Below are 57,671 nucleotides of genomic sequence, written 5' to 3' on the forward strand. Positions count from 1 at the left end.
TGTTCTTGTGGAGAACGGAAATCGAACACCAAGCTGGTACTGAATGAAGTGCTGATTGAAAATGAAAGCAATTTTCAGGATGATTACGGAATACACAGCGCATGGATCGAAATATTCAACAGATCATTTGGTAGCGCAGACCTTGCCGGTTGTTTACTGAGAGTGAGCAGCCAGCCTGGCGACACTGCTACTTATTTTATCCCGAAAGGTGATGTGCTGACTTCAGTCAAACCTCGCCAGCACGCTTTATTCTGGGCAGACGGTGAGCCTAACCGTGGTACTTTCCATACTAATTTTACGCTGAATGCCACAACCGATAATTGGATTGGATTGTATGACTCAGGCAAAAAATTATTGGATCAGATAACCGTTCCGGCAGGCACACTGCAAGCAAACCAATCATACGCACGTATCAGCGATGCGGCAGATGAATGGGAAGTGAAAGGTGCCAGTGCAGACAAGTATGTGACTCCGAGCACCAACAACAAGACCATCAACAGTCATGCGAAGATGGAGAAATTCGAAGAGCACGACGGTAATGGTATCGGTATGGCTATCTCTGCCATGAGCGTAGTATTCAGCGGTCTTCTTTTACTTTTTATTCTCTTCAAATGTGTAGGCAAGATATCTGTCAACCTGAGCAAACGTAATGCCATGAAGGTAAAAGGTATCACCGACAAGCAAGAAGCCAAAGAAAAGAAATTGGGTGAGGCTCCGGGCGAAGTATTCGCCGCAATCGCTATGGCTATGCACGAAATGCAAAGCGATGTACACGATGTGGAAGAAACCGTCCTTACCATCACCCGTGTAAAACGCAGTTATTCACCGTGGAGTTCTAAGATTTATACCTTGCGTGAAACTCCCCACAAAAAGTAAGTCACCAATAAAAAGATAAAACGATGAAAGAATATAAATATAAGATCAACGGTAACGTATATAAAGTTGCCATTGGAGATATAGAAGATAATATCGCTCATGTTGAAGTGAACGGTACTCCTTACAAAGTGGAAATGGAAAAAGCTCCGAAAGCTGCCGCTAAACCGGTAGTTCGCCCTGTAGCAAAGACTCCTGCTCCGGCACCGGCTCCGGTAGTGAAACCTGCTGCCGCCTCTACAGGAAAATCGGGTGTCAAATCTCCGTTGCCTGGTGTAATCCTTGATATCAAGGTAAATGTTGGCGATGCCGTAAAGAAAGGACAAACCATCATTATCCTTGAAGCCATGAAGATGGAAAACAACATCAATGCCGACAAAGACGGTAAGATTACCGCTGTCAATGTTAGTAAAGGAGAATCTGTTCTTGAAGGTACTGACCTTGTAATTATTGAATAATATGGGAGATTTTATTACTTTTATTGGAAACAATCTTGCCGATTTCTGGACTTATACGGGATTTGCCAACGCTACTTCCGGGCATATCGCAATGATCCTGATAGGCTTGATATTCATATACTTGGCCATTGCCAAGGAATTTGAGCCGATGTTGCTCATCCCCATCGGTTTCGGTATTTTGATTGGCAATATTCCTTTCAACATGGAAGCCGGACTGAAAGTCGGTATCTATGAGGAAGGTTCTGTACTTAACATTCTGTACCAAGGAGTTACCTCCGGATGGTATCCGCCGCTCATCTTCCTGGGTATCGGTGCAATGACGGACTTCTCGGCATTGATTTCGAACCCCAAGCTGATGCTGATCGGTGCTGCCGCCCAATTTGGTATCTTTGGTGCATACATGACTGCCCTAGCCATCGGTTTCGACCCGATGCAGGCCGGTGCTATCGGCATCATCGGTGGTGCGGACGGTCCTACGGCCATCTTCCTGTCATCCAAGCTGGCACCTAATCTGATGGGGGCAATTGCGGTATCAGCCTATTCGTATATGGCATTGGTACCGGTTATCCAGCCGCCTATCATGCGCCTGCTTACCACCAAGCACGAACGCTTAATCCGTATGAAACCACCGCGTGTTGTTTCTCATACAGAAAAAGTAATGTTCCCTATCATCGGTTTGTTACTTACTTGTTTCCTCGTTCCGTCAGGTTTACCTTTGCTGGGTATGCTATTCTTTGGTAACCTGTTGAAAGAAAGTGGTGTGACACGTCGTTTGGCAGAAACTGCCCGTGGTCCGCTGATTGATACAATCACTATCTTGTTAGGACTGACAGTCGGAGCTTCCACTCAGGCTTCAGAGTTCCTGACCACCGACTCTTTATGGATTTTCGGTTTGGGAGCCTTCTCCTTCATCATTGCAACAGCATCGGGTGTAATCTTCGTGAAGTTGTTTAACTTGGTATTGGGCAAGGATAATAAGATCAATCCACTTATCGGTAATGCCGGTGTATCCGCCGTTCCCGACTCGGCACGTATATCTCAGGTGATCGGTTTGGAATACGATCCTACCAACTACTTGCTGATGCACGCCATGGGTCCGAATGTGGCAGGTGTGATCGGTTCCGCCGTAGCAGCCGGTATTTTGCTTGGATTCTTGATGTAATTTCAATTCATTGAACCATAATAAAAGTAGGAGAAAATAAAAGTAGTTTTCTCCTACTTTTATTTTCTCCTACTCACAATCCCCCACATGCCTTCCGGCACGTGACACAGGAACTTTTCCGGTTACTTAATAAACCAACTTCACATTATCAATCCACATCGTATTTCCGGGAGAACCAATAAAAGCACCACCATGACTGGATGAAAATTGCAGTATCATGTGCGTAGGCGTTTCATCAGCTGCCGCCCATCCTGTTTCTTTAATCAAGACACTCTCCCCTTTACTGTTTCTCGTATAATCTCTCTCTCTCAATCCCATCGTTTCAGGATGATAAGCCGGATGCTTGGTTATATCACCATACAATACTTCATAGGTAGCGTCATTTACCCAACCATCCGAGTCCTTATCATACTTCACCACCATAGTCCCCACTCTCTTCGCCGTAACATTTCCTTCAGCATCCTCCATACGTTTTTGCAGAAAGAAAACAGTTATAGCACAATCCTGTCCTTCCACCTGCCCTTTCTTACTAAAGCCTGTCAGACGGATACGGTTTTTCTCACCCGACATCTTTACCTTATAATCATAACGGACAGCTTTGGGACGTTGAGTAAAAGGAACCCCCCAATTCATATTCTTCTCGGCATTCTTGGTACCGGTTATAGGTTCCAGCATATCCCCCAAATAAATGGATCCGGCCGCCAATACAGTAATATTCACCATCCCCAATACTTTGACACTCTCTATATGCGTTTCCAGACGAGCGCAATATCCATTGTCCCGTTTATCCCTATAAACAGAGTTGTTTGTTTTAACAATCCCCACCACCTTGGCCATCACATTAGAGGTTCCCCACGGAGACCCTCCCATATTCTTGTAAGGTTTGTTTCCATCTATTTCCTTTGTAGGACCTATCTCATAAAGAAGTTTGGTATTGCCACCTATCACACCGGACTCATGAACCTTACGGATTATCCACTGATCCATATCTCCATATTTTATAGGTACCACCTTTTCCTGGGCAAAGCCATACAACGGCGCTACAGCCAAAAGAGCAGCGACCGATAATCTGCCATAATATTTCATACCCTTCGTTTTTATTGTTGTTTAGAACCGACAAAGCTATAAAAAAAAGTGGCAACTTCACAGCTGCCACTTTTAATAAAGAAAAATAGACTATATTTTCTTCTTAATTTACCAAAAAGAAATCATTAATATACTCTATATAGTAACCATGCCTTTTGGAAATCGTCACGGTTAGGATATTTTGCCTTAAACTCCTCTTTAGCCTGAGTAGCCTGTGCACGATCGTCGTATGAAGATGCTATAACACGATACATATTTCTTTCAGCATTATAAACCACCTTGGCACTATAACCCTGACCATCCAAATATTGCTTCAAACCTTCCGCATTCGCTTTCACACCAAAGCTACCGCACACCACACTATATGCTTTCAAGCCGTTACCTGACACCAATTCCACTTTTTCTTCGCGAACCGGACCAGCAACAGGAGCAGTTGTCACGGGAGCAGATACTACCGGAGCAGCTTCAACCGGAGTTGCTTCAACCTGGTCGGCAGGAGCTTCGGCCAATTCCTGTTGTTTTGCCTTTTCGTATGCCTTCTTGTAAGCGCTTTCGCTAGATTTACATGAGGAAAATGCCAAGGCTACGCACAATCCCATACCCAACACAACTAATTTTTTCATGATTACTCAGTCTTTTATAAATTAATACTCTAGTTTAATTCCATTATATTGGTGCAAAAGTAGCAATATATCAACAGCTTTCGCATCAAGGACGGGGTTAAATTTAGTTAATCGGAGAAGAATCTCCTATTTCTATTCAAAAATAGACAAAATAAACAACAACATTCAGTTTTATTTGTTAGATTTGTAAGGTACAAAAAACAAAAAAACTATGAAAGGATTAAGTATTTTAGCTGCATTCCTGGGCGGAGCCGTAGTTGGTGCAGCAGCAGGTATTTTATTTGCTCCTGAAAGCGGAGAAGACACTCGTAGCAAGATTGCTGATGCTTTACGCAAAAGAGGTATCAAACTAAGTCGCACAGAAATGGAAAATCTGGTCGATGAAATTGCAGCCGAGGTAAAAGAATAAGCAACCCCACAAAAGTGTATTGTCATTCCGGACCTAAAATCCAGAATGACAATAATTTTTAAACCAAAACTCCATGTATGTTTGCAAACGATGAAAATATAGATAACCTGCAACAACTTCTGGCAGAACTTAAAAAGTACGCCGAGTTACAAAAGGATTATGTAAAGCTCCATTTGGTAGAAAAACTGACCATACTGATATCAACCCTCATTCTCGTCTTTATATTATTGATATTAGGCATCATCGCTCTTTTCTACCTGTCATTCACATTGGCCTATGTGCTCGAACCTCATGTGGGTGGGCTTATGGCCAGTTATGGAATCATAACCGGATGCATTATTCTGCTGATTCTATTAATCGTTTTATTCCGCAAACGGCTGATTGTCCAGCCCATGGTAAATTTCCTTGCCAACCTGCTTTTAAATGACAACTGATTATGAAAGAGAATACTCCTGATAAAACATCCATCATCACTTTGGAAGTGATAGCACAACGAAAAGCTGAGAAGTTGGAAGAAGTACAGCAAGCTAAAAAAGAAATGGCGCAAACCATCCATGAGCTTTTTGCACCTGTAGAACAAAAAGGGGGAGTAGAAGGCATTATGCAACATATCAATACCGGAATCGCCGTTTATGACGGCGTGCGGACCGGTATCAAGATCATGCAAAGAATCAGAGGATATTTCCAGAAAAAAAAGAAATAAATTAGTATTAACCACAACATTTTATCTACATGAAAAGACAGCTACTAGGTGTGGCAGCAATTTTGTTGTCAATTTCTACGTATGCACAGGACAATCCATTATGGATGCGTTATTGTGCCATCTCGCCGGATGGAACCACCATCGCATTCACCTATAAAGGTGATATCTACACAGTACCCGCCACAGGCGGCAGGGCCAGTCAGATCACGACCAACCCTGCCCACGACACCAAACCCATCTGGAGTCCTGACGGAAAAAAGATTGCTTTCGCATCAGACCGCATGGGAAGCATGGATATCTTTGAAGTAAATAAAGAAGGGGGGATTCCCAAAAGATTAACCACCCATTCGGGTAATGAGACACCGGTGGCTTATAAAGATGCCGGCCACATTCTGTTTCTAGCCAATATCATGCCGGCTGCTGAAGACGCACAGTTCCCTTCCGGGCAATTTCAACAAGTCTATGAAATAAGTACCGAAGGCGGACGCCCTGCCCTTTTCTCTTCCATGCCGATGGAAGATATCAGTATCAATCACACAGGCAATACATTGCTTTACCAGGACAAAAAAGGATACGAGGATCCTTGGCGCAAGCATCACACTTCATCCATCACCCGCGATATCTGGCTGTGCTCTCTGGACGGAGACCGCACTTATCGCAAGCAAACTGTTTTCAATGGGGAGGACCGCACCCCCGTCTGGGCTTCGGATGACAAGTCGTTCTACTATTTGAGCGAAGAAAAAGGCTCGTTCAATGTTTTCAAACGCGACATTGACGGTAACACATCCAAACAGATCACCCATCACACCAAACATCCGGTACGTTTCCTAAGTGCTTCCTCCAATGGAACATTATGCTATGGATATGATGGCGAAATCTACACAGTAAAAGAAGGGGCAACCCCGCAAAGAGTCCAGGTTTCCATTGTCACCGACAAGAATGACAAGGATCTCGTACGCCAGATCAGGCGGAACGGAGCAACAGAAATATCCCTTTCACCCGATGCAAAGGAAATTGCCTTCGTACTCCGCGGAGATGTATATGTCACCTCAACAGAATACAGCACGACCAAACAAATCACCAATACTCCGCAACAAGAACGCGACATTCACTTCTCTCCGGACGGAAGAAGCATTGTTTACGCTTCCGAAAGAAACGGATTATGGCAGATTTATCAGGCCAGTTTAGCCAAAAAGGAAGAAAAGCAGTTCGCTTACGCAACCGATATCAAAGAGGAAAAGCTGACTCATTCAGATATCACCTCATTCCAGCCTCAATACAGTCCCGATGGAAAAGAGGTGGCCTTCCTGGAAAACCGTACTACCATCCGTGTACTGAATCTGAAATCAAAAACTGTACGAACCGTGATGGACGGCAACTATGAATATTCATACAGCGACGGTGACCAGTGGTATCAATGGAGTCCGGACAGCAAATGGATTCTTACCAACTATATAGGCATTGGCGGATGGAACAACAAGGATGTTGCACTGGTCAACGCATCCGGCAACGGTGAAATTCATAATCTGACCGAAAGTGGATACAGTGACGGCAATGCCAAATGGGTATTGGACGGAAAAGCCATGATTTGGGAAAGTGACCGCGCAGGATTCCGCAGCCACGGAAGCTGGGGCGCTGAAGCGGATATCTATATCATGTTCTTTGACCTGGACGCATACGACCGTTTCAGAATGAGCAAGGAAGATCTTGCCTTACTGGAAGACTCGGAAAAGAAAGACAAAGAGAAGAGCGAAGAGAAAGAGAAGGCTGATCATAAAAAAGATAAAAAGAAAGACTCCAAGAAAGAGGATGACAAGAAAGAAGTAAAACCACTGGTCTTTGATCTTGAAAACAGCCGCGACCGTGTGATTCGTCTAACGGTTAATTCTTCGCGGTTGGGAGATGCTGTATTAACTCCGAAGGGTGACAAACTATATTATCAGGCAGCCTTTGAAAGCAGATACGATTTGTGGGAACACGATCTTAAAGAGAACAAGACCAAAATCGTCCTGAAAAGAGTCGGCGGCGGAGCCTTGCTTCCCGACAAGAAAGGCGAGAATCTGTTCCTTTGCAGCCAAGGTGGTATCAAAAAAGTCACTGTAGGCGGCGGTGAGACCAAGCCTGTAGAATTCGAAGCCTTCTTCGACTATCAGCCATACGGCGAGCGCGAATATATCTTTAACCACGTGTGGCAACAAGTAGAAGACAAATTCTATGTAAAGGACCTGCACGGAGTGGACTGGAAAGGTTATCGCGAAGCATACGCACGCTTCCTTCCATACATCAACAACAACTATGACTTCCAGGAAATGCTGAGCGAAATGCTGGGCGAATTGAACGGCTCACACACCGGAGCACGTTATTATTCAAACGGTCCTGCACTATCCACAGCGGCTCTAGGTGCATTCTATGACGAAACATACGATGGTGACGGACTAAAAATCAAAGAAATATTGGCCAAAGGTCCGTTTGCCGTGAAAAAGACCGATGTCACTCCCGGTTGCATCATCGAAAAGATTGATGGCAAACCCATCGTGAAAGGACAGGACTACTTCCCGCTGCTGGAAGGCAAAGCCGGAAGAAAAGTGTTACTGGGCATGTATAATCCGGCTACCGGCAAACGTTTTGATATCACCATCAAAGCTATCAGCACAGGTGAACAAAGCAACTTACTGTACAAACGTTGGGTAGAACGTTGCCGCAACATAGTCGACAAGTCATCCAATGGCCGCATAGGCTATGTACATGTAAAAGGCATGGACAGCCAAAGTTTCCGCGAAGTATATAGCGAAGTATTGGGACGCTGCCGCAACAAGGAAGCGATCATTGTAGATACCCGTCACAACGGCGGCGGCTGGTTGCACGATGATTTGGCCACTTTATTAAGCGGCAAGGAATATCAGCGTTTCGTCCCACGCGGACAATACATAGGCAGCGACCCGTTCAACAAATGGCTCAAGCCATCCTGCGTATTGGTATGCGAGGACAATTACAGTAACGCACATGGTTTCCCATGGGTTTACAAGGAATTAAAGATAGGCAAACTGATTGGCGCTCCGGTTCCGGGCACAATGACTGCCGTATGGTGGGAAAACCAAATAGATCCGAGCATTGTGTTCGGCATCCCTCAAGTGGGCTGTATGGACATGCGCGGACAATATGCTGAGAACCATCAGCTTTCACCGGACATAGAGGTCTACAACGCTCCGGAAAAAGCACTGAAGGGTGAAGACCAGCAGCTGGAGGCAGCCGTACAGGAAATGCTGAAAACGGTGGGAGAAAAGAAATAGGACTCTCTCCTCCTGATAAAAAGAAAAGGGTGTCAAAACGCAACCTTTGAAGAAAAGGACTTTCCAGCTGAGACTTGACACCCTTTATCAACCATAAAAAGAGCCGTATCAACTCTACTTCCGAGTAATGATACGGCTCTTTTCTATTGACCGGTTACCATCCGTAACTTTTTCAGCATGCTCATTTTTACATTATTCCCTGCTTTCCAGCCTCAACCCACTCAGACACGCATGCAAGTTAACGCCACATCCCGGTATGAAAAACACCACTTCCGGCAAGGGTTGGAAATGCGTACAGCGTTCGGTGGAAATGTGTACAGCAGGCGTTGGAACACCGTCCAACAGTCGCTGGACGGTTGAAAGAAAAAGCCTCATGCGATATTCTTTCAAGTTGTTTCCGGCATCGCATCAGCTTATCTTGCCCTTTCTTTCCAGAGGCGCGTCATATCTTCCAAGGTCTTTCCTTTTGTTTCATCAAGGAGAAGGTGAAACTGATTGTTGCCGACGAGCTGGAGCGCATCGCCAACGACGAGAACCGGAAGCATCTGTTGCAGCAGAAATAATATATATCTGTTTATAAATATGTGCCGGCGAAAAGAGAAAAAAGCCTTTATTTTCTTTTCGCCAGCATTATTTTTGTACTTTTGTTGCATATAATATAGCGCAAATGGATATAAATCAGAATTATAGAGAAGCAGTAAAGATCATAAAAGAGGCTATTCTACGCAGCCAGTACCGTGCAGCCGCATCGGTGAACAAGGAACAGCTATCTCTTTATTATGGCATCGGACGTTACGTGTCGGAAAATTCTCGTACAGGCTTTTGGGGAAAAGGTGCAATTGAACAAATATCTTCTCTGTTGCAAAAAGAATTGCCGGGGCTAAGGGGATTCTCAGCAACAAGCATAAGAAATATGCGTATTTTTTACGAGGAGTGGGATAAGGTTTTAAATCATCAGCCAACGGCTGATGATTTGGTGTTGAATGAAAAATTGCTTCTTATAGAAATTCATCAGCCAGTGGCTGATGAATTCAATTGGGCTGATTTCCTTTCAATCGGTTTTAGTCATCATACCGAAATAATATCCAAAGCTAAGACTTTGGAAGCAAGGCTATTTTATATACATGAGTGCGCTACTCGCTATTGGAGTAAATACACTTTAAGGGATTATTTAAAAGCAGACCTCTACAGCCATCGGGGAACTTTACCTAACAATTTCGCACAAACATTGCCTGATACTAAGCAAGCTCTAAAAGCTGTTTGTTCATTTAAAGATGAATACTTGCTTGATTTCATCAATGTGGAGGAACTGAATGAGCAGGAAGAGGATTTAAACGAAAAGATAGTAGAAAAGGCGATTGTTGCCAACGTAAAGAAGTTCATTATGACCTTTGGGCAAGATTTCAGTTTTATAGGCAATCAATATCGCATGGAGGTTGCAGGAGAAGAAATGTTCATTGATTTGCTCTTTTTCAATCGGGAGCTTAATTCCTTAGTCGCAGTCGAATTGAAATCCGGGAAATTCCGTACATCTTATTTGGGGCAGTTGAATACTTATCTATCCGCCTTAGATACATATATCAGAAAGCCGCACGAAAATCCCTCTATCGGCATAATCCTTTGCAGGGAAATGAATCAAACCTTTGTAGAGTTTGCTGTTCGTGATTATAACAAACCGATGGGGGTTGCTACATACCGTGCTTCTAAAGATATGCCGGAACGACTTCGTAACGCTCTGCCAGACATTGAGGATTTGAAAAAGCTATTGTAAGGTAAAAGCCTTGTTTTTTGGCAGGTAATTGCCTTTTGTTATCTTTGCATAAGAAGCCCACCACTAAGCGAATTTCTTCGTTTTTTTTGTTACTATTTTGTTACCCACTGTTAGTAATATGCGGGCTTCTTCTTTGATAATCAAAACAATACACCAGTCAATATATAATATGTGGCAAAACAACACCTAATTTGAGCAAATTTCGCCTTTTGAGCAATTATCCGAATGTCACTTTTCTTCTGCTGCCACAGAAAAGAAGGCAGAATGGCTGACCGCTCATGAAGATTTTCAATTATCAGAAGGAACACACACGTTATAAATTATAAATCAACAAGATAAATTAACCAAGACAAATTCTCCGCAAACTAAACATTCCCTCAAATGCCAGCAGAAAAGGTACTTTGTATCACATGATAAAGTTGGAATAATTTATTTTTGAGCACCCATTAGTGAGGGCAATGCCCTCACTAACACCGATGCTACCACCACTAATAAGCAGTTCATTATAAACAAGTTAAAGCAAAAGTGAGGGCATGAGGGCATTTTTGCGTCCAACTTTCTATTGATACGCCAAATTCAAAGCTTAAATGCCAAAGCTGTGATAAGACGAAACCTGTCACAGAATTTGAGTGGCGCCCGGTAAGGGGGGCATCGCATCAGCTTATCTTGCCCTTTCTTTCCAGAGGCGCGTCATATCTTCCAAGGTCTTTCCTTTTGTTTCAGGAACCATCTTCCACACAAACAGAGCTGCAAGCACACAGATCACACCATAAAGCCCGTAGGCAAACACCGGACTGAACTCGTACATGGCAGGGAAAGTGGAAGAAACCAGATAGTTGAATATCCACTGGAAAGCTACAGCGATAGCCACTGCCTTGCCACGAATGGTATTCGGGAATATTTCTGCAATCAGTACCCAGCAGATAGGTCCCCAGGACATCATGAAGAATGCGGCGTAAACAATGATGGACAGAACGGGAAGAATCCCTCCCACCTGGAACTCATCACAGAAGGCAACACTGAACGCACCTACCGCCATGCCGATGGAACCGACTATCAACAAAGGCTTACGGCCCATCTTTTCTACCGTGAATATGGCAATCAGCGTAAAGAGGATATTGACCACACCCATTACCACAGTCTGCATCATACCATCGCCACCGCCACCAATTTTTTCAAAAATACGCGGAGCGTAATAAAGCACCGCATTAATACCGATAGCTTGTTGGAATACGGAAAGCAAGATACCGACTACGATAACTGTCAGCCCGTATGTAAGCAGTTTCTCTGTTTTCTCGGAAGTCACCGCCTTTATCTCAGACAGAATCGTCTTCGCCTTATCCGTTCCATTCACCTTTTCGAGCACGGCAAACGCTTTATCATCCTGATGGGTCATAGCCAAATAACGCGGAGTCTCAGGAACCAAAAACAATAATATGCCAAATAATGCAGCCGGAACCGCTTCGGAAACGAACATATATCTCCAGCCGTCGGAAACAAGCACCTCATCCGGCATGCCATCTTTAATCATATAATTCACAAAATAGACTACCAACATGCCAAAGATAATAGCAAACTGGTTGCATGAAACCAATTTACCACGGATCTCGGAAGGGGCTATTTCGGCAATGTACATCGGACAAACAGCCGAGGCAAGTCCTACACCGATACCTCCGATGATACGATAAAAGTTAAAAGCAAGGATCAATGCAAACGAAGTATCTCCTTTCGGGAAAAATAAAAATTCGGGATAATAAGACCCTAAAGCGGACAGAAAGAACAATAAAGCAGCCAGACGCAACGAATTACGACGTCCTAACCCCGAAGCAAAATAACCGGAAAAAGCACTACCAATGACACAGCCTATCAATGCGCTGGAAGCGGTCACACCATGCCAGAAAGCATCTAATCCCATGTGTTTTTGCAGAGCCTGCTCCGCTCCCGAAATAACAGCCGTATCATAACCGAAAAGTAAACCACCGAGAATGGCTATAAACACCACTCCCATCAGATAGAAATTGTTTTTCTTGTTTTCCATAATAAAAGAATTATAACAGTTTTCGTAATAAATACAATAACAAAGATGTGCGAAATTAATCATTAATACGTAATCCTATTATAATTCTCCGACCATTTTAAATCTTTTTCACATCAAGGGAAAGCAAGGTTATTTCGTCTGAACTGTTCTATGTCTTCCTTTTTTAATCCTATCTTATCCAATGACTTAGGAAGATTATGATCATTAAGATAATAACGCGGACGAATGAGATATTGTATGTTTGCCACCGACAGGCTGTCTGCCCTATAAGGCGTCTGTATCCCTGCCAAATTCAGCATGGTATGAAATACGGAAGCATTTCCCGCCACTGGTTTTTCATGATTCTGCAATATGGCTTCGTGTACTTCCACATTCTCCTCTCTATAGGCTTTGGACAGCCAAATCAGAAATGGCACATGCAGCTGATAATATGACGGCACCGGGGAAGCATGTAAAAATAGTTTCCTATCATCATCAAAAATATCCTCTCCATGATCCGAAGTATAAAGCATAGCCGAAAGAGTGTTTGTCTTCTGCAACAAAGTGATCAAAGAAGCCAGAAAACCATCGGTATAACGAATGGTGTTATCGTATGCGTTCATCAAATACTCTTTGTTCTCATATTTGGCGTCTGTCAGATGATCCGGTTTAAAGACAGACATGGATTCGGGATAGCGTTCTTTGTAATTAAAATGTGATCCATAGGCATGCAGCACGATAAACAATTTTTGATGGCCTGCCTTCAGTTCCTTTTCTACCAGGACCAATAGTTCGTCATCCGAAATATTGGCTCCCTCCGGAGCGTCTTTCTTGATAAACTTCCAGTCAGCTGCCTCCATTCCCAGAAAATCAATAAAAGAATGATTGGGAAGCTGGTTCGAAAAAAATGCGGTATGAAATCCTGCCTCCTTGAAAGCGGTAATGATTCCTTTCTGTCTATAAAGACAGTCATAGTCTTCTGCCGAAGCTGCCGAAAGCAGCATGGGCACACTTTTATGGGTGGTATTAGACTGGGTAAGCACATCGGTGAAAGTTATCAGCCCCTCCGTTTTATCAAGTAACGGAGTCGTGTTTCTTTCATAGCCATAAAGTCCGAAATTACAGGCACGGGCTGTCTCCCCTATCACCAGTACATAAACTTCCGGATTATTTTTATCATGTACAGCCCTGGCATTGAAGGTGAAATCCTTTGAAGTTTCCGCATATCCGGCAGTTTCGCCCGCACGTTCTGCAGCCAATACTAAATTATAGCACACATTAACCGGATACATTTCAATCTTTACCTGATAATCGCGCTGTGTCGCATAGCAGATGACAGTCAATAACATTCCCGCTGCAACGCCGGTCAAGGCATATTTACGTTGACGGCGGATAAAAGAATATTCCAGCGAATTGCTTCGGGCCCATGAGAAACCTCCCAAGGCCAAAGCAGGGATATAAACAACAAAAACGCCAATTACAGCCGGCAGCAAATTATCCAACAGCTCCATCGCCTCTCCGGAATTAGTGGTTGTCAAATTCAGGAACATATCTACCGCAATGATAGAACGCCCGAACAAGTATAGCAATACCAATTGGAATGCCGCAAAGAAAACAAACGGAAACAAGATCCAGATCGTCTTTCCGGGTTTACGCCCCCATGTCATGATCCACCCATAAACCGACACCGGCAGAACGACATTACAAATACGTGCCAAAAGTGTCATTTGCTGTTCTGTAAAAAACAATGCCACATTGGGAATGGCCAAGACAACAATGAACCATACGAACAATCGTTGTGGCTCACAACACCACTGAATAAATTCTTTAAAATGCTTCATTTATATTAAAGATAAAACCAGACTGTCCATTTTTACCAAATCCATAGTCCAGACGAACATTCACATTCTTTTTAAACTCCCAACGATAACCTATTCCATAATTAGGCAACACGCTGTCCATACGCAGAGCACTGAACTTATGGAACACAGTTCCGGCCCCTATCCAAACCACAACGCCATTACGTTTCCATACATGCTGACGCAATTCCACCTGCCCCTCCATTTTATGCTTGTCACGATAACGCCCCTCGTAATAACCACGCATGGAATACGAGTTTCCCAACAGCGCCATCATGGCCCACGACGGATGGCCGAAGTTAAAAGTACCGCGGAGTTCTCCTGCCAACAATCCCCCTTCCCATACCGGATGATAATAACTGGTACGCAAATCCGTAGTACTGAAGGCATAATCGTTTCCTAGAAACCTGGGACGGAAACACTGGGTTAGATTCAAATAATATCCCTTATGGGGATTAGTCAGCACATCGCGCGAATCATACGCCAAAGAAAAGCCCACTCCATAATTAGCGGTAGTAAGATCCATACCTTCCAGTAATTCGGGGCGTTCCATATTCTTGCCATGCACATAATCATAAGCCGCCATAGGGCCTATATATAAATTATCCGCTATCCGAAACAGGAAACTGGCTTTGATTTGTGCCTGCCAGCGATCCAAATCGGATTCATTGGCATCCACATTACCCCTATCATAGCCTATTCCCCAAAACTTGGAAGGAAAGGAATAAAAATAAAGGGTATAATCCAGCCGGTATTTGTCCTGTGGAAAGATATGAGTTCCGCGCACTCCCAGCATATAGAAACCAACAGTGGAAACATCTCCAAATAAAGATACATTAGACGGAGGAAGAAGCATGTCGCTTCTGTCGGCACGATAAAGCCCCGCCGCCACCAGTCCAAGCCCCAGTTTGGTATCCGTACTGTAATGCGGTCCGCCAATAATACTGAAATCAAACTTCTTATGATTCTTATTTTTATTAGCGTCATTAAAATAGTCCAGAAACTTTTTGAAAAAAGTCTTTTTCTGTACCATGCTGTCTTTGTGTTGCGTTGTCGTATCTTCAGGCAAATAAAACAGACCACCCTCTTGTGGAACTGCCAAAGTCACATCTGCCATGCATATAAAGATTACGATCAAAAATGATATTTTCTTCATTGTAATCTATTCTTTTTTCTACTGTAAAGAAAGCCTTTGCAGTAAACATAAACTGATAAAAACAAATAAAGCAGATCTGGATACAAAGATAACCAAACCTGCTTTATTGTGACTTTTTTTATATGATAAGAATCTGGTCTGAATTTATCTATTTCTGTCCTAAATACCTTATACCGGTCGCTTTTCTGTAATCAGCCAACGCAATCTTCTGCTCGTAATACGATTGGATCAGGTTTGTATATGCCTGTATCCATGTCAGCTGTGCAGAAAGCACATCCAAAATAGTCAACTTACCTTCCGTATAACTAAAAGTATTCAGATCCAAATTCTCTTCTGCCAATTTGCAGTTCTCCTCGGCAATGCTGATCTGACGGGTATTCTCTGTCAGAGCCGTCCATGCCTTCGCCACTTCTTTGCTTATCTGGTCTTGCTTATCTTGCAATGCATACTGCTTGCCCAATAAAACAGCCTTCTGTGCAGCCGTCGATTTAAAGCGGGCTCCCCAATGGAAAATCGGCAATTTAATAGAGGCATACACATTACTATTAAACATAGTTTCGCCCGAAATGTTCAGCATCTGTGTTCCCCATGTCTCTTTAAAGCCGATAGAAAGAGAAGGATTGTACTTGGCGGCAGCCAGACTCACCTGTCTTTTCTGATAGTCCACATCCAATTGTGAGATAGCATAGTCGGGACGCACATTCAAGGCTGTTTCCGCTCCTATAAAGGCAGGCATGGGCAATACGGTAGAAATAGAATCCGTCAAATCCATTTCGGCCAGCGGTTCCAGCCCCATCAGTACATTCATATTCTGCAAAGCAACCTGATAAGACTGATAGCTGCCGGAACGTTGCAGTTCGGCCTCCTTCAGACGGGTCTGCATCTGAATGAGATCCGTCTTACTGATGTAGCCGTCATCGTACTTGTCTTGCAGCACTTTGGTCAACTGCTCAATAATCCGCACATACTGACACATCGTTTCATACATTTCTTTTTGTGCGGCTGTTCCCCAATAGCTGGCTTCAGCGGCATAGATAATATTATCCGTTGTCAAATCCACCGACTTATCCGCCATCCGGGTCTGTATTTGTGAAGCCTTGTAATTGTGATAGATACTTCCACCGGCATAAACAGGTTGTGACACTCCTACTTCGGCACTGTATGAATCGTGCTCCATAGGAACAGCCATCCCCCCGAAATCCATCTCGTACTTGTTGATACGATACTGGTAACTTCCCGTTGCGTCAACTGCCGGAAAGAAAGCGGTTTTTGCCGCTTTCATGGCCTTCTGCATGGCAGTACGTTGCGCCACGCTTTGTTTTAAGGTTTGGCTATAGTCCAGTACCTTTTGTTCAAAGGTAGAATAATCCACGACAGTCTGAGCCGAAAGCGTACCGGTCATGCAAGCCATACCTATAATATAGATCATCTTAGTTTTCATTATCTGTCTGCTCTGATTTTAAAGAAAATACAATAAGTTACCGGAAGAACAAAAATGGTCAGTACCGTCGATACGAACAAACCACCCATAATGGTAGCCGCCATACCTGCGAACATGGCATCGCCCAGCAAGGGAAGCATACCCAGAATGGTAGTCCCCGAAGCCATGGTCACCGGAACAATACGTGTCTTGGTAGCCTCGACCACAGCAGACACCGCACCCTTTCCATCCTTCAGCTGAAGTCCGATCTCATCGACCAGCACAATGGCATTCTTGATATTCATACCGATCAATCCCAACAGACCGAGAATGGCAAAGAAATCCAATGACTTGCCAAACAAGAGCAAGCCCCATACCACACCGATAAACACCAGCGGCAACATCAGCATAATCAATACCGGCTTACGGTAGTTGCTGGGGAAAAGGAACAGCAGAACCACATAAATCAACAGGAAGGTCAGCGGAATATTCTTCGCCAATGCAGCGTTACTTACATCCTGTGTTTCCTGCTCGCCGAAATATTTCATTTTATATCCTTCGGGCAACTGCATCTGCTCTTGTACGGCAGTCAGCACCTGTTTGAACGCAGCCATCGTATTGGCTCCACGTTTCGGCTCACATTGCATCATCATGCAACGCTCGCGGTTGAAGCGACGGACTACATTATAATCATATCCCAAAGAGAAATTATCAATCACCTGCTCCACCTTCACGGAGTTTCCTTTCGTGCTGAATACAGGCACACTCTTCACGTCATTCAAGTTCATTGTCTCCACATCCTCGTCTTTCAACAAAATAGGCAAGGAGACATCTCCCTCACGGTATTCACCCAAAGGCAGGCCATTGGTGGCCGTACGGAATGAATTGGCAACCTGCTGACGGGTAATTCCCAAACGCAAACCTTTCTGTTGAGAGAACATCGGCTTCCATACGGGAACCTTATCTCCCCAGTTGGAACGGATATCCGTCACCATATCACACTGGCGGACTATCTCTTTCGCCCTTTCAACCAATGCTGTCAGCGTATCGGGATTCTCGCCGATAAAACCGATCTCAATAGCAGCCTCAGGCACCGGAGACAATGCAAAAAGTGCCGAACGGGTAATGATATTGGGGAAGTTCTGAGTCATGTGCTCATAGAACTGCTGTTCCACTTCGGCCGCATCTTCAGGATTTTTGGTTTCCACCATTACATTGGCATAATTGGACTTCGGTCCGAAAGAGGAGCTTGCCAGATAGTAACGCAACGGAGTACCGCCCAATGTCACCGAGTATGATTTAACTTTCTCATGATTCTTCAAGTAGTCCTCCACTTTCATCACATCCTGATCTACCGCATGAATACTGAATCCCTCAGGGAATACCAGATCGGCACGGAAATAAGGCTTGTTCATTTTCGGGAAGAAACTCTGAGGCATAACAGCCATAATGACCAAAGAAAGCACCAAAGTCACAAAGACAGTGGTCAATGTCACAAAACGGCGCTTGATAAGCAACGTCAGGAACTTCTCGAACTTATGATAGAGTTTAGTATCATAGGGATCTTTCATGGCACCGCCGGGAGCCGCTTCTTTCAAAATGAAATTACCGAAAGTAGTAGTCTGACACAAAGCCAGAATCCAGCTCAAGCCTAATGAAACCGCCAATACAATAAACAATGGTTTTACAATCTCGGCCACGGATGCCGGAGCCAGATACAAGGGCAGGAACGAACAGATGGCTATGAAAGTCGCACCCAGCAACGCCCACTGCGGCTTGAGGGCACCGTCTATCAATGACTGATAACGTGACTTTCCGCGCTTGATGCCTATCTGCGCATTATCTGTCACCACAATGGCATTATCCACCAGCATACCCATGGCGATAATAAATGCCGCCAATGAAGTACGGTTCAGTCCTACCCCCCACATCAACATAATAAGCAAGGTACCACCTACCGAGAAAAGCAACGAACTGCCGATCAGCATACCGGCACGCGACCCCATCACCACAAAGATAATCAGGATGACAATAACCAATGACTCTATCAAGTTCAGAATAAAGCCATTATTCGCCTCATCGGCAATCTTGTCCTCAGGATAAAGCGAGGTCAGCTCAATGCCGATAGGCAACAATTGCTCTATTTCCGCCAACTTCTCATCCACCGCTTCACCCACGGCTACCACATTATCCTTTGCTCCACTGGCTACACCTATACCGATGGCACGTTTTCCATTGACACGCATCAAGGTTGAAGGCGGATCATAGTATCCACGCTCCACCGTTGCAATATCCCCCAAACGTACTTCCCGTCCGTCCTTACTGATAATCAACTGGTTCTCTATATCTTCCAGACTGGTATAGGTTCCTTCCGTACGCAAGCGCAACTGATAAATTTCGGTCGCTATATCTCCCGTATTCACCTGTATATTCTGCTTCTGCAAGATGCCCATGATCGAAGTGGGATCAATCCCCAGCGCCGAAAGCTTGGAGGTAGATAGCTTGACATTGATCACTTCGGTCTGTTCCCCGTATAACATCACTTTCTGCACCCCCTCAATCGGAGTCAACTGGGTACGTATGCGTTGCGCCCAGTCACGCAAATCGGTATATGAGAACCCGGCATCGGCTGTCAAGGCATAATAAATGCCATACACATCCCCAAAGTCATCATTCACCGTAATGGTAGACGCCCCGCTGGGCAACTTGGGTTGTATATTCGCCACCTTGCGACGTAACTCGTCCCATTTCACCGGCATATAGTCCGGATCAATCGTAGGCTGAAGTTCGATAGAAATCTTGGACAGTCCGAAATAAGATTCCGATTTAATCTGATATACATCCGTCATGGACTGGATTTCGCGCTCAATCGGTTCTGTAATCAGCTTCTCCACTTCGTGCGGATTCGCTCCCTGATACTGGGTAACCAATACCGCGGTCTTTATCACGAAAGGCGCATCTTCTTTCTTAGGCAGCTTAAAGAAGGAGATAATTCCGCCTATCAGCAAAACAGCCAAAAAGAAATAGATAACCTTCCGGTTCTCCAAAGAATATTTTGGAATATTCATGATCTGCTCTCTCCTTTTTTATTCAGTTAATATTTTTACTTGCTGACCATCCACCAGATAAGAAGCTCCGGCAGAGACCACCTGTTCACCCGCTTTCACGTCTCCGGTAACAATCAAGTCATTACGTCCTACAATAGTACCCTCGTCGTTGACTTTGCGTTGTTCCACTTTCTGCGTGGAGGGATTATAAACGAACACTTTCTTACTGTTCAACGTATTGTCAAACACCACAGCCGACAAAGGCACCGTAATTCCTTCTTTCACCACCTCGTTCTCAATATTGACAATGACCCGGCATGAGAACCCTACGGATACCTGATATTTTTTCAAATCAAATTCAGGATCATCAATGTAGAGGAACACTGGTACTCCGGCACCATCGGGAGAAGCCTCTACATATTCCTTGACCTTTGCCTGAAACAATTTTCCCTTATAAGCATCAAATTCCACATAAATAGTCGCTGGAGAAGTGACGTATGAAATATTCGTTTCAGGGATGGTGAACTCCACTTGCAGTTTAGCGGGATTGATCAGACAGACCACCCCTTGTCCGGGCTGTACACGCTGATAGTTTTCAACGTATTTTTTTTGTATGAAGCCATCAAACGGAGCACGCAGCTTGGTATCATTCAATGTGTTTTGCGCATTTTCGAATGCCGACTTGGCATTGGTGTACGAAGCCTGGGTGGTTTCAAACTCTTGCATGGAAATGGCGTTCTTAGCCAACAGCTTCTCCGCGCGCTGCATCTGTGATGCCGCTTTTTGGAATGAGGCCCTCTTGGCATCATAATCCAGTTTGTAGTCAGTCGGATCTATTTCGGCCACCACCTGCCCTTTCTTCACCCGTTGTCCTTCGAGTACGTTCATTGCTACCAGCGGACCGGACATTTTAAATGCCAAGTCACTGAACTGATCAGGCGACACAACACCTGAATACGATTTTTCGATCCTGCTTAACGAGGTCACTTCCGCCAGTTTCACGGGACGGGGACCACGTTCTTGCGCAGGTTGCTGTCCACAAGAACAGAACACTGCTACAATCATTGCCATAATAGACAAATTTTTACCTTTCATACTGTTAATCTTCACTATTAGTTTTCGCTGCAAAGTTCTTATAATTATTAGAGGCGTACAAGTGCCAGCAGTAAGATATATTAGTCTATTTTTAAGCATTTTCTTTGTTATCTGCTTTAACTGCCCTATATTTGTGGTGCATAATCAAAATTTTCTTTATTTTTATGAAGTACGTAGATGACATTAACCTATTTAAACCCAACAAGGATTTCGTAGCAGAAATTGACATGACAGGTTCGTTAGGGCGTATTTACCATTATCCGCAACGAATGAACGGCTGCCTGTTCCTTCTGTGCCTGCGAGGTGAATGTGACATAACGATTCATCTGTCCGAATACAAGATACAAAAGAACGACATCGTCACCATTCTGCCCGAAACCTTTGTGCATGTTCACCGGCAAAGTCCCGACTGCCGTTTGTACATGGTAGGATTCAACAAAGAATTGCTGAACGGAATAAACTTCTTCAATTCCACCATGAATTATCTTTCAGCATTGATTGACACGCCCATTATCCCTCTGCGTCCCGAAATAACGGAGTTGTTTCAAGACTACTTTATGTTACTGATAAAAATGAAGCGTATAGGGAGCAAGCCCAATAAAGACTTGATCAGTACCATTTTTCTTTCCATATTACACGGTGTAGGCAGCATCCATCAAAACACCAGTGTAGCCACACGTACTTTCAATCGTGGAGAAGAAATTGTAAAACGCCTGGTCCAATACATCATCAAACATTATACCAAGGAACGGAGTGTGGCTTTTTATGCCGATCTGCTTCATATATCCCCCCAGCATCTCAGCACTACTGTTAACAAGGTTACGGGGAAGACCGTTACAGACATCATCGCCAAACTGGTGATAACGGACGCCGAAGCCAAACTGAAATCCACCGACCTTACCATTCAGGAAATAGCCTATTCACTTAATTTCCCGGACATCTCTTTCTTTGGAAAATATTTTAAAAGATATACTGGCATGTCACCGAAACAGTATCGGGAAAACGGATAGTGAAAACAGGCTCGTCACACGTTAGTACGTGTAGACTTATACATTAGTACGTGTGAGCTTACACATACTAATGTATAAGTCTACACGTACTGACGTATAAAAGCATACATCCGGAGACACCTTATTCCTCTATAAAAAGCTATAAGTTTTTCGGTTTATAAATGGCGTCCCACCAAGTCGCATCATCCTGCAACCACTTGGCAAACCAGGCAAAAATCGTGTTCTGCCACTGGATTCTCTTGCCATAATCCACTATATGATGATCTTGTCCCGTTACCGCCACAAAAGCCGTTTCGCGTCCCAGCAACTTCAGTGCCGTAAACATCTGGATACTCTCTCCCACCGGCACATTCACATCCGCATCACCATGCAGGAACAGCAAAGGCGTATGTATCTTGTCCGCATTGAACAACGGACTTTGTTTTACAAAAAGATCAGGATTGCTCCACGGATAACTGTTCGCCATGGAAACTTCACTATACGAATATCCCCAATATCCTTCCCCCCAGTAACTGGTATGGTCACTGATGCCGGCATGAGAGATGGCCGCTGCAAAAATATCGGTCCGCGTTTGCAAGTATTGTGTCATGAAACCGCCATAGGACGCACCTATACAACCTATTTTCCGGTCATTGACAAAAGCATGCTCTTTACAAAACTGCTTGGTACCTTCTATGATATCCTGTGCCACCCCTTCCCCGGCTGTATTGACGTGGCGGGCGGAGAATTCCTGTCCGAAACCGGTGGCACCGCTAGGTTCTATCACATACACCACATAGCCCAATGCCGCGTATGCATGATGCGGATAACGGCTTTCGAAATTACGGCTGACCGGACTGCATCCACCATAATAATTCACTATCATAGGATATTTCCGGTTGGCGTCAAAATGAGGCGGCAGGTAATAACGGCCATAAATGGTGTCACCACGCGAATTGGTAAAACTCCAAGCCTTGCATTCGCCCAGCTCCACATCTTTCAAGAGGTCCTTACTTAAATCTTCCAACAAAGAGGATTTCATCTTTTTGGTATTCAGGGTGTACAAACGGTCGGAATTTGAGGCGCTCTGTCCATAATAGGCCATAACCGGAGCATTTTGCGCCAATGAGAATGAATTGACCAAATCCTCTGAAACCTCCAGTTGCTGAATCTTCCCGTCGGCGGGATTCATCCGGTACAAACTGTAACAGTCACGGTTCTCGGCCGTGAAATAGACTTGCCCGTCGGCCTTATTCCACACGGCACGCTGTACGCTGGGATTAAAATCTTTCGTCAGCGGAGTGACTCTCTTATCAGCTATATCCAGCAAATAAAGCTGACCGTCCGTCATACTCGGAGTCTGCCCTTCCTTCACATTTTTCCCTATTCCACCCAGTGATTCAGGCGAGCCGGATACCAACACCTGCGTTCCGTCAGGTGAAAAACGGGCTCCACTGATAAAACCATCTTTATCTATCAGCAGTTCCGCCTGCAAAGTCTGCATATCCAACCGATATAGTGAGAACAAAGTGGTAGGACGCTTGGTCAGACGGCTCCGGCTGGTCATCATCAAGAGATACCGGCCGTCATTGGAAATATCGGCAGCCCAGACATTGTGATAACCGAAAGTCAATGGCTGCAACAAACCGGTCTTCAAATCATATTTAGCCAGATAAGAACGGTTGCGCCATCCCGGCTGGCGGTCATCCGGTTCCAGGACTTCATAAATCTCTTTACGTTCTTTCGGTCCTTCCTGGGTCATGGTGAAAAGCAGGTAGTCTTCCGTAGGTGCGAACTGGAAATACCCGTCAGGCAATTTATTCACCAGCACGGTCTCTGCTCCGGTAAGCGGATCTACAACGATCAGCTGCCTGCCGTCCACCCCTGTACGGGTATAATAATAACGGTTAGAACGAGGCATCCATTGCATGTTTTCAGTACGCTCCGCCAAGACCTTACCGCTGGCAAGTTCAGTAACACGCGTACTGCCGGCCGACCGGCCACCTACACAAGTCGTACGATAATTGGTAATCAGATATCTGCCGTCAGGGGAAAGTCCTACTCCGGCAAAACGAGTTCCATGCAACACATCCGCCAAAGTATATAGCTTTTTGTTATCCTGCTTAAGTGAAATGCTTCCTTCTTGATCCGTATCCACACTCACTTTCAAGGAGTCTGTTTTCCCTGCTTCAGAAAGATATTTAATGACTACAGCATGGGTGGCCGGCTCCAAAGCCAACTCAGTCCCTTCCTGTTTTTTCCCATCTACATAAAGTTGGTATTTTTTCAGCCCGTCAATCTTCAACTTGGCCGTGGCATAACGAGTATTCTCCAACACAAAACCCACCATGTGCAAGGCATATCCCGAATCACTACCCGGCAAAAGCCCGCCTGTAACTAAAGTTCCCTGTTGCAATACGTCCACAGAAAGAGGAGTATCCAACAGACGTCCGGATACAAAAGTCTTTGAATTCACATCCACGCTGTCCACCTGGAAAGGGGCCTGTACAACGTAGGGTCCGGCATAACGGAAAGTAGTAATGTCAATCGTTTCAGCACCTGCCATCACAGTCCAGGCAAGGGCACAGGACAATAAGATTTGTTTCTTCATATTTCTAACAATTTGTGTTACACAAAGATAGTGAATATAAAAGAAACAAAAACCTTTTTTTACGAATTTCAATACTTCCTACCACATATTATTTCACCTCTCCCGGCAGATAGCGCAACTGCAAATACTGTTCTCCCGGTTTCAGATATCCCCCTTCGAACATTTCTTTCCTGATCCGGTAAACTTCCACCCTTTTCAATAAGTAATTTTCTACCTTCATCGGCTGCTTTTTACACCAGGAAAGCACTTTCAGACTTCCATCGGCATGAACATCCGCATAGACTTTTACCGTTCTTATCGGAGTCCCGTCCGCTATCTTACGCCCTCTTTTATAATCCACCCACAAAATAGCTTTCGCTTTTTCCCCCTCACATGCCCCGGCGTACTCATCCGTTCCGGATGCGGTGGAAGGTGAAGAAGTTCCCTTGCAACCTGCCACCACACATAAGATCAAAAAGAATAAAAAATAGCACCCTCGTGTTTTCATATCAATATCGGATTAGTCTTTTATCTCTTCTATAGGAGTAATATCCACTATTTCGGGCATATCCGTTTCTTTCTTCTGACGGAAGCGGATGATGTTTATCAAATCGGACAGTCCGTACACAATGCTGCTCACTCCCAGAATGATAAACGGAACAGTAGCCGCCGTAAACGGATTAAACAATACTACAATCCCTGCAATCAGCACCAGCACAGGTATCACAAAAAAGCCTCCCGGTACCACCGTCCAACTACGCGCAGCAGACAAATTCACAATCTGACTGATTCCCGCCAGTACCAAGACTGCACCCAGCACATACATCAGGATGCCGACAAAAAATGCCGGCATAATCATCAGCCATAATCCAAACAAAAGGCTGCCAAGTCCGGCAATAGGAAAACTACTGCCATCCTGCTTGCCGCGAATCAAATACCCGAATACAGAAAAGAGTCCCGGTACCAGAAACAGCACACCGATTGTGATAACCAGATAAAGGATGGCAGCCTCAGGCCATGCCACCAGCAACACACCGATGACCAATGCACAGATACATCTGATTATAGAATAATTCATTGTTTTCATATTCAATCATGTCTAATTGGTTAATGAAGCGAATATACTGATTATTTCTGAGAAGACAGATGCAAAACGGATATTAATTTTCCAGACAGAAGAACAAAAGAACAAAGCCAGAACAGATTTTCCTGTCATAAACTCAGAACTACATTCTATTGTTCTATAGACTTTAGCAAACAGAATGTTCCACCGACTATCCCAATCTGTTCTTTCGTACTCATGTCTGAAGATCATCCTTTTGTCTTATGGTAAATCACTCTATCTGTTCTGTCTCAGGCAGATTTTGTACATTCTCATCCTCATCAATCAAAATAGCCCAAAAGAGCCACCATAACAGCAATCCTGCCAACAACACGGCACCTATTCTTATCCAAAGTTTACGTTTCATACGCTTCATTTTAATGATTTATTAACTGATGTATTAAAAACCATTCCGTCCCCCGGAATGTTCATTTATAAAACCAATTTAAAGTTATAAGATCATGAATAATGGAAAATTCTTTGCCGGACTGGCACTAGGAGCGTTGGTCGGCAGTGCATTAACTTGTTTCGCACACAGTAACAGAGGCCGCAAATTGAGAAGAGACGTGTATGATGCCATTCAAGACTTACAGGAAGATGCCAAAGATCTGGCTCACCAAGCAAAACATAAAGCAGAACAAGTTAGCAGTGAAGTAGCCGGAAAAGTAGGTGAGAAAGTAGAAGAGGTGAAAGGGAGAATGCACGAAGCAGCCAATAAATAGAAAAAAAAGTAATTTTTTCTTTGGAGTTTAAAACAAAACGCTTATTTTTGCCCCAAAATAAAAACAGATTTTATGAACAGAATCATGGTAAATACATATTGGTGGCGTTTCTTACAACTCAACAAGTCGTAAGGGAACCAGACCATGTATATATACCTGACATTCTAAAAGGATATTCAAATTGAAGGCCTGTCGTACTTACGACAGGCCTTTTTTCGTTAGTGCAATGAACAATCAAAATTAAATATAGAACGACAATGAAAACTTATCAGGTAAACAAAGAAGGTTATTATGGCGAATTTGGCGGGGCATATATTCCCGAAATCCTCCACCGCTGTGTGGAAGAATTGAAAAATGCCTATTCCAAGGTATTGGAAAGTGAAGAATTCAAAAAAGAATTCCACCAGTTACTACGCGACTATGTGGGACGCCCTTCACCGCTTTATCCGGCAAACCGGCTAAGCGAGAAATACGGCTGTAAAATCTACCTGAAACGTGAAGATTTGAACCACACCGGAGCACACAAAATCAACAATGCCATCGGCCAAGTGCTACTGGCAAAACGTATGGGGAAAAAACGCATCATTGCAGAAACCGGAGCAGGACAGCATGGTGTGGCCACCGCCACGGTATGCGCTTTGATGAACATGCAATGCATTGTTTACATGGGCAAGACCGATGTAGAACGCCAGCATGTCAATGTAGAAAAGATGAAAATGCTGGGAGCCGAAGTCCGCCCGGTCACTTCCGGCAACATGACATTGAAAGATGCTACAAACGAAGCCATCCGCGACTGGTGTTGCCACCCTGCCGATACTTACTATGTCATCGGCTCTACCGTAGGACCTCATCCCTATCCTGATATGGTGGCACGTCTGCAATCCGTTATCAGCGAAGAAATCAAAAAGCAGCTGAAAGAACAGGAAGGAAGGGAATATCCCGATTACTTGATGGCTTGTGTAGGCGGAGGAAGCAATGCGGCAGGAACCATTTATCACTATATAGATGACGAACGTGTGCAGATTGTCCTGGCCGAAGCAGGAGGCAAAGGCATAGATACCGGTTTTTCGGCCGCTACCATCCAACTGGGGAAAATGGGAATTATCCACGGAGCAAAGACCTTGGTTATCCAGAATGAGGACGGACAAATAGAGGAACCCTACTCCATCTCTGCCGGTCTGGATTATCCGGGCATAGGTCCCATGCATGCCAATCTGGCCAAACAGCAACGCGCTTTGGTACTCGCCATAAACGATGATGAAGCCATCCGTGCCGCATTTGAACTGACCCGACTGGAAGGTATTATTCCGGCATTGGAGTCGGCTCATGCATTGGGAGCACTGGACAAAATGAGATTCAAACCAACGGATATAGTGGTTCTCACCGTATCAGGACGCGGAGATAAGGATATTGAGACCTACTTGAAAGAATCCGGCACAAGGACCTCCTTGCAATAACACATAGAAACCCACGAGAGCAAAAATCCGATACGGACAACTATAAACAGAAAAGAAACAATGAAAACTTTTACTTATACCACCCGATACAAAACCATACTGGGTGATCTGCATACACCGGTCAGTACCTATCTGAAAGTACGCGACATTTTCCCACAGAGTGCACTGATGGAAAGTTCCGACTATCATGGAAGTGAGAACAACCGTTCTTTTATCGGACTGAATCCGGTAGCCAGCATCGGAATCAACCATGGCACAGCTACTGCCACCTACCCTGACGGCAGCATGGAAGAACATCCCATCACCGAACATTTCCGGGCAGACCATGCGATCTCCGATTTTCTGAATCATTTCAAAGTAAGCGGAGAATACAACAACTACTGCGGACTGTATGGTTATACCACGTTCAATGCCGTACGCTACTTCGAACATATCAATGTAAAAGATAGCCGTGATCCTAAGAACGATGCTCCGGATATGTTGTATATCTTATATAAATACCTGATTGTCTTCAATGACTTCCGCAATGAAATGCTATTACTGGAAATGTTGCAGGACGGTGAGGACAGCCATCTGGATTATGTGGAGAAAGCGATCCACAACCGTAACTATACCACTTACGACTTCCGTGCCGTAGGCGAAACCACCAGCACCCTGACCGATGAAGAGCATAAGGCGAACATCCGCAAAGGCATTGCCCACTGTATGCGCGGCGATGTTTTCCAAATCGTCCTTTCACGCCGTTTTATCCAACGTTACGAAGGAGATGATTTCAAACTTTACCGGGCTTTACGCAGCATCAACCCGTCCCCCTATTTATTTTACTTTGATTTCGGAGGCTTCCGTATTTTCGGTTCCTCGCCCGAGACCCACTGTAAAATAGAAAACGGACGTGCCACCATCGACCCTATCGCCGGAACCACCCGTCGCAACGGAGACAAGAAAATAGATGCTGAACTCACCGCCAACCTATTGGCTGATCCCAAAGAAAATGCGGAACATGTAATGCTGGTAGATCTGGCACGCAATGACTTGAGCCGCAACTGTCACGATGTACAAGTAGAATTTTACAAAGAAGCTCAATATTACAGCCACGTCATTCACCAGGTAAGCCGGGTCAGTGGCGAACTGAATCCCCAAGCCAATCCCATCAAAGCATTTATTGATACTTTCCCGGCCGGAACCCTGAGTGGCGCTCCGAAAGTAAAAGCCATGCAGCTGATCAGCGAATACGAACCTCACAGCCGTGGAGCCTACGGAGGCTGCATCGGATTTATCGGGCTGAACGGCACATTGAACCAAGCTATCACCATCCGTACATTCGTCAGCCGCAACAACGAACTATGGTTTCAAGCCGGTGGCGGCATCGTAGCCAAGAGTAATGAAGAATACGAATTGCAAGAAGTAAACAACAAACTGGGAGCACTTAAAAAAGCGATCATCCTGGCAGAACAAATGTAAAAACGAATCATCATGAAAATAGTAATTATAGACAACTACGACTCATTTACCTACAACTTGAGTCATCTGGTAAAAGAACTGGGAGCCGAAGTAACCGTATTGCGCAACGATGCTTTCCAACTGGACGAATTGGAAAAATTCGATAAAATCATTCTTTCACCCGGTCCCGGCATTCCATCGGAAGCAGGCCTGCTGCTCGAAGTAATTAAAAGATATGCCGGCAAGAAACCGATTCTGGGTGTATGCTTGGGAGAACAGGCCATAGGAGAAGCTTTTGGCGGCAAGCTGACCAATCTGAGCGAAGTATTTCATGGCGTACAGACCCCCATCTCAATTAAAAAGAATCAATCAAAAGACCAAGGAGAGAAAACCGATTACATTTTCAACGGACTGCCGGATGAAGTGCCGGTAGGACGTTATCACTCATGGGTGGTAGATACGGACGGCTTCCCCGACTGCCTTGAAATAACCGCAGTAAGCCGAGAAGGTCTCGTCATGGCATTGAAACATAAAGAATACGATATCCACGGCATCCAGTTCCATCCCGAATCCGTACTGACTCCCGATGGTAAAACCATGATAGCCAATTTTCTAAACGCATAACCCCAACCGTACATAATAAATATGAAAGCTATATTATCCCGCCTCTTCAATCACGAGGAGCTGACCCGGGAAGAAGCAAAAGATTTGCTGCTCAACATAACCCGGGGAATGTATAACGACGCACAGATAGCCGCCCTGCTGACTGTTTTCCAAATGCGCGGCATCAAAGTAGAAGAATTGATAGGTTTCCGTGAAGCATTGCTCACCACCCGCATACCTATAGACTTTTCCGCTTACAGCCCCATTGATATTGTAGGTACAGGCGGTGATGGAAAAAACACCTTCAACATCTCCACTTGCGCCTGCTTCATTGTAGCGGGAGCCGGATATCATGTTGCCAAACACGGCAACTATGGCGCGACTTCCGTCAGCGGAGCCAGCAATGTCATCGAACAACACGGCGTAAAATTCACGAACAATCCGGATAAGCTGACCCGTTCTATGGAGGAATGTGGGATGGTCTATATGCATGCCCAATTGTTCAATCCTGCCATGAAAAGTGTAGGTCCTGTCCGCAAAGCCTTGCAAGTACGTACCATATTCAACCTGCTGGGTCCGCTGGTTAATCCATGTCTTCCGGCTTACCAGCTTCTAGGAGTCGCCGATCTGCCACAAATGCGCCTTTACACCAACGTATTCCAGAAACTGGGCATTGGCTTCGCCGTAGTAAACAACCTGGACGGCTACGACGAAATCTCACTGACCGATGAATTCAAGGTGATGACCAATCGCTACGAAACCATCTACAAGCCATCCGAACTAGGTTTCTCTCTCGCCAGACAAGAAGAGCTTTATGGTGGGAACACTCCCGAAGAAGCGTCGAAAATCTTCAATAACGTACTGGAGAACAAAGCCACCAAAGCCCAGACAGACTGTGTGCTGATTAACGCTTCTTTTGCCATACAAGCCATGGAACCGGCCAAACCGATAGAAGAATGCGTGGCCATCGCCCGTGAATCATTGGAAAGCGGAAAAGCATTGAATACATTGAAAAAATTTGTGGAACTGAACAGTTGATTACACACCCGGTATTCCACCACCAAACGCCTCATACAATGACAGATATATTAACAGAAATCATCGCCTGCAAGCAGATCGAGATCGAACTGCAAAAGGCTGCCATCAGCAAAGAAATGCTGATAAACAATTGTAACGAGCCCATGCCACGTATCAGTATGCGTGCCAGTCTTACCTCTTCTCCTTACGGCATCATCTCCGAGTTCAAACGTCGCTCTCCCTCCAAAGGATGGATAAAAGAAGACGCACAGGCAGATACCATTCCTCCCGCTTACGAAGCGGCCGGAGCCTCCGCACTTTCCATCCTCACCGATGAAAAATACTTCGGCGGCAGCCTGAAAGATATCCGTTCGGCACGCCCCCACGTGCAACTTCCCATTCTAAGGAAAGATTTCATTATAGATGAATACCAACTTTATCAGGCACGCATCGTAGGAGCGGCGGCTATCCTTCTGATAGCCGCCGCTTTGAAGAAAGAACAATGCAAAGCCCTGGCCCTCAAAGCCCATGAACTGGAACTGGAAGTCCTGCTGGAAATCCACAACGAGCAAGAACTGGAATATATAGACGAAAACATTGACATGGTAGGAGTCAACAATCGTAATCTGGGCACCTTCCACACAGAGGTGGAAAACTCTTTCCGCCTGGCGGAAAAACTACCCGAAGAAATGCTCCGGATCTCTGAAAGCGGCATCTCCAGCCCCGAAACAGTCAAGCAACTCCGGGCTGCCGGCTTCCGAGGATTCCTGATAGGGGAAAACTTTATGAAAACACCCGCACCGGGAGAAGCTTTAAAAGAATTTATAACCCAACTGGAAAAATGTTAGGATGCAACAACAATGATTATCAAGGTATGCGGTATGCGCGAGCCCGAAAACATACGCGCCATAGAACAAGCCGGAGCAGACTGGATGGGATTCATCTTCTTCCCCCAGTCTGCACGCCACGTATCACATCGTCCGGAATACCTGCCGGAACAATGCCGCCGGATCGGAGTCTTTGTCAACGAAAGCAGCGAAAACATCCTGCAGAAAGCACAGGAATTCGGTCTGCACCATATCCAGTTGCATGGCAGGGAGACACCGGAACAATGCCGCAAATTAAAAGCCGCCGGACTGGGAGTCATTAAAGTTTTTTCCATAGCACAGGAAAGCGACCTGCAACCCGCCGGTTGTTATGAGGGCGTTTGCGATTACTTTCTTTTCGATACTGCCTGCTCCGGATATGGCGGTTCCGGCAAAACCTTCAACTGGAATATCCTGCAAGCCTATCAGGGAAAGACACCTTTCCTGCTGAGTGGCGGTCTCCGTCCCGGCAGTCTTTCCCCTCTGTTGCAATTCAAGCATGAACAATGGGCAGGCATCGACCTGAACAGCGGGTTCGAGACCGCTCCGGCTCTGAAAGATGCCGCCGCCGTCCACACATTTATAAACCAATTAAAACAAAAAATACAATGAACAGAATCAACCAATTATTCAGTACCCAGCAAAAAGACATCCTCTCCATTTATTTTTGCGCTGGCTTTCCTACTTTAGAAGGTACGGCAAGCACCATCAAAGCCCTGGAAAAAAAAGGGATTAACATGATTGAAATCGGCATTCCTTTCAGTGACCCGATGGCTGACGGTCCCGTTATCCAGCACGCCGCCACCCGCGCCTTGAAAAACGGCATGACACTGAAACTTCTTTTCGACCAACTGAAAGATATCCGTAAAGAAGTACAGATTCCGCTGGTGCTGATGGGATATCTCAATCCCATCATGCAATATGGATTCAAGGATTTCTGCCGTACCTGCCGGGAGACGGGAATCGACGGAGTGATTATCCCTGACTTGCCTTTCAAAGATTATATGGAGGAATATCGTTCCATTGCCGAGGAACAGGATGTAAGAATCATCATGCTCATCACTCCGGAAACCAGTGAAGAACGTATCCGCTTGATTGACGAACACACCGACGGTTTTATCTATATGGTATCTTCCGCCGCTATCACCGGTGCCCAAAAAGATTTCAACGCACAAAAACAAGCTTATTTCCAACGCATCGCCGACATGAATTTACGCAATCCCCGTATGATAGGTTTCGGAATTTCCAATAAACAAACCTTCGATACTGCATCCGCTCATGCCGCAGGAGCCATCATCGGCAGTAAATTCGTGACCTTGCTGGACGAGGAGGACGGAAATGCGGAAAAAGCGGCGGACAGGCTGCTGGAAGCCTTGAAAAACTAACCTTCCGCAGCCCGGAAACGTCCCCTTCTTCAAGAATTCACCTGAAAGATCAGGGCGATACAAGCGAAAGATATAGTACCTTACAGCCATAAGATACTATATCTTACCACTGCAAGATATATAATCTTATACCTGATCTTTCTACTTCTTCCATTCACAGCATCCGGCAGAGGCAGTCATCACCCATAATGAAAAACATTTTGTTATTTCCCTCTCTTATTTTTGTCACATTTACACATAATTACTATCTTTGTGCCAAAATTAAACAAGAGAAACGCATGATACAGAGTGAATATCCTTCCGTTTTGCTAATATATACAGGCGGTACGATCGGTATGATTGAAAATCCTGAGACAGGTGCACTAGAAGCCTTTAATTTCGACCAGTTGCAAGACAATGTCCCCGAATTAAAGCGATTCAACTATCGTATCTCCTCTTACCAGTTCAATCCCCCCATTGACTCTTCGGATATGGAACCTGCCTTATGGGCCAAGTTAGTCAAGATCATCAAATACAATTATGATAATTTTGACGGATTTGTCATTCTGCACGGTACAGACACGATGGCATACACCGCTTCAGCACTCAGCTTCATGTTGGAAAACCTGAGCAAGCCGGTTATTCTGACAGGCAGCCAGCTGCCCATCGGCATGTTGCGCACCGATGGAAAGGAAAATCTGATCACTTCCATAGAAATAGCCGCTGCCAAACATCCGGACGGCACTGCTATTGTACCCGAAGTATGCATCTTCTTCGAAAATCATTTGTTGCGCGGAAACCGTACCACAAAAATCAATGCGGAGAATTTCAATGCGTTCCGTTCATACAATTTCCCTTCGCTGGCGACAGCGGGTATCCACATAAAATATGAATATGACCGTATTCATAAAGCCGACCCCAACCTGCCATTAAAGCCACATTATCTTTATGACACCAATGTAATTATACTGACCCTTTTTCCGGGCATCCAGGAAAACATGATCAGCAATATCCTACATACACCAGGATTACGCGCAGTAGTATTAAAGACCTACGGTTCGGGTAATGCTCCGCAAAAGCCGTGGTTCATCGAACTTCTAAGGGATGCCACCTCGCGGGGAATCATCATTGTCAACATTTCCCAATGCTCTACCGGAACTGTGGAAATGGGAAGGTATGAAACCGGACTCCATCTGCTGGACGCAGGGGTCATCAGCGGCTATGACAGTACGGTGGAATCCGTTCTTACCAAACTGATGTTCCTGTTGGGACACGGAAAGAGTGAAAGAGAAATACGTTACCAAATGAGTATTCCGGTAGCCGGAGAGTTTACGAAATCATAATAAATCGCATTCACTATCATCGGGAGCATGATGGCAGAATCACTGAAAATGATGAAATCTGCGATGAAAACTCAAGGATTTCACCACATGTAACCTTTTTGTAATATTTGTTTCATCAAATAGAAATAAAAATGCCCCATCTTTGCAATGCTGATCAGAAAAAGATTAGTTTTGTAATATTAAAAAGATGGATATATGAACGATTACCGCATTTTAGTAGTTGACGATGAAGAGGATCTCTGCGAGATTCTTAAATTCAATTTAGAAAACGAAGGGTATTTTGTGGACACAGCAAACTCCGCCGAAGAAGCCCTGAAGATGGAACTGACCCGATACGACTTGTTGTTGCTGGATGTGATGATGGGAGAAATATCAGGATTCAAAATGGCGAACATGCTGAAAAAGAATAAAGCCACCGCTTCTATTCCCATCATATTCATCACCGCTAAAGATACTGAAAACGATACCGTGACAGGATTCAACCTAGGAGCCGACGACTATATCTCGAAGCCCTTTTCACTACGTGAGGTAATAGCACGTGTCAAGGCTGTCCTCCGACGCACAAGCTCCACACTGGGGAAAGAAGCGCAGGAACAATTGCAGTACAAAGGACTCCTGATAGACATCACCAAAAAGAAAGTCAGCATAAACGGCATAGAAATCTCACTGACAAAGAAGGAATTCGAAATTCTGTTGCTGTTGTTGCAAAACAAAGGCCGCGTATTCTCACGCGAGGACATCCTGGCTAAAGTATGGCAGGAGGAAGTCTATGTGCTGGACCGTACCATTGATGTCAACATCACCCGCCTACGCAAGAAAATAGGCGAATACGGAAAATATATCGTCACCCGTCTGGGGTACGGATACTGTTTTGAATGCGAATAACCTAACCTGTACTTTTCCATGACTATTGAATTATCCAGCCACGTCCTGTCTTTCAACAAGAAACTGTTCTTGTCGGTAATCTCCTTATTCATAGCATTCGCCATCTGTTTCATGGCATTCCAATATCGCAGGGAGAAAGAATACAAAATAGAGCTGCTGAACACACAGCTCCAGAATTACAACGACCGTCTGAATGATTTCCTCCGTGGCAGGGATACGCTGAATATCCAACAACTGGACGACTATGTATGCGAACATACCTTTGAAGATCTACGCGTGACACTGATTGACAAAAATGGTACTGTAGTTTACGACAATCTGGAAAAAGATCCCAGCCACTTCGAGAACCACCATAACCGTCAGGAAATAAAAGAAGCTATCACTTATGGCAGCGGCTACTCCATCAACAGACAATCAGAAAGTCTGGGAGGTGAATTCTTCTATTCAGCCAGGTATTATCCTAATCTGGATTATATCATCCGTTCGGCCCTCCCCTATAATGTCAGTCTGATGAGACACCTGAAAGCAGATTCCCATTATGTATGGTTCACACTGATAATCAGCCTGATATTAATAATTATTTTCTACCGGTTTACACATAAGCTGGGAATGTCTATCACAAAATTACAACAATTCGCCATGAAAGCCGACCGCAACGAACCGATAGACACTGATATGCAGGATGCCTTTCCCAAAAACGAACTGGGCGAGATATCCCAACATATTATTCAGATTTACAAACGTCTGCATCAGGCAAAAGAAGATTTATATATCGAACGCGAAAAACTGATTACCCACCTCCAGATCTCGCACGAAGGTTTGGGTGTGTTCAACCACCGCAAAGAGGAGATTCTGGTAAATAACCTGTTCACACAATATGCCAACCTCATCTCGGACAAGAATCTGAGTTCTACGGAAGAAATCTTCTCCATCCCCGAATTGCAGCCCATCACCCGTTTCATTACAAAAAACAGAGAACGCAGTATCGGCAAAGAAGAGAAACGGATGTCATTGAACATAGACAAGAACGGACGTATCTTTGCCGTGGAATGCATTATCTTTCAAGATGACAGCTTTGAAATTTCCATCAATGACATCACTCAGGAACAAGAACAGGCACTGCTGAAAAAACAGCTGACACAGAATATTGCCCACGAGTTGAAAACCCCCGTAAGCAGCATACAGGGATATCTGGAAACCATAGTAAACAACCCTACCCTGCCCCGTGAGAAAATCAATGCTTTTCTGGAGAGAAGCTATGCACAAAGTAACCGGCTGGCACATCTGTTACGGGATATCTCCGTACTCACCCGCATGGAAGAAGCTCCGAACATGATCGAGACAGAACCGGTAAGCCTCACCATCATGATGCGGAATATCCTGAACGAAGTAACTTTAGAACTGGAAGAAAAGAAGATCACTGCCCACAATATGCTGCCTGAAGGACTGACCGTACAAGGCAATTCCTCCCTGCTGTACTCCATCTTCCGGAATCTGACGGACAACGCCATTGCATACGCAGGAACTCATATTTCCATAACCATCCGCTGTTTCCGCGAAGACGAACGTTTTTACTATTTCAGTTTCTCGGACACAGGCGTAGGAGTGGGCCCCGAACATCTAAGCCGTTTGTTCGAGCGCTTCTACCGGGTGGACAAAGGGCGTTCACGCAAACTGGGCGGTACCGGACTGGGACTGGCCATTGTAAAAAACGCAGTCATTCTGCATGGCGGAACAATTTTTGCCAAAAATACCCCCGGTGGAGGACTGGAATTCATATTTACACTGAGCAAAGAATGAGAAGATGCCAAGAACCTGTTTCTAAAATTTCTTCAAAATTTAAACAGACTCTAAAAAATAAAGAAAGATAATTGTTTTCTTAAATATAAACTGTATCTTTGCGATGCATCGGTTCATTTATCTCCCCTCCGAGGTGAATGATTAAAAGGGAATCAAGGTGAGAATCCTGAACAGTCCCGCTGCTGTATGTTTCACTAAACGCATAAGCAAAATGCCAATAACCACTGGGATAATTTCCGGGAAGGTGCTTATAGCGGAAACGAGTCAGAAGACCTGCCTGTGCATTTATCAAATCTGAAGCTTTCGAGGAAAGAGCTTGGAACACTGAACGTAAGGGATGCCTTTAATCACATCCGCTATTTTCTCCGTTTCACTGTCCGGAAAAGAATATCAGGTAAAAAGAACATTTATTTTAAAGTAAACTCTGCCAAGTTTATTTGAGTGCCAATTTGATGGGAATCACGTTGGCATTTTTCATTTATAACAAACTGTTATATTGCATATTACAGAATTTATTCCTATTTTTGCCAATAGTTAAAATCACTCGGTTTAAACCATAAAAGTTTAAACCAACTTTAAACCAAAATAAAATTGAACCCCGAAAAATAGGATTATGAAAGTCAGAAAAGAGTTATTCAAAAGTAAAACATTAGCGAATGGAGAACACCCTATCGCCATTAGAATCCACCATAAAAAAGCCAAATTAGTAATGACGGGAGTTTCTACCAAAGCCGAATATTGGAATAAAGAAAAACTTGCTGTTAAGTGTCAAGACAAAAAATATAAAGAGAAAAATAAAATTGTCAATGACGAATATCTACGAATCTTACAAAGAGTGACAGAGTTCGATACAATCAATCGTCCATACGACTTAGACCTTCTCGCATCCCATGAAGAAATTACAGCTATATATAATGAAATTGACGATAACGAGACTATTCCAATATACACTAATTTCTTTGATTTACTTGATGCCAAAATACAAACATACGAGGAAGGTAGTGCAAGAAAATATAGACAATTAAAAAATGCTTTGATTAAAATCTATGGGAATGAAATCGCAATTAAATCAATCAACAAAACATGGTTTGCAACCTTAGAAGAAAACTTAAAAAGCAAAGGAGTCAAACAAGCTAAAGAATTAATCAAACGATTTATTACAACATATAATTGGGGATTTACAGAGGGGCATATTCTATATTATAAACCAATATCTTATAATAAGAGAGCCTATACAAGCATCATTGAAAAAAGGACATTAGACCTTGAAGGATTTACCTTTCTTCAACATTTGTATAATATTGGTACAAATGAACATTTAAATAATTGGCTAAATGAGCCGTACACCTTTAATAATAATAGCTATTTTAATGCGATAAATATCTTTTTAATCATGGTTGCATTTGACGGATTAGCCCCTATTGACTTATCATATTTACGAATGAAAGACTTAAAACGCAAGCAATACAAAAAAATGCCACTTGATTACACAAGAATTAAAGATTCTCAATATATGAAAGAATATAATACCAAAAACCAAATCATTGAATATTATTCAGTACAATTATTGAGACAAAAGACAAAAAGAGAAGTTAATATTAAATTACCTTGTTATATTATTGATTCCCTATTATATCCCTATTATTATGATGAGGTAGGTTTCAAAAAAAAAGAAGACGATTTCATTTTAAACGTATTCGACAAAAAAACTTACTCTCAATTAAGTAAGAAGCAAATATATAGCAGAATGTCTAATTATTGGAACACTTTAGCCGATGCGCTAAATGATTACATTGCAACCATCCATAATGCACCAACTTCGCTAACAGAAAAAAGGATTACATACTATGCTGCACGACATACGGCTTTAAATGTTCTGAATGATAAAGGAGCAACATTAGAGGAAATTGCAAACATGGCAGGACATGATTTAAAAACATTAGAGAAATCATATTTAGGCGATTTTAATATAAAAAGAAAAGTTGAATCAAACTTAAGAATATGGGAAAATGAACCAATACAAGAAGAAGCGATTGAAAGTTCTTGGGAGAATCAACCAAGACAAGAAGAAACGATTGAAGGTTCTTGGGAAAATCAATCATAAGTACAGATACCACCGTAACCCCTCTCTTAGTTACCCCTCTTTGGAGGAAGGGGGGGGCTAAATTGCCAACGAGTAGTTCCTTTTTTTGTAAATTTTCTCCGCAAAAATGACTTCCTTTCAAAGTGAAAACAAGTTTCTAAACACTTTGTCTGCTAATTGAAAATTTTGTGCCACACAAATTCATTTGTTGCATGGTTGATATAAATTTCTGATGTCCCATCTTCCAATTCGTTTATTATGTCTCTGCAAGTTTGACACCTTGGGTGGGATTCGTCTTTGGCTATCACTTCAAAACTATCTATCAATTGATTTATTTCTTTTATGTCTTGCTCCTCTTGCTTTAGTTCTTTTACCACATTCTCCGTTGAATAATAGTCAACTGATACATTGGGAAACAAGCCGACACGTTGATACTCTTTTTCTATGATTGACTGCACGAGTTCAGGAGTACATTGGTCGTTAACTTTCGTATCTAAGACTACAATTGCATCATGTATTGTCAGCACTTTAAATCGTTTGGCGTACAGTTTGATTAATGTACTCCTGAATATATCACTTTCAATGCGCATCATTTGGTTAGCCAAGAAAGTACGGTCTTCTCTTTTACTTTCCTTCACCAATTTATAAACACTTGGATATTTCTTTTTAAATGACTTGGCAAAATCTTTTCCTTTTGTCGTCAGTGTCTTAGAATAAAAGACTTCACGGAATAGCGTTACTTTAATGTCAGAACGTAATAATCGTTTAAACTCGTCCAATCTCGTAAAATCATCCCAAAATATCCCCTTTGAAGTATTATAAATGTATTCCCAAATATCATTGGGGATATTTGCAATTTTTTCTTTTCGTATTCCATTATTTATCAATAAATTACATACTTGTTTACTAACAGAACAGTAAGAGTTATCTATATTAGAAAGATTATTATATAATATATGTAAGATATTATCATTTATATTATATCTTTCTATTATTAGTTTGTTAAATAACAAAGGGTGACTATTATGAATATCTATAGAAAATTTTATATTAAGAAAATTCTTAAATATTCTTGGTGATTGGGTTAAGATTGAATATATACGTAAGTTGCTATCAATAGATAATATGTTAAAGTTTCCTTTGTCATATTCATTTATGATATAAGTAAAATATTCTTTTGATTTTAAACTAATAAAATGATGTCTATTCCTATAATCTTCTGCTTCTTCTCTATGCGATAATTTGAGTATTTTCAACGATTTTGTAAAATTATCGTATAATTTATCCCCCATTTCAGATTTTATCTTCTGAATTTGTATCTGCTCATATTTTTTCAATTCTTGTTGCATCTTGTCGGAATATTCTTCAATATAAGATGAATATTTCATTTCCGATACAGTGGGCAAATTAGGATTAAGTTCAATTAAACGAGCCTGAATAGATGGTATATAACTACTTGATACTTTTATAATACCCAATGTCTCCAATGTCTTCAACATATCAATATAAACATGTCCCAATACAGTTTGTAATATTTGGGAATTAAAACGGGTAAAGTTTCCCTCTCTGTTAGATTTGCACCGTTGTATAAGTCGATGAATGAAGAAAGCATATTTCTTATATAATATTTGTTTTTTTGGCAATGGCTTGTTTGCTCCTTCAACAGTTTCGATTTTGGCAACAAAACTACTATCACAAGTTACCTTATCGAAATTAGTGATAGTCCATTGAGGTTGATTTTGATTTTTCAACAACTCTATATGTTTCTCAATTATTGCATCAATACTTATATCTTTGAAAGTATATATAAGTTGCTTCATTGGTAACTTTCCCATATTTTCGTGTTATTTATTGCGTTTTTATTCATCTTTTTTGCAAGTATGGTAATAAGTATATAAATTCAACTATATGTATTATATTATTGAATATCAATTGTATAAATCAAAAGCCACACCATTGTACATAGACATGAAACAGTTGGCTATATGATTTTTTTTATTTTACAGGCTGTTTGTAACGGGTAAGAAGATTTTCCATATCTTGAAGGGAAGTGACTTTAAAGATTTCATTCCCAATCTCAATATATCCGTTAATATTTTCATTTGCTTCTTTTTCAAACAGTTCTTGTATTGGCACTTCCAATGCAGCAGCAATTTTTTCCAATATTGCAACAGATGGATTGCCATTAATATGGTTACTTAATCCAACACGATTAATCCCCATTTTGTCAGCCAATGTTTGAACCGTCATGTTCTTTTCTTTAATAACCTCTTTAATTCGTAGCGCCATAAGTATTCATTTTTATTATAAATACAAATATACGTTTCTTTTTAATATGTATATTGATAGATATACGTAAAATAAGTTAATGTAGTTCTAAAAATATACGATTTTATTTGTATATGTATATCAAAAGCACTACATTTGCAACATGATAAGGAATCAATAACACTACAATAATATGAAACGATACGATAAAAAACAAGTGATGAAAGACGCTCACAGAATTTACAGTAACGATTTTCAACGCAAGGGGCGCACATGGTCGGAGTGTTTGACAGCGGCTTGGAGTTGGGAAAAAGATGCTGTTAGAGTTCGTGAGGCGAAAGCAGCAAGGCTTGATGCAATGATAGCCGCAAGTTGGAAAGCGCACAACGAAAGAAAAGAAGCCAAGACAAATGAGAATTGGTATAAAGGAATTGATTCAGAAACTCTTTCTTATGCAATGGGATATGGAAGAGGTAACAATTTCTATTGTGGTGACTAATTAAAAGAGTATTAATCAATTAATAATAAAGAAATGCAAGCAATAATTTTAAACGGTATTACAGCGACAAGAGCGAGAGTTGTTACAGTGCGCACAAACGCACGTGAAATAGATGGGATTTCAAAGGCAATTTTGATTGAACAACTGAAAAACAAGTTGAAAAGTGGCAAAATCGTAAAATTCGCCTACTTAAAAAGTAATGGTGAAGTTCGTATTGCATTTGGCACTACCCATCCCGATTTTGTGAAAGACAAAGTTTGTGGTTGGGGCGCAAGTCGTGAAAATTATGCTACTACTGCTTATTTTGACTTGGAAAAATGCAGTTGGCGTTCCTTCCGATGGGAGAATCTAATAGCGGTATTTTAATATTCACTAATGCACAAAGTGAATATTGTATTGAATGCCAACGACTTAAATAATTTTGCTATTTTGAGGTATTGATATGATATTCACTTTTATTTAATAACTAACAAAATTGAACATTTATGAGCTTGAAATATAGTCAGACAACAAGTGATTATTTGGAGTGGAAAGACGCAATGAATTTAATTCGCACCCTATATCGGGATGGCAAATTTCAAATGTCTTTGTTCGTTTCAATCGGTTGTTTTTGGGGACTAAGAGTTTCCGATATATTGGCTTTACGTTGGAAGCAGATTTTGCATGTGGATGAATTTTGTATTATTGAGAAGAAAACGGGAAAAAGTAGAACCATACGGATTAACCCACAATTGAAAAGGCATATTTCGGACTGTTACCAACAAATTCACCCCATTGGTGTAGATGCTCCTATACTTGTCAGCCAAAAGGGAAGCGTATTCACTGTGCAGCGTATCAATGTGATTTTAAAGGAGATTAAAACAAAATATGATTTGTCAGTTGGGAATTTCAGTTGCCATAGTCTTCGTAAGACTTTTGGGCGACAAGTTTATAATGTAAATAGCGATAGTGCGGAACTCGCTCTAATAAAGTTGATGGAATTATTCAACCATAGTTCCGTAGCCATTACCAAACGATATTTGGGGCTTCGTACAGAAGAACTACTCCAAACCTATGATTGTTTGACCTTTTAGTATATATTTGTCTTATAAACAGCTCATAGAACGTTGTCAAATTCGCTTTTAATGTATATCTTTGCATTGCCGTTGGTTTGCAATGGCAGACATAGTATATAAGGAAGCGTTTGGCTTTATTCTGAATCAAGGAATCTCGACAATTCATTGTACAGTAGGAATAGAAAAACGTTCTCCCTTTGGCGTGTTATATATGTACCATAACATATAATCGTCAAGGGTGGAGCTGTTTATTTATCTTCTGTACGGGCAGTCGAGAGCCTCTTGGTGAGATAAACAAAACAGACTCCACTTCCTTTTTTTATAACCCTCCCTTTTGAGTCTGTGGGAAACATATTTTACGGATATTATGGCACATGAAAAAATAACTTGTCCCTTTTGTGGTGGGATGGTTACTGTTGGTTCTGTGTGTGAATATTGTGGAAACTTTGTTTCTTCAACATCCTTTAAAGTTGATGGAGAAAAAAAAGACACAATACACACTTCAAAACAAGAAACCATTAGGGCTGTTCAAAATACAGAAAATGGGAAATGGGGTGTGTTGGATTCAGAAGGATTGCAAATTGTTCCTTTTGAATATGATAGTGTGCGTATAGTTCTTCCCTTTGTGATTATAGGCAAAAAAATGTCTTTGCGAAATAATGGAGAAAAACTATTGTTGGGGGCGTACAGTATCAAGTCAAAGAAGATATTAGTTCCTATTGAATATGATTGGATTGACGTTAAAAGTTATCGTTTGGAAGATGGTAAATGCTTTTACTTGGAAACAGCAAAAAATGTACTTGCTACGGTTCGTAATGAATTGAGGAGGGTTCGCAAATATGGCTTATATAATGGCAACAGTGAAATAGAACTGTTGCCATGTAAATATGAACGGTTTTCTTATTATGAAGGTGGTAGTTACCTTATATTTAGTGAAAACGATAAAAGCGGATTATGCAACATTCGAGAAGGAGAAGTTATGTTTCCTTGTATTTATAAAAATATATGGCTAATAGGCAAATACGTTGAAGTAACAGAAGATAAATACAGAGGATTGTACGATATTTCAAGTAATTATCCGATTCAAATATTACCAATTCTTTATGAGGAAATACGTTTGACTGATAATTGGTTACTTGTAAAAAAACAATATTGGGGAATATCAAATTATGCAGGTGAGGAAATTATACCTTGCCGATATGATAAAATAGAATATGATGGAGAGAATAAGCTACGTTTGTTTTATGATAATCAAACTAAACATGTGTTACAAATTGAATTAGATGGTGATAAGGTGGTGAAAGGGGATGCTCCTCATTTATCATCTGTAATATTGTCGCTCATTTTTTCTTTCTTTTCTTTTTTCTTTCTTAGTTTCCTTGCGGATGATTATTGGGTAGGAGTTGTTTTTTCTTCAATAACTGTTTGTTTTCCTTTGTTTCTTTATATTCATAATAAAAAATATGAAATACGATGAACCTTGTAGATGTAATTAAGTGTGAGGTAAACGACAAGGAACTTGTGTACAAGTTTTCGCCTGAAAATTTGCGATTAGGTTCGCAATTGGTTATATATCCAACTCAGACAGCTTTTTTTGTAAAAGGCGGTGTGATTTTGGATGAATTTATTTGTGGTACATACACTTTAAAAACGGAGAACATTCCGTTATTGGGTAAACTGATAAATCTTCCTTTCAATGGGCAGACACCTTTTAAAGCGGAGGTTTGGTTTATCAATCAAATAGCCATTCTTGATTGTAAATGGGGTACAGCAAGCCCGATACAGATTGAAGACCCGAAATATGGGATTATCGTACCAATAAGGGCATTTGGACAGTATGGGTTTAAAATTATCAGCCCACGACAATTCTTGGAAAGTTTGGTAAGCAATATGACTTCGTTCACTGTAGAGAAACTTACCAATTATTTTAGGGGGATTATAATGTCTAAACTGACAAATATTGTTTCAGAAAAATTGTCCCAAGATGGAATATCGGTGATTAATATAAATTCACACATAAGTGACATATCCGAATTTTGCCAACAACGCATTGGCGTTGAATTTGAGAAGTACGGACTTAAACTTGAAAATTTCAATGTAATAGGAATTAATGTTCAAGAGAACGACCCAAGTTTTATCCGTTTGAAAGAAGCTAAAGACTTGGCAGCACGTTTAAAAATAACGGGAAAGGATGTGTACCAAATGGAGCGTAGTTTCAATGTTTTGGAGAATGCGGCTTCCAATGAAGGAGGTGGGCTTGTCAGCTCAGGCGTTGGAATTGGAATGGGACTAAATATAGGTAATCAAGTCGGTAGTATGGCGATGAACACATTAAATGTTAATCCCCCATCATTAACAGTGCCTCCCCCATTGCCCGTCCAAGAATATTATATTGCGGTCAATGGGCAGCAACAAGGGGCTTTTGACTTCAATACTATTAAAGTGAATATTGAAAACGGGACAATTCAGGGAAATACTTTAATTTGGAAAAAGGGGATGGCTAATTGGGGATTTATATCCCAACTTCCTGAATTTTCGTCTTTCTTCAATGAGTTACCTCCCAAGTTACCAACCATGTAATTTTATCGGCTATGAAACAGATTATAATAGTAATAGGAATAATCCTTTTAGTTGCCAATCTACTGTTTGGCTTGATACTTCCATCTTATGAAGTGTTCAACTTGTTTGTCAGTAGTTTGGTTATAGTCGCTACTACTGCGTTATTATTTTGTTTGAATGTGGTGACATTGAAAGATGGTTTTAAAATATCGTTACATGTACTGTTTTCCATATTGGGAGCTATAGAGTTTGTATTATCATTGTTTTCTTCCAAAACTTTTGAAAACAATTGGTTTCTATTGGTAATAGTATTGTCTCTTGCAGTACAAAGTATCATTCTGTTAATTACTAACAAGGTCTCAACTAAAATTAAATAGGAAGTGGAATACATTACATGTAAAAAGTGTGGTTGCCAAATGTCTGCCATGTCGGAAGCATGTCCCATGTGTGGCACACCGACTAACGAGAATGTACAGACGGCAAATACTTCATCCAAGAATGAAACAGAGAAATGCGAGCAAACATCCAATGTTTCAATCTTAAAAAGTGGCAAAAGAGTATATTGGGGTGTTGCTGCGGTTCTTACTATCCTATTTATTGTGTATGTTGGATATAAGGTTGGTAATCGTCAGAATGAAAATAAAAAAAACGTCACGGGCATACAACAGACCAATAACGAACAACGTGATACGTTTAAACGGGAAATCCCCATTAAGAATACAGAAACGATAAAAAAACTGACAGAAACGGATATAAAAGAAGCATTTCTGCGACATTGGAAACACTACAAAGGTGATAGAGAGCTTATTCCGTTAGAAAAGTGCAGTGAAGGGTATAATATCTTTATTGGGGATTTGGATGGTGACGGTATAGATGATGCGGTAGTTAATGCGTACGTTACTCCGAGTGCGAAAGAAATATCCGACAATGATTATGAAGACAAGTCCTATATATTTTGTTTTCTGAATAATGGTAAATCTTACAAACTTGCTGTTGCAACAAAATTATATACTATGTTCTTTGTTGAAAATATAAACAATGGAGAAATACATGCCTATCGCATTGAATATATGAAGAGAATGAATGACGGAAAAAGAACTGCCATAAAAGACAGCCATATTTTCAAATATGACGGTGATAAATTGGTGGATTTGGGTGGAACTAAAAGGCTTGTTGATGAAAAAAATCCCCAAATAGAGCGAAGAAGCGAAAATGCAGGATTAATAGAAGGGTATTTTTACCGTTATGAGGGTGATATGAAAGTTTTTCCCATAAAGGTGGATTTTGGAGTTTTGTCAAATGGCATGATAAATGGTGAATACCAAAATGTAAAGTATGGTACGGTGTTAGATTTGACAGGGCAATTAATATCCGATAAATTGCAGTTGGTTGGTGAAAGCCAAAATGAGAAAATTGTCTTTGAACTTTCTTTTTCTTCTCCCGAACATTTAAAAGGATATGGGAAGGTTGGTGATAATTCACTGTTTGTCAATTTGAAACAGATTTCAAATGAAATAATAAACGATAGTCATTAACGAGCACTTAAAAATACAGAAGTATGAAAAATATTTTAGTAACAATCATTTTAACAAGTGTCAGTGTATGCGTATTCGCTCAAAAAACGAATAACAAAGGTGAGTATATGGTGAAAAGCATACATTGGGTTAATGCTTTTACTCAAAAAGAGGTTGGCAACAAAGGGGATAAGTGGTATCGTTTCAAGTATAACGATGATGGAAACCTGATTGAAGTACGGAAAGAGTATTATCAGAATTTCAAGAACAAGACAGTTGAAATTTTTACCCTTTCCAATAATCGGTATCAATTCATTTCTTATGTGAATGGCAAACAAGACCCCTATACCAAATGTGAATTTACTTTTAATGAACAAGGATATATAGACAAACTATATGATTATTCTACAAAAGGTGTAGAAGCAGGAACTCTTTTTACATTAATATATTACGATAATGGAGATTTAAAAAGCATTGATGATTTATTTGAGGAGAAAGGGGGTAATCGGTATAAAATCCATAACTACGAGGAATATACTTGGGAAAATGGCAATGTGGTAGGTTTTCGCTATACTAATGATGATGGTTATACACAAGATTTTAAAACCCATTATACTGATAAAAAAGATAATACCAACATTAATTTGGTATCACTAACAAAACATACTGCCCACCCATATAATGCGCATATATTGTTTGCGACTGAGTGGTGTGGTAAGAAGCCTAAAAACTTGGTTTTAAAAGAAAGTGGTGACAATTCTTTCGATTACATTTATGAAGGTAATCTATTGAAGAGAATCAATAAAAAGAATAGTTCTTACTCCAAAGGATATTACTTGATTGAATATGTGTATTAACCAAACAATGATTATGAAGTATATTACATTAGTGATACTAAGTCTTTTTTATTTAAGCATAAAAGCTCAAACAACTAATGCCCACGGGCAATATATGGTAAAAACCGCTGTATGGAAAGTATATGGAGGCTATAGTTCATTTAAAATGGATTTAGAATATTATCCAAATGGGAATTTAAAAGTAGTTACAAAAAGTTATGTGCTTAGTGGTAAGAAATACAAAGAAATATATTCTATCTCTTATAATTCCAAAGGAGAAAAAACACTGAATTTCATTCGATATGTAAATGAAAAACAGAATTTCAGTGCGATTTGTAAATACAATTTTAATGAAGATAATTTAATTTCTTATATTAATTGGTATGCACCATCTCAAAATAAATTAGTACAAGCGTTTCAATTGTTTTACAACGAGAATAGGGAACTTGTAAAGCTGACACAAACGACAAGTGAGAATATGGATAAAGATTGGAGTAGTAAAACAGTTACAACAATCAATTGGGAAAATGGAAATATAATTTCAGATAAAGTAATTCGTAATGATGATAATGAATTTCCTGGAAAAGCAAATTTTGTCTATTATCCTGAATCAGAAGTAATAAACAATACAAATTTGAACCTTAATTTTCTCATATTTTATTGTTATGGCAGGGATTATACAATGGATGTTGTATTTGGTACAGAATGGTGCGGAAAGAACACCAATCTTATATTAAAAGGTGACGAAGATAGTTTGAAAAGATATAAACATCTTCAACCTGAGTTTCGTGAACATTATGAATATGAAAAGAATGGGGATTTGATTACAAAACTTAGGTATATTGCTCCAAGAGTGGGAGAAAAGCATAACTATGTTTATGGAACACTTACATTGGAATATGTATATTGACAAAATGTAATACAAGATGTGGTACAAAATGTACCTACAACAATATATAATATAAACAGTATAGATAATATATAACTTTTAAATTAATATTATATGATTAAGAAACTGCTTTTTACATTGCTTTTTGGAATGCTTGTGCTTCCATTGGCAAATGCACAAACTTCGTCCATGAAGATTGAAACGTACAAGATTGATAATGTCAACACAAGAGGATTAAACCCGAATACAAAAGGGGATGAAGAATTTGACCTTGGTAATGGACCTGGATGGGGAAGTGCAATGATTATGATGGGTGAAAAATATCCTCATGAATCACTTCAATATAAAGTGCAAACTTGGTATAACCCAAGTGAAGGTTATTGGGATGAATATGGTATTGAACCAAATTATGAAGATTATAAGAAAACAATTAATATGCTTATTTATGGTGATTGGCAGAATCCCGAAGATGGAACTTGGCATCATACATACCTGACAGCAGAGGACTTCAAATTCATGCGTGACAGCCTTCCAAACTTGTATGAAGTTAGAATGTGTGGTGATATTGAAATTCGTGGTTATAAGGGCGAAAATGGTACTCTAAACGGCTATCATGAATATCCTGATGGGGAGATACCACCTTATGCCTTTGATAAAAGTTATAACAACAAGAAATTGAATAAAAAGCCACAATATAAGTCAATCATCTTACCGAAGAATATAACTTCAATTGGTGAGTATGCTCTTGCGAACATCATTGACCTTTACTTGGATTCAGAAGAACAATGGGATGATTCGTCTCACAATGATAGTGGAAATCCTGATAAACCAAACGCAAAACGTTTTTGGAACGACTTATTCGATGGTTATATCTACCTCTCCAACTTGAAGAACCTTAAAACGATTAAGGATAATGCGTTTGTCAACACCATATCAACAAGAATTTATCTTCCTGAAAATCTTGAATCCATTGGTGAGAATGCTTTCAATTCTGACATTATCAAGGATAGAGCAATAAATACCAATCTTGACAGCATCATTGTAACCTCTGCAACGCAACCAAAGATTGCGGAAAATTCATTTGGCATGAAGTTTAAGGATGCAAAGATTGTCGCACCAAGCAAGAAATATTATTTGAATTATAAGTATGACAAACAGTGGGGCTTATCCAAGAACCTGACATACTTTGGTTATATGTCACCCAATCCCATTGATATTCGTTTGGATAAGGGAAAGTTAATCATCAATATAAAGGATGATGCAACAGAAACGGGAGTTGTTTCATGCTTCCAAGACGGAAGAAAGGTCAGTGATATAGAACTGAATACGGGAAACAACATTGTGAACCTGAATCCCAAGATGGAATATAAGATTTCAGTGGAAGCGGAAGAGTTTAATTTGAAACCATATAAAGTAAATACTAAAAGATAGAATATTATTATGAAAAAGATACTTTTACTGACTACATTGTTTGCAACGCTTTTTACGGCTTGTAGCGAAGAGGAAAATACACCTGAAATACCTGAATACATTATACCTGAAAATGATATAAATTCAGTGAAAGAACGCATTAGCTTGGAAGATAATCAGGAGTTGGTTACTTATAGCATAATAAGTAAGGATAGCATTTGGGGGTTATCAAAAGATATAACTATAAATTAGTATGAACTTTATAGAAGAAATATGTGGGATTTCCACTAATAATAAACAACCGTTGGTTTTACTTGACGAAATGACAGTTAAGAATCTCTGGAACTGTTTACAACATGGATTTGTGCTGATAGGAATTCGTGAAAGTAATTGTATGCAGAAGGAGTTAATAAAAAAACTTCAAGCGGATATTATAAAAAATGATTTTCGCTATTGCCCAATATTCGGATGTTGCGTGAATGGTAATGGAAGCGTATATTATTTGTCTGCCTTTGTTGTCGCTAATTTAAACAAGGCTAAAGAACCATGTGATTTTACAGCTTTAAGATTGTTTGCCGATGAAATCTCGCCTAAATATAGGCAACAAGTATCTATCTGTGAAAATTCTTCATGTACTTCCGTAATTTCTTTGATTGATGCTTTCTTTGAGGATTGGCTAAAAGGGAATGGTTTATCTTGCTTATATAAAGGTTGTTATCTCAATCCTCCACCGATGTCTTATTCTGAACGGTACATACGTGATGTAAAAATGAACGAGATATTTATTAATATATGACATGAGTAAGGTTTGCTTACTTAAAGTTATATATATGATTCTTTAAATATTAAGAGGTATGGCGATACTTCATTTTATTCATCATTTTTTTAAGAGTACTCCGTTGGGATTACTCTTTTTTTTATGCCTTTCCTGCATCAACTTAAGAATCAAATGATTTATAAGTTACATTTCAGGGCTATTTTATTGATATATAATATCAACCAAAATGTATCCTATATTTGTGGGTAAAATATAAATCGCTGTAAATTAATAGTTTGTTTTGGTTGAGGTGAAATAAAAAAAGCTACCGTTATATTCGGATATTTGGTCGTTACATCAATGGTGACTACTTACGATAATTTATGAGCAAAAAAAATTAAGAATAATTATAGCGAATAATTAGGACTATTGTTTATGATGCCTTATATTTGCATAATAAACATCCATAGTGTTTTAGCGTGCACTAACAGAGTTTTATAGTAACTTATGTTGGTAAAATAATAGGAGTTTTAAGCAGTGCTTATAAAAAAAACAATATGGATAAAAATTTCATGTATGGGAACTGCCCTACTTCTACTCAAACTCTTCTTTTCAATGAAATAATATTGGGACGTACAGAGGTGTATGATACGACAAAACATAATTGTTGGGCGTTTTGTAAATCTACAGATATACGTAACGGAATAACTCTCAGTTTGGGTAATTTGTGTGGTGGCTATCCTTTTCCATTTTGTGGTCATATCTTCCGAAGTAGTGAATGTGCATATCTCTGTGGGGAGTTTTCTTTGGATGCACCTTTGAACAAAGTTATTCAGCAGAATTTGATGGATGAACCAAACGCTTTTGTTCAGAAAAAAGTTATCAAGAAGGCTAATATGGAACATGTTCGTCAAGATTGGGCAGAAATTCGTTTGCAATGGATGCTCTATGTGGTTTGGTGCAAGTGCATTGGTAATTTAGAATTTAGGGAATTGCTGTTGTCTGTACCAAGCGATGCTGTGATTATTGAAGACAGCACGAACAATCACGGTGCAACTGCCACATTATGGGGTGCTAAAAATAAGGAATTGAAGCGATGCCGTTGGGAAAAGAAGAAGGAAGTATGTGCGCAACATCAAGGTCTAAAGAAAAACGCTTTAAAGTTGCTTGTTTCTGAGGAGTGCGGTAAAATTAATAATGTAGGTTGTTTCATAGGTGAGAATAATTTGGGTAAGATATTGAAAATGTGTCAAATCGCTCTTATACATCACGTATCTCCACCGATTGATTATGCCCTTTTGAAAGAAAAGAAAATTTATTTACTTGGTAAAGTACTGACTTTTAATGAGTAATATCTCCGTTTCGGTATGGATTTACATTATAAAAGTGTGATTTTGAATGAAACATGCGTAATATAAAGAGAAATGGGATATTTATAAATAAGATGATTCTTTAAGTAGAGGTATGGTGATACCTCATTTTGTTCCTTTTTAGGAGTAACTTTGTTTTAGGGTTACTCCTTTTTTTGTATTTTAGTACCCATCAAATTAAAAATCACAACTATGATAACAGATAAGATGTCCGATATGGAAATATTTAAAGAGGTATGGAGTGAACGGGGGGCAGTTCATGGTTATATGGAGAGACTTATACCCAAGTATAGGCGACCTATCATTAAATCAAGTAAATTCCCAATGTATTTTACTCCAATTGAGTTTGTATCTCGCAAAAACAATAGGTATTTGATTTTCTTTGAAGCACGTAATAAAAAGGATTGGGAAAGAGGTATATTATATACAATTATTTGCTTATATGAAAAGCAAGGTGGAACTAATGTAATGATGTTCTCTACTGTCTCTAAAGGTATTCATATATACTCTCCACATTTCTTTTCCCGATATAGAAGCCGTTTCCTTAAGGATGATAGTATATCTCCTTTAGATGTGATAAAACGTTTCTTCAAAATAAATCCCACAGCTACGATTTCTGTGGTAGAAGATAGTGATGAATTTTATGGCACTTGTAATGAAGGAGCTGTTTTTGGAAAGATAACAGCCGACAATGTTATTGTTCTTAAAACATTTGTAAGTTTTGAAATGTTACATGATTCGCAAGAACACATAAAAACCGATATTTATGACAATTTGATTAAATACAGAGCAGAAATTCAGTAAGAAAGGTGGAGTATTGTATCAATTATACACAGAAATAGCCACATAGAAGGATATACCTATATCTCGATGTGGCTTTTCTTTTGATTTATACAAAAAGGTTAATCATCTTCATCACATAATTTTATAATAGAATTACCGTCTTCATCACTATCAACAATACATTCTTCACCAATAATACATCCCAATTCTTCTGCGATTTCCTGCACCATTCTTTCCCATAAATATTCTCGTAATTCTGAATACTCTGCGTCCTTCCCTTCTAATTCATCTTCAAAATCAAAAGCATAGTACATATCTTGGTACTTGATAATCCAATATGGCTCAAAGAGGAATGCAGATGAAAACATCCATTCGTCAATATTCATTATTCTTTCGTCTTCTTCTCCCAAAACATCAATCTTTTGAGGAAGATATTCAGCTATGATATGGGCTGTATAAAGTTCCCATATTTCCAAATCATCAAAAACACTATTGGGTTCATACTTCTTTTGAAGTTCTTCCAAATTAGCAGACTTATGGGCTACCTTCTCAAATAATGAAATGTATTCTTCTAAAACTTCTTTTTCCATGATATTTTATTTTAAGGGTTAATAATCGCTCCCAATATAGGAAAAATCAAAGAAAAAATATCTAAAAAAGATACTCTTTTTTGTTGTTAGTGCGCAAATTTAAATACGTAAATATAGTTACGTAAAAAGTGCGTATTGATTAGATTTTCATTTTTCCAAGTTATAACTTATGGAATTGCAATATTTATTCATATCTTTGCGGCACATTGGTTTGCAACTCTCGTACGAGAGGAGTAATTAAAAGGGAATCAGGTGTAAATCCTGAACAGTCCCGCTGCTGTAAGTTTCATATAAAAAGTTATAAACAACACTTTCGCCAATGGGAAATCCCGTGAAGGCAGTTTATAAACGAAACAAGTCAGAAGACCTGCCATGTAGTTTTTGCATCATTGCTTTCGAGGAAAGAGCATTGAATTTAATGATTATATTCATTCTATTCAGTTTCAGATTTGAGGGTTATTCTTGTTTCAAAATATTACTTTTGCAATATTTAACGCTATCGGACATCAAAACAAGAAAATAAAATGGCGCTAAAAACTTTAAACCAAAAATTTAAACCAATACAGAGTTTTTAAATAATATATTTGATTTTCAATATATTATTAAATTTTAAAGTAAACTCTGCCAAGTTTATTTGGAATGCTCAGCCGAAGTGATTCGCCTGAGCATTATTTTATAACCCAAGTCAATACAAAGTCGGGATGAGTGACATAACGAACCCGGTAACGTCCTTGTCGGCCCGTACGATATTCACATGCCTCGAACTCCCCCTCTTCCGACAGGCTGAAAGGAAAAATACGAAGATGACGAATGAAATCCACCTCCTCTACCCCCATCAGTTTGAACAGTGCCTCCTTGGCCGACCAATGGAGTAGCAAAGCATAAACTTCATCTCCTCCCATCATTGCGGGCTCTTCATCAGAACGAATAAAACGGGAAGCTACTTTCCGCACTCTGGTTCCATACTGCTCTATATCCATTCCCACCTCACAGGAAGAATGAAGCGCCACCGCCACATAACCGCGAGTATGCGAGATACTGATATACCAACTTCCATCCTTCAAATAAGGCCTTCCCGAAGGGTAATAAACGATCTCCTTTTCTTCTCCACACAAAGCCTTCAGCAGCACACGTACCGACAACCATTCATGCTTCCGTTTTTCGGAAAAAACAGCCAGTTTCTCTTCATACCAGTCTTTATGCTCCAATGATGCCAGCAGTTGTTCCGTTGTTTCATCAGATTTCCATATTCCAAGTAGAAAATCCCCTTCGCTATAAGTACGATATAAAGGCATGACTAAAATTTATTTCTTTTCTTCTTCCACAGGTTTGGAAGAGTCAACAGTAACCTTTACTTTCAAAATGCGACGTGTACTCATTTCAAGTACCTCAAAATGATAATTCCCGTAATCCAACCGCTCGTGCAACACAGGGAACTCCCCTTTTATCTCCAGCAACAAACCGGCCAAAGTATCTGCATCTCCTTCTACTTTCTCGAAAAGATCAGGATCGGCTTTCATAATCTTATAAAAATCGGACAGCAAGGTTTTTGCCTCGAATATATAGGTACGGTCATTCAGCTTCACATACGTACGTTCTTCATCATCGTATTCATCATTAATCTCACCCACAATCTCCTCAATGATATCTTCCATCGTGACAATGCCCGAAGTACCTCCGAACTCATCGACAACAATGGCAATATGGATCTTGTTCGCCTGAAAATCACGCAAAAGGTCATCAATCATCTTTGTCTCAGGCACAAAATAAGCGGGACGGACCAATGTTTGCCAACGAAAGTTGTCGCCTTTGCCCAAATGAGGAAGCAAGTCCTTGATGTAAAGAACCCCCTTTATATTATCCCGTGATTCGGCATATACCGGAATACGGGAATAAGCATTGTCCACAATGCATTTCAACACTTCGGAATAAGGGGTGTTAATTTCCAAATCCACCATGTCCAGCCGGGAAGTCATCACCTCCTTGGCTGTTTCCTCACCAAAACGGATAATGCCTTCCAGAATATTGCTTTCCTCTGAAATCTCATTCTTGTCCGTCAGTTCCAAAGCCTGTGAAAGCTCATCAACGGAAATGTTATAATTCTTTTTTGCCACACATCTGTTCACCAAAAAGGAAGAACGGACCAGCAATGCCGACAAGGGTGAAAAGAATTTCTTCAAAAAAGAAATGACAGGAGCTGCCTTACGGCAAAACTTTAACGTGTTCTGCGCCGAATAGATTTTAGGCATGATCTCACCAAAAAGCAGCAGCAGAAAAGTAAGGACAACCGTTATAAGCAGAAATTCCAAGATCACGGAATTTCCAAAGTGTATGGTGCTGGCAAAAAAGTAATTGCACAGCATGATAATAGTTACATTGACGAAATTATTAGAGATAAGAATTGTCGCCAACAAACGTTCGGAATCATTCAGCAGGGCGCTGATACGTCTGTCCGAAGCATGTTTTCCTTCCTCTATCTCACTTAAATCAACAGGTGAAAGGGAAAAGAAAGCTATTTCCGAAGCAGACACAAAGCCTGATGCATACAACAATAAAACAGCTAACAAGATAGCCACGATGGCTCCTAGGGTAGGAGCCGTTACGGTTACACCGTCAAATAAATCCGCCAAGCGGCATAAATACGAGTCAGGGTCCAAGGAATCTGGTTTTAGTTAAACATCAAGTTCTCTCAATTAAAAAGGTAAATCATCAGTCAGGCTATTATCCGAAGTTTGCTGTTGTTGCGGAGCCGCCTGTGCGGATGTCTGCTGGTGGGATACCGCTTGTGCCTGCGGCACATATCCTGTACCCGGTTGCTGCGAGGTGTTACGCGGGGTCAGCATCTCCATATTATCAGCAAAAATCTCGACAATGGTGCGTTTTATGCCATTCTGGTCATCGTATGAACGGCTGCGGATTTTCCCTTCTATGTAGAGTTTGTCGCCCTTACGGACATATTTTTCCGCAGTTTGGGCCAGTCCTCTCCATAACACGATATTATGCCATTCCGTACGTTCGGGAACCTGTGTTCCATTCTGCAACGTATAGGCACGATCAGTGGTGGCCAACGAGAAAGTGGCAACGGCAATGCCGGTATCCAAATATCTCACATCAGGGTCCTTTCCTACATTTCCAATCAAAATGACTTTATTTACTGACATTCTATTATTCCTTTTTAATTATTAGGCTCCAAAATTAGCGAAAAAAACTGATTCACCAAACGCGATACGGCAAATTTATGCAAATCTTCCACGCTTATTCTCTGATACTTCGCAAAAGAAGCCGAATTCTCAGGAAGAATCACTTCATAAAAATTTGCGTAAATCACCCGGTGGGATAACACGTGCTTCACCCCTTTCCGCACCAGTCGCACTATGGGCTCCTCTCCCCCGGCCAGCATCCCGCGAAACTGTGGCGATGCATACAGTTCCTCTTCCGTCCACTCACGATCCGTTTCTATCAAAGGCGGTTCATACAAATTTTTCCATATATCATTTCCGCTACGCTTATGTATAAAGGTATACGCGCCCATGCGTACATATATATAATTAAAATAACGATCGGTCACCTTGGTTTTATGTTGCTTCACAGGCAAAGAGCCGGCAATCCCCTTCAGACGCGCCACACAAGAATCGTTTAGCGGACAAAACAGGCAGTCGGGTGCTACCGGAGTACACTGCAAAGCTCCAAAATCCATGATAGCCTGGTTGTAAAGATCAGGGCGATCACGGTCCAGCAACTCATCAGCAACCCGGACAAACAGTTTCTTTCCTTCCGCCGAATCAATGGGGGTATCAATGCCCAACCAGCGGGACAGTACCCGGTACACATTACCATCCACCACAGCGTATGGCATATCATAAGCAAATGAACAAATAGCCGCCGCCGTATATTCCCCCACTCCTTTCAAA

At 41.2% G+C, this 57,671-nt stretch carries 55 protein-coding genes and 2 riboswitches (2 of these 57 cut by a window edge); of the genes, 36 read left to right on the forward strand and 19 right to left on the reverse strand.

Features of this window, described 5'->3' with window-relative positions; genetic code table 11:
- The 3 genes in view from ACYQ0C_RS15075 to ACYQ0C_RS15085 are tightly spaced (at most 23 nt apart) and all read left to right on the forward strand, a layout consistent with a single transcriptional unit that may run on beyond the window.
- Window positions 1–876 carry the 3' portion of an OadG family transporter subunit gene (locus ACYQ0C_RS15075; protein WP_016275767.1) on the forward strand. It extends 54 nt beyond the left edge of the window, so the window shows 876 of its 930 coding nt (coding positions 55–930); its start codon lies off the left edge, out of view; its stop codon occupies window positions 874–876.
- A 23-nt stretch (window positions 877–899) separates the two neighbouring features.
- A complete protein-coding gene (locus tag ACYQ0C_RS15080; RefSeq protein WP_016275766.1) occupies window positions 900–1,331 on the forward strand; it encodes an acetyl-CoA carboxylase biotin carboxyl carrier protein in 432 nt (143 codons plus the stop codon).
- A 1-nt stretch (window position 1,332) separates the two neighbouring features.
- Window positions 1,333–2,493, forward strand: coding sequence for a sodium ion-translocating decarboxylase subunit beta (locus tag ACYQ0C_RS15085; RefSeq protein ID WP_016275765.1), 1,161 nt, complete (start codon window positions 1,333–1,335; stop codon window positions 2,491–2,493).
- A 126-nt stretch (window positions 2,494–2,619) separates the two neighbouring features.
- Here the strand turns inward: ACYQ0C_RS15085 and ACYQ0C_RS15090 are convergent, their stop codons facing one another.
- Both ACYQ0C_RS15090 and ACYQ0C_RS15095 read right to left on the reverse strand, forming a co-directional pair.
- The gene (locus tag ACYQ0C_RS15090) at window positions 2,620–3,579 is read right to left on the reverse strand and encodes a PCMD domain-containing protein (RefSeq protein WP_016275764.1); all 960 of its coding nucleotides are present in this window, start codon (window positions 3,577–3,579) and stop codon (window positions 2,620–2,622) included.
- A gap of 125 nt (window positions 3,580–3,704) precedes the next feature.
- On the reverse strand, window positions 3,705–4,202 hold the full coding sequence (locus tag ACYQ0C_RS15095; protein WP_016275763.1) for an SPOR domain-containing protein: 498 nt from the start codon (window positions 4,200–4,202) through the stop codon (window positions 3,705–3,707).
- A gap of 211 nt (window positions 4,203–4,413) precedes the next feature.
- On the opposite strand from ACYQ0C_RS15095, the gene ACYQ0C_RS15100 reads away from it, so the two are divergent.
- The 7 genes from ACYQ0C_RS15100 to ACYQ0C_RS15130 all read left to right on the forward strand — a co-directional run bounded on the left by ACYQ0C_RS15100 (window position 4,414) and on the right by ACYQ0C_RS15130 (window position 10,375).
- Entirely contained in the window at window positions 4,414–4,611 is a 198-nt protein-coding gene (locus tag ACYQ0C_RS15100) for a YtxH domain-containing protein (protein ID WP_016275762.1), read from the forward strand.
- A 77-nt stretch (window positions 4,612–4,688) separates the two neighbouring features.
- On the forward strand, window positions 4,689–5,045 hold the full coding sequence (locus ACYQ0C_RS15105; RefSeq protein ID WP_016275761.1) for a phage holin family protein: 357 nt from the start codon (window positions 4,689–4,691) through the stop codon (window positions 5,043–5,045).
- Between the two features lie 2 nt (window positions 5,046–5,047).
- Complete coding sequence (locus tag ACYQ0C_RS15110; RefSeq protein WP_016275760.1) at window positions 5,048–5,314, forward strand: hypothetical protein; 267 nt, start codon at window positions 5,048–5,050, stop codon at window positions 5,312–5,314.
- Window positions 5,315–5,343: 29 nt separating this feature from the next.
- Entirely contained in the window at window positions 5,344–8,604 is a 3,261-nt protein-coding gene (locus tag ACYQ0C_RS15115) for a S41 family peptidase (RefSeq protein ID WP_016275759.1), read from the forward strand.
- 177 nt (window positions 8,605–8,781) lie between these two features.
- Entirely contained in the window at window positions 8,782–8,964 is a 183-nt protein-coding gene (locus ACYQ0C_RS15120) for a hypothetical protein (protein WP_128811770.1), read from the forward strand.
- The gene (locus tag ACYQ0C_RS15125; protein ID WP_025076581.1) at window positions 8,961–9,167 is read left to right on the forward strand and encodes a hypothetical protein; all 207 of its coding nucleotides are present in this window, start codon (window positions 8,961–8,963) and stop codon (window positions 9,165–9,167) included. Before ACYQ0C_RS15120 ends, ACYQ0C_RS15125 begins: the two co-directional genes overlap by 4 nt.
- A gap of 104 nt (window positions 9,168–9,271) precedes the next feature.
- Window positions 9,272–10,375 (forward strand): PDDEXK nuclease domain-containing protein, encoded by a 1,104-nt coding sequence (locus ACYQ0C_RS15130; RefSeq protein WP_016275757.1) that lies wholly within the window; start codon window positions 9,272–9,274, stop codon window positions 10,373–10,375.
- Window positions 10,376–11,036: 661 nt separating this feature from the next.
- On the opposite strand, the gene xylE is transcribed toward ACYQ0C_RS15130, so the two are convergent.
- The 6 genes from xylE to ACYQ0C_RS15160 all read right to left on the reverse strand — a co-directional run bounded on the left by xylE (window position 11,037) and on the right by ACYQ0C_RS15160 (window position 20,969).
- Window positions 11,037–12,476 carry a D-xylose transporter XylE gene (gene xylE / locus ACYQ0C_RS15135; RefSeq protein WP_016275756.1) on the reverse strand — a complete coding sequence of 480 codons (1,440 nt, stop codon included), beginning with the start codon at window positions 12,474–12,476 and terminating at the stop codon, window positions 11,037–11,039.
- 50 nt (window positions 12,477–12,526) lie between these two features.
- On the reverse strand, window positions 12,527–14,233 hold the full coding sequence (locus ACYQ0C_RS15140) for a phosphoethanolamine transferase family protein (RefSeq protein ID WP_016275755.1): 1,707 nt from the start codon (window positions 14,231–14,233) through the stop codon (window positions 12,527–12,529).
- On the reverse strand, window positions 14,220–15,407 hold the full coding sequence (locus ACYQ0C_RS15145; protein ID WP_016275754.1) for a BamA/TamA family outer membrane protein: 1,188 nt from the start codon (window positions 15,405–15,407) through the stop codon (window positions 14,220–14,222). Before ACYQ0C_RS15145 ends, ACYQ0C_RS15140 begins: the two co-directional genes overlap by 14 nt.
- Before the next feature lie 148 nt (window positions 15,408–15,555).
- Window positions 15,556–16,848, reverse strand: a complete 1,293-nt coding sequence (locus ACYQ0C_RS15150; RefSeq protein WP_025018691.1) for a TolC family protein — start codon at window positions 16,846–16,848, stop codon at window positions 15,556–15,558.
- Window positions 16,848–19,895, reverse strand: a complete 3,048-nt coding sequence (locus ACYQ0C_RS15155) for an efflux RND transporter permease subunit (protein WP_016275752.1) — start codon at window positions 19,893–19,895, stop codon at window positions 16,848–16,850. Before ACYQ0C_RS15155 ends, ACYQ0C_RS15150 begins: the two co-directional genes overlap by 1 nt.
- Before the next feature lie 18 nt (window positions 19,896–19,913).
- Complete coding sequence (locus ACYQ0C_RS15160) at window positions 19,914–20,969, reverse strand: efflux RND transporter periplasmic adaptor subunit (protein ID WP_025076582.1); 1,056 nt, start codon at window positions 20,967–20,969, stop codon at window positions 19,914–19,916.
- Between the two features lie 164 nt (window positions 20,970–21,133).
- Here ACYQ0C_RS15160 and ACYQ0C_RS15165 point away from each other — a divergent pair, with 164 nt between their 5' ends.
- Window positions 21,134–21,979: a helix-turn-helix domain-containing protein gene (locus ACYQ0C_RS15165; RefSeq protein ID WP_025018689.1), complete on the forward strand. Its 846-nt coding sequence runs from the start codon at window positions 21,134–21,136 to the stop codon at window positions 21,977–21,979.
- A 139-nt stretch (window positions 21,980–22,118) separates the two neighbouring features.
- Here ACYQ0C_RS15165 and ACYQ0C_RS15170 read toward each other — a convergent pair whose 3' ends face one another.
- From ACYQ0C_RS15170 to ACYQ0C_RS15185, 4 genes are all read right to left on the reverse strand, one after another.
- Window positions 22,119–24,569 carry a S9 family peptidase gene (locus ACYQ0C_RS15170; RefSeq protein WP_016275749.1) on the reverse strand — a complete coding sequence of 817 codons (2,451 nt, stop codon included), beginning with the start codon at window positions 24,567–24,569 and terminating at the stop codon, window positions 22,119–22,121.
- Window positions 24,570–24,657: 88 nt separating this feature from the next.
- On the reverse strand, window positions 24,658–25,056 hold the full coding sequence (locus ACYQ0C_RS15175; protein ID WP_016275748.1) for a DUF4891 domain-containing protein: 399 nt from the start codon (window positions 25,054–25,056) through the stop codon (window positions 24,658–24,660).
- A 12-nt stretch (window positions 25,057–25,068) separates the two neighbouring features.
- On the reverse strand, window positions 25,069–25,635 hold the full coding sequence (locus ACYQ0C_RS15180; RefSeq protein WP_025076583.1) for an HdeD family acid-resistance protein: 567 nt from the start codon (window positions 25,633–25,635) through the stop codon (window positions 25,069–25,071).
- Between the two features lie 247 nt (window positions 25,636–25,882).
- Window positions 25,883–26,017, reverse strand: a complete 135-nt coding sequence (locus ACYQ0C_RS15185; RefSeq protein ID WP_257205086.1) for a hypothetical protein — start codon at window positions 26,015–26,017, stop codon at window positions 25,883–25,885.
- A 94-nt stretch (window positions 26,018–26,111) separates the two neighbouring features.
- Between ACYQ0C_RS15185 and ACYQ0C_RS15190 the strand changes: the two genes are divergently transcribed.
- The 12 genes from ACYQ0C_RS15190 (at window position 26,112) to ACYQ0C_RS15245 (ending at window position 39,251) form a co-directional block, all read left to right on the forward strand.
- The gene (locus ACYQ0C_RS15190; protein WP_016275745.1) at window positions 26,112–26,372 is read left to right on the forward strand and encodes a YtxH domain-containing protein; all 261 of its coding nucleotides are present in this window, start codon (window positions 26,112–26,114) and stop codon (window positions 26,370–26,372) included.
- Window positions 26,373–26,629: 257 nt separating this feature from the next.
- Entirely contained in the window at window positions 26,630–27,829 is a 1,200-nt protein-coding gene (trpB, locus tag ACYQ0C_RS15195) for a tryptophan synthase subunit beta (RefSeq protein ID WP_016275744.1), read from the forward strand.
- A gap of 60 nt (window positions 27,830–27,889) precedes the next feature.
- Window positions 27,890–29,290, forward strand: coding sequence for an anthranilate synthase component I family protein (locus ACYQ0C_RS15200; protein WP_025076584.1), 1,401 nt, complete (start codon window positions 27,890–27,892; stop codon window positions 29,288–29,290).
- A 12-nt stretch (window positions 29,291–29,302) separates the two neighbouring features.
- Complete coding sequence (locus tag ACYQ0C_RS15205) at window positions 29,303–29,893, forward strand: anthranilate synthase component II (protein WP_016275742.1); 591 nt, start codon at window positions 29,303–29,305, stop codon at window positions 29,891–29,893.
- Between the two features lie 21 nt (window positions 29,894–29,914).
- Window positions 29,915–30,910, forward strand: coding sequence for an anthranilate phosphoribosyltransferase (gene trpD / locus ACYQ0C_RS15210; protein WP_016275741.1), 996 nt, complete (start codon window positions 29,915–29,917; stop codon window positions 30,908–30,910).
- A 38-nt stretch (window positions 30,911–30,948) separates the two neighbouring features.
- The gene (trpC, locus tag ACYQ0C_RS15215) at window positions 30,949–31,737 is read left to right on the forward strand and encodes an indole-3-glycerol phosphate synthase TrpC (RefSeq protein WP_016275740.1); all 789 of its coding nucleotides are present in this window, start codon (window positions 30,949–30,951) and stop codon (window positions 31,735–31,737) included.
- A 12-nt stretch (window positions 31,738–31,749) separates the two neighbouring features.
- Window positions 31,750–32,367 carry a phosphoribosylanthranilate isomerase gene (locus ACYQ0C_RS15220; RefSeq protein WP_016275739.1) on the forward strand — a complete coding sequence of 206 codons (618 nt, stop codon included), beginning with the start codon at window positions 31,750–31,752 and terminating at the stop codon, window positions 32,365–32,367.
- Complete coding sequence (gene trpA / locus ACYQ0C_RS15225; RefSeq protein ID WP_016275738.1) at window positions 32,364–33,140, forward strand: tryptophan synthase subunit alpha; 777 nt, start codon at window positions 32,364–32,366, stop codon at window positions 33,138–33,140. Before ACYQ0C_RS15220 ends, trpA begins: the two co-directional genes overlap by 4 nt.
- 278 nt (window positions 33,141–33,418) lie before the next feature.
- A complete protein-coding gene (locus ACYQ0C_RS15230; RefSeq protein ID WP_016275737.1) occupies window positions 33,419–34,462 on the forward strand; it encodes an asparaginase in 1,044 nt (347 codons plus the stop codon).
- A 195-nt stretch (window positions 34,463–34,657) separates the two neighbouring features.
- Window positions 34,658–35,347 carry a two-component system response regulator PhoB gene (phoB, locus tag ACYQ0C_RS15235; protein ID WP_016275736.1) on the forward strand — a complete coding sequence of 230 codons (690 nt, stop codon included), beginning with the start codon at window positions 34,658–34,660 and terminating at the stop codon, window positions 35,345–35,347.
- 18 nt (window positions 35,348–35,365) lie between these two features.
- A complete protein-coding gene (phoR, locus tag ACYQ0C_RS15240; protein WP_016275735.1) occupies window positions 35,366–37,147 on the forward strand; it encodes a two-component system sensor histidine kinase PhoR in 1,782 nt (593 codons plus the stop codon).
- 92 nt (window positions 37,148–37,239) lie between these two features.
- Window positions 37,240–37,442, forward strand: a riboswitch (cobalamin riboswitch).
- 318 nt (window positions 37,443–37,760) lie between these two features.
- Entirely contained in the window at window positions 37,761–39,251 is a 1,491-nt protein-coding gene (locus ACYQ0C_RS15245) for an Arm DNA-binding domain-containing protein (RefSeq protein WP_016275734.1), read from the forward strand.
- Window positions 39,252–39,403: 152 nt separating this feature from the next.
- Here ACYQ0C_RS15245 and ACYQ0C_RS15250 read toward each other — a convergent pair whose 3' ends face one another.
- On the reverse strand, window positions 39,404–41,065 hold the full coding sequence (locus ACYQ0C_RS15250; RefSeq protein ID WP_016275733.1) for a hypothetical protein: 1,662 nt from the start codon (window positions 41,063–41,065) through the stop codon (window positions 39,404–39,406).
- A gap of 160 nt (window positions 41,066–41,225) precedes the next feature.
- Entirely contained in the window at window positions 41,226–41,519 is a 294-nt protein-coding gene (locus ACYQ0C_RS15255) for a helix-turn-helix domain-containing protein (RefSeq protein ID WP_016275732.1), read from the reverse strand.
- Window positions 41,520–41,691: 172 nt separating this feature from the next.
- Here ACYQ0C_RS15255 and ACYQ0C_RS15260 point away from each other — a divergent pair, with 172 nt between their 5' ends.
- From ACYQ0C_RS15260 to ACYQ0C_RS15320, 13 genes are all read left to right on the forward strand, one after another.
- Window positions 41,692–41,997, forward strand: coding sequence for a hypothetical protein (locus ACYQ0C_RS15260; RefSeq protein ID WP_016275731.1), 306 nt, complete (start codon window positions 41,692–41,694; stop codon window positions 41,995–41,997).
- Window positions 41,998–42,030: 33 nt separating this feature from the next.
- The gene (locus tag ACYQ0C_RS15265; RefSeq protein ID WP_016275730.1) at window positions 42,031–42,363 is read left to right on the forward strand and encodes an SH3 beta-barrel fold-containing protein; all 333 of its coding nucleotides are present in this window, start codon (window positions 42,031–42,033) and stop codon (window positions 42,361–42,363) included.
- Between the two features lie 119 nt (window positions 42,364–42,482).
- Window positions 42,483–43,070 (forward strand): tyrosine-type recombinase/integrase, encoded by a 588-nt coding sequence (locus tag ACYQ0C_RS15270; RefSeq protein ID WP_016275729.1) that lies wholly within the window; start codon window positions 42,483–42,485, stop codon window positions 43,068–43,070.
- 349 nt (window positions 43,071–43,419) lie between these two features.
- Complete coding sequence (locus ACYQ0C_RS15275; RefSeq protein ID WP_128811774.1) at window positions 43,420–44,529, forward strand: WG repeat-containing protein; 1,110 nt, start codon at window positions 43,420–43,422, stop codon at window positions 44,527–44,529.
- Window positions 44,526–45,632, forward strand: coding sequence for an SPFH domain-containing protein (locus ACYQ0C_RS15280; RefSeq protein WP_016275727.1), 1,107 nt, complete (start codon window positions 44,526–44,528; stop codon window positions 45,630–45,632). The genes ACYQ0C_RS15275 and ACYQ0C_RS15280 overlap by 4 nt, the downstream gene beginning before the upstream one ends.
- A gap of 359 nt (window positions 45,633–45,991) precedes the next feature.
- A complete protein-coding gene (locus ACYQ0C_RS15285) occupies window positions 45,992–47,146 on the forward strand; it encodes a zinc ribbon domain-containing protein (RefSeq protein WP_235782981.1) in 1,155 nt (384 codons plus the stop codon).
- A 23-nt stretch (window positions 47,147–47,169) separates the two neighbouring features.
- The gene (locus ACYQ0C_RS15290) at window positions 47,170–47,982 is read left to right on the forward strand and encodes a hypothetical protein (protein WP_016275724.1); all 813 of its coding nucleotides are present in this window, start codon (window positions 47,170–47,172) and stop codon (window positions 47,980–47,982) included.
- A gap of 13 nt (window positions 47,983–47,995) precedes the next feature.
- Complete coding sequence (locus ACYQ0C_RS15295; RefSeq protein WP_016275723.1) at window positions 47,996–48,871, forward strand: hypothetical protein; 876 nt, start codon at window positions 47,996–47,998, stop codon at window positions 48,869–48,871.
- 93 nt (window positions 48,872–48,964) lie between these two features.
- Window positions 48,965–50,281, forward strand: coding sequence for a leucine-rich repeat protein (locus tag ACYQ0C_RS15300; RefSeq protein WP_016275722.1), 1,317 nt, complete (start codon window positions 48,965–48,967; stop codon window positions 50,279–50,281).
- A 9-nt stretch (window positions 50,282–50,290) separates the two neighbouring features.
- Complete coding sequence (locus ACYQ0C_RS15305; protein WP_016275721.1) at window positions 50,291–50,512, forward strand: hypothetical protein; 222 nt, start codon at window positions 50,291–50,293, stop codon at window positions 50,510–50,512.
- 1 nt (window position 50,513) lies between these two features.
- On the forward strand, window positions 50,514–51,056 hold the full coding sequence (locus ACYQ0C_RS15310; protein ID WP_016275720.1) for a hypothetical protein: 543 nt from the start codon (window positions 50,514–50,516) through the stop codon (window positions 51,054–51,056).
- 518 nt (window positions 51,057–51,574) lie between these two features.
- Window positions 51,575–52,369, forward strand: coding sequence for an NADAR family protein (locus tag ACYQ0C_RS15315; protein WP_016275719.1), 795 nt, complete (start codon window positions 51,575–51,577; stop codon window positions 52,367–52,369).
- A gap of 210 nt (window positions 52,370–52,579) precedes the next feature.
- Window positions 52,580–53,191 (forward strand): hypothetical protein, encoded by a 612-nt coding sequence (locus ACYQ0C_RS15320; RefSeq protein WP_016275718.1) that lies wholly within the window; start codon window positions 52,580–52,582, stop codon window positions 53,189–53,191.
- A 98-nt stretch (window positions 53,192–53,289) separates the two neighbouring features.
- Here the strand turns inward: ACYQ0C_RS15320 and ACYQ0C_RS15325 are convergent, their stop codons facing one another.
- The 5 genes from ACYQ0C_RS15325 to mutY form a co-directional block, all read right to left on the reverse strand.
- Window positions 53,290–53,760: a hypothetical protein gene (locus ACYQ0C_RS15325; protein ID WP_016275717.1), complete on the reverse strand. Its 471-nt coding sequence runs from the start codon at window positions 53,758–53,760 to the stop codon at window positions 53,290–53,292.
- Window positions 53,761–53,949: 189 nt separating this feature from the next.
- A riboswitch (cobalamin riboswitch) is annotated at window positions 53,950–54,149 on the forward strand.
- Window positions 54,150–54,428: 279 nt separating this feature from the next.
- Window positions 54,429–55,055: a 4'-phosphopantetheinyl transferase family protein gene (locus tag ACYQ0C_RS15330; protein ID WP_016275715.1), complete on the reverse strand. Its 627-nt coding sequence runs from the start codon at window positions 55,053–55,055 to the stop codon at window positions 54,429–54,431.
- Between the two features lie 9 nt (window positions 55,056–55,064).
- A complete protein-coding gene (gene gldE, locus ACYQ0C_RS15335; protein ID WP_016275714.1) occupies window positions 55,065–56,417 on the reverse strand; it encodes a gliding motility-associated protein GldE in 1,353 nt (450 codons plus the stop codon).
- A gap of 36 nt (window positions 56,418–56,453) precedes the next feature.
- A complete protein-coding gene (locus ACYQ0C_RS15340) occupies window positions 56,454–56,921 on the reverse strand; it encodes a single-stranded DNA-binding protein (protein ID WP_016275713.1) in 468 nt (155 codons plus the stop codon).
- Window positions 56,922–56,935: 14 nt separating this feature from the next.
- Window positions 56,936–57,671: the 3' portion of an A/G-specific adenine glycosylase gene (gene mutY / locus ACYQ0C_RS15345; RefSeq protein ID WP_016275712.1), read on the reverse strand. The gene runs 323 nt beyond the window's last position; 736 of the gene's 1,059 nt are visible here — the last part of the coding sequence; its start codon lies off the right edge, out of view — the gene reads right to left on this strand; its stop codon occupies window positions 56,936–56,938.

It is taken from the genome of Phocaeicola sartorii JCM 17136 = DSM 21941, from assembly GCF_054653615.1.

Bases quoted from the DNA above. Each gene is read 5' to 3' on its own strand.
- ACYQ0C_RS15080 (WP_016275766.1), top strand. From the start codon at position 900: ATGAAAGAATATAAATATAAGATCAACGGTAACGTATATAAAGTTGCC.
- ACYQ0C_RS15085 (WP_016275765.1), top strand. From the start codon at position 1,333: ATGGGAGATTTTATTACTTTTATTGGAAACAATCTTGCCGATTTCTGG.
- ACYQ0C_RS15090 (WP_016275764.1), bottom strand. From the start codon at position 3,579: ATGAAATATTATGGCAGATTATCGGTCGCTGCTCTTTTGGCTGTAGCG.
- ACYQ0C_RS15095 (WP_016275763.1), bottom strand. From the start codon at position 4,202: ATGAAAAAATTAGTTGTGTTGGGTATGGGATTGTGCGTAGCCTTGGCA.
- ACYQ0C_RS15100 (WP_016275762.1), top strand. From the start codon at position 4,414: ATGAAAGGATTAAGTATTTTAGCTGCATTCCTGGGCGGAGCCGTAGTT.
- ACYQ0C_RS15105 (WP_016275761.1), top strand. From the start codon at position 4,689: ATGTTTGCAAACGATGAAAATATAGATAACCTGCAACAACTTCTGGCA.
- ACYQ0C_RS15110 (WP_016275760.1), top strand. From the start codon at position 5,048: ATGAAAGAGAATACTCCTGATAAAACATCCATCATCACTTTGGAAGTG.
- ACYQ0C_RS15115 (WP_016275759.1), top strand. From the start codon at position 5,344: ATGAAAAGACAGCTACTAGGTGTGGCAGCAATTTTGTTGTCAATTTCT.
- ACYQ0C_RS15120 (WP_128811770.1), top strand. From the start codon at position 8,782: ATGCTCATTTTTACATTATTCCCTGCTTTCCAGCCTCAACCCACTCAG.
- ACYQ0C_RS15130 (WP_016275757.1), top strand. From the start codon at position 9,272: ATGGATATAAATCAGAATTATAGAGAAGCAGTAAAGATCATAAAAGAG.
- xylE (WP_016275756.1), bottom strand. From the start codon at position 12,476: ATGATTAATTTCGCACATCTTTGTTATTGTATTTATTACGAAAACTGT.
- ACYQ0C_RS15140 (WP_016275755.1), bottom strand. From the start codon at position 14,233: ATGAAGCATTTTAAAGAATTTATTCAGTGGTGTTGTGAGCCACAACGA.
- ACYQ0C_RS15145 (WP_016275754.1), bottom strand. From the start codon at position 15,407: ATGAAGAAAATATCATTTTTGATCGTAATCTTTATATGCATGGCAGAT.
- ACYQ0C_RS15150 (WP_025018691.1), bottom strand. From the start codon at position 16,848: ATGAAAACTAAGATGATCTATATTATAGGTATGGCTTGCATGACCGGT.
- ACYQ0C_RS15155 (WP_016275752.1), bottom strand. From the start codon at position 19,895: ATGAATATTCCAAAATATTCTTTGGAGAACCGGAAGGTTATCTATTTC.
- ACYQ0C_RS15160 (WP_025076582.1), bottom strand. From the start codon at position 20,969: ATGAAAGGTAAAAATTTGTCTATTATGGCAATGATTGTAGCAGTGTTC.
- ACYQ0C_RS15165 (WP_025018689.1), top strand. From the start codon at position 21,134: ATGAAGTACGTAGATGACATTAACCTATTTAAACCCAACAAGGATTTC.
- ACYQ0C_RS15170 (WP_016275749.1), bottom strand. From the start codon at position 24,569: ATGAAGAAACAAATCTTATTGTCCTGTGCCCTTGCCTGGACTGTGATG.
- ACYQ0C_RS15175 (WP_016275748.1), bottom strand. From the start codon at position 25,056: ATGAAAACACGAGGGTGCTATTTTTTATTCTTTTTGATCTTATGTGTG.
- ACYQ0C_RS15180 (WP_025076583.1), bottom strand. From the start codon at position 25,635: ATGAAAACAATGAATTATTCTATAATCAGATGTATCTGTGCATTGGTC.
- ACYQ0C_RS15185 (WP_257205086.1), bottom strand. From the start codon at position 26,017: ATGAAACGTAAACTTTGGATAAGAATAGGTGCCGTGTTGTTGGCAGGA.
- ACYQ0C_RS15190 (WP_016275745.1), top strand. From the start codon at position 26,112: ATGAATAATGGAAAATTCTTTGCCGGACTGGCACTAGGAGCGTTGGTC.
- trpB (WP_016275744.1), top strand. From the start codon at position 26,630: ATGAAAACTTATCAGGTAAACAAAGAAGGTTATTATGGCGAATTTGGC.
- ACYQ0C_RS15200 (WP_025076584.1), top strand. From the start codon at position 27,890: ATGAAAACTTTTACTTATACCACCCGATACAAAACCATACTGGGTGAT.
- ACYQ0C_RS15205 (WP_016275742.1), top strand. From the start codon at position 29,303: ATGAAAATAGTAATTATAGACAACTACGACTCATTTACCTACAACTTG.
- trpD (WP_016275741.1), top strand. From the start codon at position 29,915: ATGAAAGCTATATTATCCCGCCTCTTCAATCACGAGGAGCTGACCCGG.
- trpC (WP_016275740.1), top strand. From the start codon at position 30,949: ATGACAGATATATTAACAGAAATCATCGCCTGCAAGCAGATCGAGATC.
- ACYQ0C_RS15220 (WP_016275739.1), top strand. From the start codon at position 31,750: ATGATTATCAAGGTATGCGGTATGCGCGAGCCCGAAAACATACGCGCC.
- trpA (WP_016275738.1), top strand. From the start codon at position 32,364: ATGAACAGAATCAACCAATTATTCAGTACCCAGCAAAAAGACATCCTC.
- ACYQ0C_RS15230 (WP_016275737.1), top strand. From the start codon at position 33,419: ATGATACAGAGTGAATATCCTTCCGTTTTGCTAATATATACAGGCGGT.
- phoB (WP_016275736.1), top strand. From the start codon at position 34,658: ATGAACGATTACCGCATTTTAGTAGTTGACGATGAAGAGGATCTCTGC.
- phoR (WP_016275735.1), top strand. From the start codon at position 35,366: ATGACTATTGAATTATCCAGCCACGTCCTGTCTTTCAACAAGAAACTG.
- ACYQ0C_RS15245 (WP_016275734.1), top strand. From the start codon at position 37,761: ATGAAAGTCAGAAAAGAGTTATTCAAAAGTAAAACATTAGCGAATGGA.
- ACYQ0C_RS15250 (WP_016275733.1), bottom strand. From the start codon at position 41,065: ATGGGAAAGTTACCAATGAAGCAACTTATATATACTTTCAAAGATATA.
- ACYQ0C_RS15255 (WP_016275732.1), bottom strand. From the start codon at position 41,519: ATGGCGCTACGAATTAAAGAGGTTATTAAAGAAAAGAACATGACGGTT.
- ACYQ0C_RS15260 (WP_016275731.1), top strand. From the start codon at position 41,692: ATGAAACGATACGATAAAAAACAAGTGATGAAAGACGCTCACAGAATT.
- ACYQ0C_RS15265 (WP_016275730.1), top strand. From the start codon at position 42,031: ATGCAAGCAATAATTTTAAACGGTATTACAGCGACAAGAGCGAGAGTT.
- ACYQ0C_RS15270 (WP_016275729.1), top strand. From the start codon at position 42,483: ATGAGCTTGAAATATAGTCAGACAACAAGTGATTATTTGGAGTGGAAA.
- ACYQ0C_RS15275 (WP_128811774.1), top strand. From the start codon at position 43,420: ATGGCACATGAAAAAATAACTTGTCCCTTTTGTGGTGGGATGGTTACT.
- ACYQ0C_RS15280 (WP_016275727.1), top strand. From the start codon at position 44,526: ATGAACCTTGTAGATGTAATTAAGTGTGAGGTAAACGACAAGGAACTT.
- ACYQ0C_RS15290 (WP_016275724.1), top strand. From the start codon at position 47,170: ATGAAAAATATTTTAGTAACAATCATTTTAACAAGTGTCAGTGTATGC.
- ACYQ0C_RS15295 (WP_016275723.1), top strand. From the start codon at position 47,996: ATGAAGTATATTACATTAGTGATACTAAGTCTTTTTTATTTAAGCATA.
- ACYQ0C_RS15300 (WP_016275722.1), top strand. From the start codon at position 48,965: ATGATTAAGAAACTGCTTTTTACATTGCTTTTTGGAATGCTTGTGCTT.
- ACYQ0C_RS15305 (WP_016275721.1), top strand. From the start codon at position 50,291: ATGAAAAAGATACTTTTACTGACTACATTGTTTGCAACGCTTTTTACG.
- ACYQ0C_RS15310 (WP_016275720.1), top strand. From the start codon at position 50,514: ATGAACTTTATAGAAGAAATATGTGGGATTTCCACTAATAATAAACAA.
- ACYQ0C_RS15315 (WP_016275719.1), top strand. From the start codon at position 51,575: ATGGATAAAAATTTCATGTATGGGAACTGCCCTACTTCTACTCAAACT.
- ACYQ0C_RS15320 (WP_016275718.1), top strand. From the start codon at position 52,580: ATGATAACAGATAAGATGTCCGATATGGAAATATTTAAAGAGGTATGG.
- ACYQ0C_RS15325 (WP_016275717.1), bottom strand. From the start codon at position 53,760: ATGGAAAAAGAAGTTTTAGAAGAATACATTTCATTATTTGAGAAGGTA.
- ACYQ0C_RS15330 (WP_016275715.1), bottom strand. From the start codon at position 55,055: ATGCCTTTATATCGTACTTATAGCGAAGGGGATTTTCTACTTGGAATA.
- ACYQ0C_RS15340 (WP_016275713.1), bottom strand. From the start codon at position 56,921: ATGTCAGTAAATAAAGTCATTTTGATTGGAAATGTAGGAAAGGACCCT.